Annotated in this window: 57 protein-coding genes and 1 tRNA gene (1 of these 58 only partly in view); 29 read left to right on the top strand and 29 right to left on the bottom strand. The window is 61.3% G+C overall.

The features are described 5' to 3' along the window. Positions 1–78: 78 nt before the first annotated feature. The 4 genes from odhB to LC531_RS19560 form a co-directional block, all read right to left on the bottom strand. Positions 79–1,743 (bottom strand): 2-oxoglutarate dehydrogenase complex dihydrolipoyllysine-residue succinyltransferase, encoded by a 1,665-nt coding sequence (gene odhB / locus LC531_RS19575; protein ID WP_223653274.1) that lies wholly within the window; start codon positions 1,741–1,743, stop codon positions 79–81. Between the two features lie 74 nt (positions 1,744–1,817). Continuing rightward, a complete protein-coding gene (locus LC531_RS19570) occupies positions 1,818–2,210 on the bottom strand; it encodes a HEPN domain-containing protein (protein WP_223653272.1) in 393 nt (130 codons plus the stop codon). Further along, the gene (locus LC531_RS19565; RefSeq protein WP_223653271.1) at positions 2,179–2,499 is read right to left on the bottom strand and encodes a nucleotidyltransferase domain-containing protein; all 321 of its coding nucleotides are present in this window, start codon (positions 2,497–2,499) and stop codon (positions 2,179–2,181) included. The genes LC531_RS19570 and LC531_RS19565 overlap by 32 nt, the downstream gene beginning before the upstream one ends. Positions 2,500–2,574: 75 nt before the next feature. Continuing rightward, entirely contained in the window at positions 2,575–5,511 is a 2,937-nt protein-coding gene (locus LC531_RS19560) for a 2-oxoglutarate dehydrogenase E1 component (RefSeq protein WP_223653269.1), read from the bottom strand. 525 nt (positions 5,512–6,036) lie between these two features. Here LC531_RS19560 and LC531_RS19555 point away from each other — a divergent pair. Beyond that, positions 6,037–6,651: an RlpA-like double-psi beta-barrel domain-containing protein gene (locus tag LC531_RS19555; protein ID WP_223653267.1), complete on the top strand. Its 615-nt coding sequence runs from the start codon at positions 6,037–6,039 to the stop codon at positions 6,649–6,651. Here the strand turns inward: LC531_RS19555 and LC531_RS19550 are convergent. Both LC531_RS19550 and LC531_RS19545 read right to left on the bottom strand, forming a co-directional pair. Beyond that, positions 6,627–7,820 (bottom strand): SMP-30/gluconolactonase/LRE family protein, encoded by a 1,194-nt coding sequence (locus LC531_RS19550; RefSeq protein WP_223653265.1) that lies wholly within the window; start codon positions 7,818–7,820, stop codon positions 6,627–6,629. The two genes, LC531_RS19555 and LC531_RS19550, sit on opposite strands and share 25 nt — an antisense overlap. An 83-nt stretch (positions 7,821–7,903) precedes the next feature. Then, positions 7,904–8,920, bottom strand: a complete 1,017-nt coding sequence (locus LC531_RS19545; RefSeq protein ID WP_223653264.1) for a hypothetical protein — start codon at positions 8,918–8,920, stop codon at positions 7,904–7,906. Positions 8,921–9,212: 292 nt separating this feature from the next. On the opposite strand from LC531_RS19545, the gene LC531_RS19540 reads away from it, so the two are divergent. Then, positions 9,213–9,503, top strand: a complete 291-nt coding sequence (locus tag LC531_RS19540) for a T9SS type A sorting domain-containing protein (protein WP_223654016.1) — start codon at positions 9,213–9,215, stop codon at positions 9,501–9,503. Between the two features lie 385 nt (positions 9,504–9,888). Here the strand turns inward: LC531_RS19540 and LC531_RS19535 are convergent, their stop codons facing one another. From LC531_RS19535 to LC531_RS19525, 3 genes are all read right to left on the bottom strand, one after another. Next, positions 9,889–10,290, bottom strand: a complete 402-nt coding sequence (locus LC531_RS19535; RefSeq protein ID WP_223653263.1) for a hypothetical protein — start codon at positions 10,288–10,290, stop codon at positions 9,889–9,891. 87 nt (positions 10,291–10,377) lie between these two features. Next, positions 10,378–11,244 (bottom strand): LOG family protein, encoded by an 867-nt coding sequence (locus tag LC531_RS19530; RefSeq protein ID WP_223653262.1) that lies wholly within the window; start codon positions 11,242–11,244, stop codon positions 10,378–10,380. Positions 11,245–11,399: 155 nt separating this feature from the next. After that, entirely contained in the window at positions 11,400–12,665 is a 1,266-nt protein-coding gene (locus LC531_RS19525; RefSeq protein WP_223653260.1) for an ABC transporter permease, read from the bottom strand. Between the two features lie 269 nt (positions 12,666–12,934). Here LC531_RS19525 and queA point away from each other — a divergent pair, with 269 nt between their 5' ends. The 4 genes from queA (at position 12,935) to LC531_RS19505 (ending at position 16,499) form a co-directional block, all read left to right on the top strand. Next, on the top strand, positions 12,935–13,984 hold the full coding sequence (gene queA / locus LC531_RS19520; protein WP_223654013.1) for a tRNA preQ1(34) S-adenosylmethionine ribosyltransferase-isomerase QueA: 1,050 nt from the start codon (positions 12,935–12,937) through the stop codon (positions 13,982–13,984). A 105-nt stretch (positions 13,985–14,089) separates the two neighbouring features. Then, entirely contained in the window at positions 14,090–14,839 is a 750-nt protein-coding gene (locus LC531_RS19515) for a 2-C-methyl-D-erythritol 4-phosphate cytidylyltransferase (protein ID WP_223653258.1), read from the top strand. Between the two features lie 118 nt (positions 14,840–14,957). Then, positions 14,958–15,623, top strand: coding sequence for a DUF4142 domain-containing protein (locus tag LC531_RS19510; protein ID WP_223653256.1), 666 nt, complete (start codon positions 14,958–14,960; stop codon positions 15,621–15,623). Positions 15,624–15,764: 141 nt separating this feature from the next. Next, positions 15,765–16,499, top strand: a complete 735-nt coding sequence (locus tag LC531_RS19505; protein WP_223653254.1) for a TMEM175 family protein — start codon at positions 15,765–15,767, stop codon at positions 16,497–16,499. A gap of 82 nt (positions 16,500–16,581) precedes the next feature. On the opposite strand, the gene ytxJ is transcribed toward LC531_RS19505, so the two are convergent. The 4 genes from ytxJ to LC531_RS19485 form a co-directional block, all read right to left on the bottom strand. Further along, a complete protein-coding gene (gene ytxJ / locus LC531_RS19500; RefSeq protein WP_223653252.1) occupies positions 16,582–16,935 on the bottom strand; it encodes a bacillithiol system redox-active protein YtxJ in 354 nt (117 codons plus the stop codon). Between the two features lie 84 nt (positions 16,936–17,019). After that, positions 17,020–17,313 (bottom strand): hypothetical protein, encoded by a 294-nt coding sequence (locus LC531_RS19495; RefSeq protein WP_223653250.1) that lies wholly within the window; start codon positions 17,311–17,313, stop codon positions 17,020–17,022. A gap of 48 nt (positions 17,314–17,361) precedes the next feature. Next, a complete protein-coding gene (locus LC531_RS19490) occupies positions 17,362–17,994 on the bottom strand; it encodes a hypothetical protein (protein WP_223653248.1) in 633 nt (210 codons plus the stop codon). A 55-nt stretch (positions 17,995–18,049) separates the two neighbouring features. Continuing rightward, positions 18,050–20,089, bottom strand: coding sequence for an alpha-ketoacid dehydrogenase subunit alpha/beta (locus LC531_RS19485; RefSeq protein WP_223653246.1), 2,040 nt, complete (start codon positions 20,087–20,089; stop codon positions 18,050–18,052). 150 nt (positions 20,090–20,239) lie between these two features. Here LC531_RS19485 and LC531_RS19480 point away from each other — a divergent pair, with 150 nt between their 5' ends. Together LC531_RS19480 and LC531_RS19475 are read left to right on the top strand one after the other, a co-directional pair. Continuing rightward, the gene (locus LC531_RS19480) at positions 20,240–20,572 is read left to right on the top strand and encodes a HEPN domain-containing protein (protein ID WP_223653244.1); all 333 of its coding nucleotides are present in this window, start codon (positions 20,240–20,242) and stop codon (positions 20,570–20,572) included. Beyond that, positions 20,548–20,859 (top strand): nucleotidyltransferase domain-containing protein, encoded by a 312-nt coding sequence (locus LC531_RS19475; RefSeq protein WP_223653242.1) that lies wholly within the window; start codon positions 20,548–20,550, stop codon positions 20,857–20,859. Before LC531_RS19480 ends, LC531_RS19475 begins: the two co-directional genes overlap by 25 nt. Positions 20,860–20,920: 61 nt before the next feature. Here LC531_RS19475 and LC531_RS19470 read toward each other — a convergent pair whose 3' ends face one another. After that, complete coding sequence (locus LC531_RS19470) at positions 20,921–21,133, bottom strand: hypothetical protein (protein ID WP_068339610.1); 213 nt, start codon at positions 21,131–21,133, stop codon at positions 20,921–20,923. Positions 21,134–21,321: 188 nt separating this feature from the next. Here LC531_RS19470 and LC531_RS19465 point away from each other — a divergent pair, with 188 nt between their 5' ends. Next, the gene (locus LC531_RS19465; RefSeq protein WP_223653240.1) at positions 21,322–24,129 is read left to right on the top strand and encodes a TonB-dependent receptor plug domain-containing protein; all 2,808 of its coding nucleotides are present in this window, start codon (positions 21,322–21,324) and stop codon (positions 24,127–24,129) included. A 4-nt stretch (positions 24,130–24,133) separates the two neighbouring features. Here LC531_RS19465 and LC531_RS19460 read toward each other — a convergent pair whose 3' ends face one another. Beyond that, complete coding sequence (locus tag LC531_RS19460) at positions 24,134–25,789, bottom strand: FAD-binding dehydrogenase (RefSeq protein WP_223653238.1); 1,656 nt, start codon at positions 25,787–25,789, stop codon at positions 24,134–24,136. Between the two features lie 90 nt (positions 25,790–25,879). Here LC531_RS19460 and LC531_RS19455 point away from each other — a divergent pair, with 90 nt between their 5' ends. Both LC531_RS19455 and LC531_RS19450 read left to right on the top strand, forming a co-directional pair. Continuing rightward, a complete protein-coding gene (locus LC531_RS19455) occupies positions 25,880–27,118 on the top strand; it encodes a M16 family metallopeptidase (RefSeq protein WP_223653237.1) in 1,239 nt (412 codons plus the stop codon). A gap of 111 nt (positions 27,119–27,229) precedes the next feature. Then, the gene (locus LC531_RS19450) at positions 27,230–27,934 is read left to right on the top strand and encodes a beta propeller repeat protein (protein WP_223653236.1); all 705 of its coding nucleotides are present in this window, start codon (positions 27,230–27,232) and stop codon (positions 27,932–27,934) included. A 54-nt stretch (positions 27,935–27,988) separates the two neighbouring features. Here LC531_RS19450 and LC531_RS19445 read toward each other — a convergent pair whose 3' ends face one another. After that, on the bottom strand, positions 27,989–28,336 hold the full coding sequence (locus LC531_RS19445; protein WP_223653234.1) for a hypothetical protein: 348 nt from the start codon (positions 28,334–28,336) through the stop codon (positions 27,989–27,991). A 130-nt stretch (positions 28,337–28,466) separates the two neighbouring features. After that, complete coding sequence (locus tag LC531_RS19440; RefSeq protein ID WP_223653232.1) at positions 28,467–28,877, bottom strand: hypothetical protein; 411 nt, start codon at positions 28,875–28,877, stop codon at positions 28,467–28,469. 180 nt (positions 28,878–29,057) lie between these two features. Here LC531_RS19440 and pheS point away from each other — a divergent pair, with 180 nt between their 5' ends. From pheS to LC531_RS19405, 7 genes are all read left to right on the top strand, one after another. Continuing rightward, positions 29,058–30,095 (top strand): phenylalanine--tRNA ligase subunit alpha, encoded by a 1,038-nt coding sequence (gene pheS, locus LC531_RS19435; RefSeq protein ID WP_223653229.1) that lies wholly within the window; start codon positions 29,058–29,060, stop codon positions 30,093–30,095. A 209-nt stretch (positions 30,096–30,304) separates the two neighbouring features. Beyond that, positions 30,305–31,624, top strand: a complete 1,320-nt coding sequence (rimO, locus tag LC531_RS19430; protein WP_223653227.1) for a 30S ribosomal protein S12 methylthiotransferase RimO — start codon at positions 30,305–30,307, stop codon at positions 31,622–31,624. A gap of 131 nt (positions 31,625–31,755) precedes the next feature. Next, positions 31,756–33,315: a bacillithiol biosynthesis cysteine-adding enzyme BshC gene (gene bshC, locus LC531_RS19425; protein ID WP_223653225.1), complete on the top strand. Its 1,560-nt coding sequence runs from the start codon at positions 31,756–31,758 to the stop codon at positions 33,313–33,315. 71 nt (positions 33,316–33,386) lie between these two features. Then, positions 33,387–33,896: a cupin domain-containing protein gene (locus LC531_RS19420; protein WP_223653223.1), complete on the top strand. Its 510-nt coding sequence runs from the start codon at positions 33,387–33,389 to the stop codon at positions 33,894–33,896. 176 nt (positions 33,897–34,072) lie between these two features. Beyond that, complete coding sequence (locus LC531_RS19415) at positions 34,073–36,289, top strand: protein-disulfide reductase DsbD family protein (protein ID WP_223653222.1); 2,217 nt, start codon at positions 34,073–34,075, stop codon at positions 36,287–36,289. A 1-nt stretch (position 36,290) separates the two neighbouring features. Further along, entirely contained in the window at positions 36,291–36,659 is a 369-nt protein-coding gene (locus tag LC531_RS19410; RefSeq protein ID WP_223653221.1) for a DoxX family protein, read from the top strand. 218 nt (positions 36,660–36,877) lie between these two features. Then, the gene (locus LC531_RS19405; RefSeq protein ID WP_223653220.1) at positions 36,878–38,908 is read left to right on the top strand and encodes a YfbK domain-containing protein; all 2,031 of its coding nucleotides are present in this window, start codon (positions 36,878–36,880) and stop codon (positions 38,906–38,908) included. Between the two features lie 277 nt (positions 38,909–39,185). Here the strand turns inward: LC531_RS19405 and LC531_RS19400 are convergent, their stop codons facing one another. The 7 genes from LC531_RS19400 to tssD (LC531_RS19370) all read right to left on the bottom strand — a co-directional run bounded on the left by LC531_RS19400 (position 39,186) and on the right by tssD (LC531_RS19370) (position 43,951). Next, a complete protein-coding gene (locus LC531_RS19400) occupies positions 39,186–39,503 on the bottom strand; it encodes a hypothetical protein (RefSeq protein ID WP_223653219.1) in 318 nt (105 codons plus the stop codon). A 221-nt stretch (positions 39,504–39,724) separates the two neighbouring features. Next, positions 39,725–40,015: a hypothetical protein gene (locus LC531_RS19395; protein WP_223653218.1), complete on the bottom strand. Its 291-nt coding sequence runs from the start codon at positions 40,013–40,015 to the stop codon at positions 39,725–39,727. Between the two features lie 519 nt (positions 40,016–40,534). Further along, complete coding sequence (locus LC531_RS19390) at positions 40,535–41,266, bottom strand: hypothetical protein (protein WP_223653217.1); 732 nt, start codon at positions 41,264–41,266, stop codon at positions 40,535–40,537. 41 nt (positions 41,267–41,307) lie between these two features. Further along, a complete protein-coding gene (locus tag LC531_RS19385; protein ID WP_223653216.1) occupies positions 41,308–41,862 on the bottom strand; it encodes a hypothetical protein in 555 nt (184 codons plus the stop codon). A gap of 11 nt (positions 41,863–41,873) precedes the next feature. Beyond that, positions 41,874–43,070: a hypothetical protein gene (locus LC531_RS19380; RefSeq protein ID WP_223653215.1), complete on the bottom strand. Its 1,197-nt coding sequence runs from the start codon at positions 43,068–43,070 to the stop codon at positions 41,874–41,876. 21 nt (positions 43,071–43,091) lie between these two features. Continuing rightward, entirely contained in the window at positions 43,092–43,505 is a 414-nt protein-coding gene (gene tssD, locus LC531_RS19375) for a type VI secretion system tube protein TssD (RefSeq protein WP_223653214.1), read from the bottom strand. Between the two features lie 47 nt (positions 43,506–43,552). After that, entirely contained in the window at positions 43,553–43,951 is a 399-nt protein-coding gene (tssD, locus tag LC531_RS19370) for a type VI secretion system tube protein TssD (protein ID WP_223653212.1), read from the bottom strand. A 321-nt stretch (positions 43,952–44,272) separates the two neighbouring features. Between tssD (LC531_RS19370) and LC531_RS19365 the strand changes: the two genes are divergently transcribed. After that, positions 44,273–45,670 (top strand): APC family permease, encoded by a 1,398-nt coding sequence (locus tag LC531_RS19365; protein WP_223653210.1) that lies wholly within the window; start codon positions 44,273–44,275, stop codon positions 45,668–45,670. A gap of 27 nt (positions 45,671–45,697) precedes the next feature. On the opposite strand, the gene LC531_RS19360 is transcribed toward LC531_RS19365, so the two are convergent. From LC531_RS19360 to hemB, 3 genes are all read right to left on the bottom strand, one after another. Next, the gene (locus LC531_RS19360; RefSeq protein ID WP_223653209.1) at positions 45,698–46,420 is read right to left on the bottom strand and encodes a DUF92 domain-containing protein; all 723 of its coding nucleotides are present in this window, start codon (positions 46,418–46,420) and stop codon (positions 45,698–45,700) included. Between the two features lie 13 nt (positions 46,421–46,433). Beyond that, on the bottom strand, positions 46,434–46,949 hold the full coding sequence (locus LC531_RS19355; RefSeq protein WP_223653207.1) for a GNAT family N-acetyltransferase: 516 nt from the start codon (positions 46,947–46,949) through the stop codon (positions 46,434–46,436). Positions 46,950–47,119: 170 nt separating this feature from the next. After that, on the bottom strand, positions 47,120–48,106 hold the full coding sequence (gene hemB / locus LC531_RS19350; RefSeq protein WP_223653206.1) for a porphobilinogen synthase: 987 nt from the start codon (positions 48,104–48,106) through the stop codon (positions 47,120–47,122). 110 nt (positions 48,107–48,216) lie between these two features. On the opposite strand from hemB, the gene LC531_RS19345 reads away from it, so the two are divergent. Continuing rightward, on the top strand, positions 48,217–48,840 hold the full coding sequence (locus LC531_RS19345) for a hypothetical protein (protein ID WP_223653205.1): 624 nt from the start codon (positions 48,217–48,219) through the stop codon (positions 48,838–48,840). Between the two features lie 24 nt (positions 48,841–48,864). On the opposite strand, the gene LC531_RS19340 is transcribed toward LC531_RS19345, so the two are convergent. Then, positions 48,865–49,386, bottom strand: a complete 522-nt coding sequence (locus LC531_RS19340) for a hypothetical protein (RefSeq protein ID WP_223653204.1) — start codon at positions 49,384–49,386, stop codon at positions 48,865–48,867. Positions 49,387–49,398: 12 nt separating this feature from the next. Beyond that, the gene (rocD, locus tag LC531_RS19335; protein WP_223653203.1) at positions 49,399–50,643 is read right to left on the bottom strand and encodes an ornithine--oxo-acid transaminase; all 1,245 of its coding nucleotides are present in this window, start codon (positions 50,641–50,643) and stop codon (positions 49,399–49,401) included. A gap of 91 nt (positions 50,644–50,734) precedes the next feature. Between rocD and LC531_RS19330 the strand changes: the two genes are divergently transcribed. From LC531_RS19330 to LC531_RS19290, 9 genes are all read left to right on the top strand, one after another. Beyond that, positions 50,735–51,121 (top strand): RidA family protein, encoded by a 387-nt coding sequence (locus tag LC531_RS19330; RefSeq protein ID WP_223653202.1) that lies wholly within the window; start codon positions 50,735–50,737, stop codon positions 51,119–51,121. After that, the gene (locus tag LC531_RS19325) at positions 51,111–51,281 is read left to right on the top strand and encodes a DUF5522 domain-containing protein (protein ID WP_223653201.1); all 171 of its coding nucleotides are present in this window, start codon (positions 51,111–51,113) and stop codon (positions 51,279–51,281) included. The genes LC531_RS19330 and LC531_RS19325 overlap by 11 nt, the downstream gene beginning before the upstream one ends. Positions 51,282–51,402: 121 nt before the next feature. After that, positions 51,403–51,642, top strand: a complete 240-nt coding sequence (rpmB, locus tag LC531_RS19320; protein WP_223653199.1) for a 50S ribosomal protein L28 — start codon at positions 51,403–51,405, stop codon at positions 51,640–51,642. Between the two features lie 156 nt (positions 51,643–51,798). Further along, on the top strand, positions 51,799–51,981 hold the full coding sequence (gene rpmG / locus LC531_RS19315) for a 50S ribosomal protein L33 (protein ID WP_133659579.1): 183 nt from the start codon (positions 51,799–51,801) through the stop codon (positions 51,979–51,981). Positions 51,982–51,989: 8 nt separating this feature from the next. Next, positions 51,990–52,148, top strand: coding sequence for a DUF4295 domain-containing protein (locus LC531_RS19310; RefSeq protein ID WP_223653197.1), 159 nt, complete (start codon positions 51,990–51,992; stop codon positions 52,146–52,148). Between the two features lie 242 nt (positions 52,149–52,390). Next, positions 52,391–53,368: a signal recognition particle-docking protein FtsY gene (gene ftsY / locus LC531_RS19305; protein ID WP_223653195.1), complete on the top strand. Its 978-nt coding sequence runs from the start codon at positions 52,391–52,393 to the stop codon at positions 53,366–53,368. A gap of 80 nt (positions 53,369–53,448) precedes the next feature. Further along, positions 53,449–53,904 carry a Rieske (2Fe-2S) protein gene (locus LC531_RS19300; protein ID WP_223653193.1) on the top strand — a complete coding sequence of 152 codons (456 nt, stop codon included), beginning with the start codon at positions 53,449–53,451 and terminating at the stop codon, positions 53,902–53,904. Between the two features lie 106 nt (positions 53,905–54,010). Further along, positions 54,011–54,084: transfer RNA gene (locus tag LC531_RS19295), tRNA-Asn, on the top strand. Positions 54,085–54,244: 160 nt separating this feature from the next. After that, positions 54,245–55,001, top strand: partial view of a site-specific integrase gene (locus LC531_RS19290; RefSeq protein ID WP_223653191.1) — the 5' portion only. 563 nt of this gene lie beyond the right edge of the window; 757 of the gene's 1,320 nt are visible here — the first part of the coding sequence; it begins with the start codon at positions 54,245–54,247; its stop codon lies beyond the right edge, outside the window.

Genomic DNA, 55,001 nt, shown 5'->3' with positions numbered 1-55,001 from the left:
AACAACTGACCCGGAATGCATAAAAAAGCGGCGACTTCCGGCCGGGAAGTCACCGCTTTTTACGGGTAGGCGCGCTGTTTATACGCCCAGCAGCAGGCGCGTCGGGTCTTCGAGCAGCTCCTTCACCCGCACCAGGAACGACACCGACTCGCGGCCATCCACCACGCGGTGGTCGTAGCTCAGGGCCAGGTACATCATGGGCCGAATCACGACCTGCCCATTCTCGGCCACCGGCCGTTGAATGATGTTGTGCATCCCCAGAATGGCCGACTGCGGCGCATTAATAATCGGCGTGCTCAGCATGGAGCCGAAAATGCCGCCGTTGGTGATGGTAAACGTGCCGCCCGTCATCTGCTCCAGCGTCAGCTTGTTTTCGCGGGCCAGGCCGGCCAGGCGCACCACTTCCTTCTCAATGCCCTCAAAGCTCAGCTTTTCGGCATTGCGAATAACCGGCACCACCAAGCCCTTGGGGGCTGACACGGCAATGCTGATATCGCAGAAATCGGAGTACACCAGGTCGCCGCCTTCGATGAAGGCATTCACGGCCGGCCACTCCTGCAAGGCCACGCACACGGCCTTGGTGAAGAAGGACATAAAGCCCAGCCCTACCCCGTTCTTTTCCTTGAACTTGTCCTTGAACTTGGTGCGCAGGTCCATGATGGGCTGCATGTTCACCTCGTTGAAGGTGGTGAGCATAGCCGTTTCGTTTTTCACCGCTACTAGGCGGCGGGCTACCGTTTTGCGCAGGTTGCTCATGCGCTCGCGGCGCTGCGTGCGGGTTCCGGGTTCCGGGCTGCTGGTTACTGGTTGGGCAGGCGGCGCGGGGGTAGGGGCCGGTGCAGCAGGCTGGGCCTGCGCGCTCTGCGCGTCTTCCTTCGTGATGCGACCATCGCGGCCGGTGCCGGCCACATCGGTAGAATTAATGCCTTTCTCCCCCAGAATTTTGCCGGCAGCGGGCGAAGGCACGCCGGTGGCGTAGGTGCTGGCCCCATTGTTAGCTGGCTGCGCGGCGGCTGGAGGAGGGGTAGGCGCGGCCGGCGCACTGGCCGCCGGAGTCGTTGCGGCTGCCGCACCACTACCCCCCTCAATACGGGCGATAATGGCCCCAATGCTAATGGTTTTGCCCTCCTGCACGGCATGGCGCAACGTGCCGCTCGCCTCGGCAGGCAGCTCGAAGGTGGCTTTGTCCGATTCCAGCTCGGCAATTACCTCGTCGCGGCTCACCTGCGCGCCGTCGGGTTTCAGCCATTTAGCCACCGTCACTTCGGTGATGGACTCGCCCACAGGGGGGATTTTCATCTCGACCGTACTACCACTACCACTGCTGGCAGTCGTCGGCGCGGCATCGGCGGCACCGGGGGTAGCGGGGCTGCTGTCGGGGCGGTCAGCGGGCGTACCGCCGTAGCCGGCCTGGTCGCTGGCCTGCGCGTTCTCCTCGCCCTTATTCAGCGGGTCGGCCGCGGCGGGGGGGGTAGGGGCCGGGGCGGCCGCGCCGTTGCGGCTGCTGGCCGCGCCATCCAGCTCGGCAATGACGGTACCGATGTTTATCGTCTCGCCCTCGGCCACCCGGATTTTTAGTACGCCATCGGCCTCGGCGGGTAGCTCGAAGGTGGCTTTATCCGATTCCAGCTCGGCAATCACTTCGTCGCGCTTCACGGCCGCGCCGTCGGGCTTAAGCCACTTGGCGATGGTGACTTCGGTAATGGATTCGCCAACGGCGGGGATTTTGATTTCGGTGGGCATGGTAGGCGGGGGTGAGAAAAGCGTATTTTCGAAATTAAACCAATCAGGCTTGCGCCAGGGGACGCAAAATGCTACTAAAATGCCGGGCTATCGCCAAAGCGTCCAGCACTTCGGGGCAGGGCTAGTTGCTGGTACGGTGGGTAACGAATATCCACCGCATAGTCGGCCAGCAGGTCAGCTTGGTCCAATTGGTTAGCTGAAAAAATAACGACTGAAGAAAGATGTTGTAACAACGCGGGTAAATCGTGGGTGCGGCGCACCAGTAGTTGGTAGGCTATCAGTACGGCTTTGGCATATTTCTCTACTACTTGCTGGCAGGCAAAAGGCACGTGATAGCCGTAAAAAGCCACATCCTCCGCGTGCATCCGCTCCACCACACGCAAATCCAGGTCAGCGATAGCCAACCAGTTTTCTGCCTGCAGCTTGTCCGAAGCACTAAGCGGCTGCATATAGGGTCCGCCATTCATTAAAAGCCTGTGCTTCGATGCTGAACCGGGCACGGGCCGCTTGTTGAGCTTCTTCCGGCGTGCGTACTAGCACATCCATCGGAATACCCGTGCTACGCACCAGCCGCCGCACCGCCAGCGCCCGCTCCTTCCGCGTGGGTCCGAGGCCACTCTTCAGCACCAGCAAATCCAGGTCACTATCCCCCGTAGGCACCCCGTAGGCATACGCGCCGACCAGGATTATCCTGTCCGGCGCGTAGCCTTCCACAATGCGCTGCACAACAGCCTGGATTTGCGCTTCGGTTATCATGACCGCAGACTCAAACGGATTTAAGGGATAGAACGGATACAGGGCTGAAGCCCCTTGCTACTTGGGAGGAGTGGGTTAGTCCAGTTTTTTAGCGGCTTCCGTCGTTTCCTTAATTTGCTCGTCGGCCACGGCATTTTGGGCTTTATCGAAGGCGCGGGCCACGATTTCTTTTTGCTCTTTCACATGCACCTTGTTGTAGCCGGTAGCGGGCGAGGCCGAGGGCTTGCGGGCTACCACATCGTGCAGCTCGCGGCGCATAAAGCGCAGCAGGTAGTTCCAATAGCCCATGTTTTCGGGCTCTTCCTGCACCCAAATGAGCTTGGCTTTCGGGTACTTCGCCAGCTCGGCAGCCAGCTGCTTCTGCGGGAAAGGGTGCAGCTGCTCCAGGCGCACGATGGCCACGTCGCGGCGGTCGGACTGCTGCTGTTCGTCCAGCAAATCGTAGTACACCTTGCCCGAGCACAGCAGGACTTTTTTCACCTTTTTGGCTTCAGCGAAGCCGTCGCCCAGCACTTCCTGGAAGCGGCCGCTGGTAAAGTCTTCCACCGACGACACGCACTGCGGGTTGCGCAGCATCGACTTGGGCGACATAATGACCAGCGGCTTGCGGAAGCTCCAGGTCAGCTGCCGGCGCAGGGCGTGAAAGAAATTAGCGGGGGTAGTGATGTTAGCGACCACGATATTATTCTCGGCCGACAATTGCAAAAAGCGCTCGGGGCGGGCGTTGGAGTGCTCGGGGCCCTGGCCCTCGTAGCCGTGGGGCAGCAGCATCACCAGGCCGTTCATGCGCTGCCACTTGCTTTCGCTGCTCACCACAAACTGGTCAATCATGGTTTGCGCGCCGTTGGCGAAGTCGCCAAACTGCGCCTCCCACACCACCAGCGCCGTGGGGTTGGCCATGCCGTAGCCAAACTCAAAGCCCAGCACCGCATACTCGCTCAGCAGCGAATTGTAGATGCTCAGCTGCTGGTGCTCGCCCTTCAGGTAGTTCAGCGAATTGTAAGGGGCCGAGGTTTCGGCATCGTGCAGCACCGCGTGGCGGTGCGAAAACGTGCCGCGCTGCACATCCTGCCCACTCACGCGCACCATATGGTTTTCGGTTAGCAGCGAGCCGTAGGCCAGCAGCTCGCCGGCCGCCCAGTTCAGCACCCGCGTTTCGTAGAACATCTTGCGGCGCTCCTTCAACAAGTTGTCAATCTGCTTGATGGGTCGGAAATTCTCGGGAATCGTCGTGAGCGCCTCGGCCACTCGCGCCACGGTCTCCTCGCTGATACCGGTTTCGGGCGACTGGTCGAAATCCGCGTTGGTGCTGCGGCGCAGCGTGCGCCACTCGTTTTCGAGTGCCTGATATTTGTAGGGTAGGGGTTGCTGCTTCACCTGGTCGAGCCGGGCTTGCAGCGTGTCCCGAAACTCGCGGTCCATCTGGCTGGCCAGCTCGGCATCCACGTCGCCACGTTTCACGAGGGTCGCGTTGTAGACTTCGCGCGGGTTGGGGTGCTTCGAGATGACGTTGTAGAGCGTGGGCTGGGTGAACTTGGGCTCGTCCGACTCATTATGGCCGTGGCGGCGGTAGCACACCATATCGATGAAAATATCGGCGTGAAACTGCTGCCGATACTCCGTGGCCAGCCGCACCGCAAACACCACCGCCTCCGGGTCGTCGCCGTTCACGTGAATCACCGGCGCATCGATAATCTTCGCTAAATCAGTGCTGTAGATGGACGAGCGCGCATCCTCAAAATCGGTCGTGAAGCCAACCTGGTTGTTAATCACGAAGTGAATGGTGCCGCCCGTCTTGTAGCCTTCGAGCTGCGACATCTGCGTGACCTCATAGCCGATGCCCTGGCCGGCCAGCGCCGCGTCGCCGTGAATCAGAATCGGCAGAATCTGGTGGTAGTCGCCGCCATACTGATGCTCAATCTTGGCCCGCACGAAGCCTTCTACTACCGGATTTACCGCCTCCAGGTGCGAAGGGTTAGGCGCGAGCTTTAGGTTAACCCTTTGACCGTTAAGCGCTTCTACTTCCGATGAGTAGCCCATGTGATACTTCACATCGCCGTCGCCCATCGTAAGGTCGGGGGTAGCAGTGCCCTCAAACTCCGAGAAAATCTGCTCGTAAGTCTTGCCCATGATGTTGGCCAGCACGTTCAGGCGGCCGCGGTGCGCCATGCCAATCATCACTTCCTTCACCCCCAGCTCGGCGGCACGATTGATGATGGCATCCAGGGCCGGAATGGTCGTTTCGCCGCCTTCCAGCGAGAAGCGCTTCTGCCCCAGAAACTTGGTGTGCAGGAAGTTCTCGAACACCACTGCCTCGTTCAACTTCTTGAGAATCCGCTTCTTATATTCCCCATCCGGGTTAAAAGCCAGCGCATCGTGCTCCACTTTCTGCTGAAACCACTCCAGCACCTGCGGGTCGCGGATGTAGGTGTACTCGAAGCCCACCGTGCCGGCGTAGATGCTGGTAAGTGCCGCTACTATTTCGCGCAGCGTCGCGCCCTGGCCCAGCCCCAGGTCCTCACCCTGCCGGAATTTCGTATCCAAATCACCGTCGCTCAGGCCGAAATCGGTGAGACTCAGGCGGGCCTGGCGGTCTTTGCGCTCGCGCACGGGGTTAGTTTTGGCGCGCAGGTGGCCCCGGCTGCGGAAGGCGTGGATGAGGTTGCGCACGGCCGTTTCCTTGTCGCTGGCCGGGGTGCCTTGCGCCAGTGGCGGCGCGTTGTTGGTTGAAGCGGACGTGTTGAGCACGCCGTAATCGTCGGGCTGCGGCCGGGGGCCTGGGGTAGGCGCGGCGCTGGTTTTCAGCGCGTTGCCATTAGCAGCCGTGCCGTTAGCTACGCCTTCGGCACTGGGCAAAATCGGCGCGCCCTCGGGAAACTGCTGCGAAAAATCGAAGCCTTCAAAGAACTTACGCCAGCCAAAATCCACCGATTCTGGGTTGCTGCGGTACGCCTGATAAAGCGTTTCGATGGCCGCCGCGTCCGCGTTGGCGATATAGGTGTACGTATCCATGACGGTGGGAAATTGAAAATACTACAGAGAGCAAGACAAAGGTAAAATAGCTGATAACAAAGCAAAAACCCACATTCGGTTAAACGAATTTAGCTGCTTTTCACAAAGTTACTTTATGACTGAGCAGCTGTTTACTTAGCAAGAATGACCAATTTAGGCAGAATTAGCAGGACCCAAGTATAATTGGACGGCTCAGGAAGGTTTCATGGAGCCTTTTGCTGAACTACTCTGCTCCTCACGGCATCAAGTTCACGCGAAGATTATAAGCCAAATTAATTAGCATTATTTCGGTAAGATTTAAGGCGCTTGATTACCTACTGCTTATTGAATAGGATAATGAGGAAGGCACCAAACCTTATTATCTTACTAGCTGTTAGAGACTTCGCGCTTCCGCCAAAACGGTAGCTGTCCCTACCCCGTCGGGCTAAAAATGACGGCCAACTGACCCAGTATTTAATGCATAATGTCAAACTAGTTGCTAATATCTTGCTTGCTGCGGCAGCGCTGGGTACTGCGCACCACGAATTGAAAGTTACCCGCTCCAGCACCGGCAGCAGCACTTTTTTAACCACTGAAGGCCGCAGCAAGCGATTAGTGCTCCGCACTCGTCGGCAGCCGCTGGTCGAGGTCAGCGGCCCCACCTATACCGTAACGGCTACTGCCTACCAGGCCGTAGCCGGCCAAACGGATGATGAGCCATTCGTGACGGCTGACAATTCGCATATCCAACCCAATTACAGCAGCAAAACCCGTTGGATGGCCCTTTCGCAAGACCTTTTGGCACGTTGGGGTGGCAATTTTCAGTATGGTGACAAGGTATGGGTAAGCGGCATTTCACCACAGCTTGATGGCCTTTACACGGTGCACGACACTATGAATAAGCGCCACCACCATTGCCTGGATATTCTAACTCACCCCAGTGAGAAGTTCGATATTTTCACGAAAGGGGTAAAGCTTCGACTGGCACGGCTAATGGCTACCCCCCTGCTAGCCAGCCAGCGCCGGCCGCGGGCAGGCACTCGGGCCACCGCGCAAGCCAGCAACCGGGCCTACGCAAAAGGGCGGCCACCGCACCGGCGACCACCCTTTGCCCTGAAGTCCGCGAAGCGCGCCGACTACTTTGCCAGCGTCATCTTATAGATGCGGAACGGCTCGCGGGGCTGCCCTACCCCCTTATTCCAGTACGGTGTTTTGTGAATAGCCGAGGTTGTGAAGTAGAGGTGCTGGCCATCGGGGTCCCAGCTAAAGGTATCGGGCCATTCGAGGCGGGCCTCTTTCACGAGAGTTTCCGTTTTGCCAGCGGGCGTGCGGCGAAGAATGGCTCCTTCCTCAAAATTGGTTAGGTAGAGATTATTCTTGCTGTCCAGCTCCATGCCGTCGCAGGCGGGCGCATCGGGTAGCTTCTCCACGGCGGCCTGCACCTGGGCCGGGCTCAGAGCGGCATTGCGCAGCGCGGCGGTTTTGATGCGGTAGAGCGAGTGGCCCGACAGCGCACGATAGTAGAGGTACTGGTTATCCGTGCTCAGGGCAATGCCATCGGCTTTGAACTGGCCGGGCTTGCCCGTGGGGTCGTAAAGGGCGTGGCCCTGGGCCTTGGTAATGAAGTTCTTATCGGGTAGCGTCGAGGGCTGCTTAGCCAGTAGCTGGCGCGACTTACCGGTCTTCAAATCCGTCACGACCAGCGCGCCGGTGCCCGAGTCGGTGAGGTAGGCGTACTTATTCTGGAGGTCGATGCGCACGTCGTTGAGGTACGACTTGCGCGGAGCCACGCTCTCGGGGTAGAGAATGGTTTGGAGCACCTGGCCGGTTTTAGGGTCCGTCTTCACCAGCTTGGGGCCGCCGGGCACCGTGAATTTGAGGCCGGGCGCGGCGGGGTCCACTATCCAGAGCATCCCCTGGGTATCGACGTAACCGGCCTGTGGGCAAATCCAATGCTTCTGGGGCTCGGCCTTTACCGAGTCGTTCCAAGTGCACCAGCCGGCATCGGGGTAGGGCGTGAGGGTATTGTTGGCCCCCACCAGCGCCACCGGGAAAGTCGGGTTATAATCCCAGCGCGGCGAAAAGGCGAATATCTTACCCCCCGGAGCTACAGCTACGCCCGTCACCTGCGGAGCGTTGAACTCGGCCACGATGGTCAGCGGTGAATTGGCCGGCGCGGGGGCAGGCACGTGGGCGGCCGTAGAGTCGGCGGGCATGGTGCCGCGCGGCTGGTCGGCAGTGGTTGGGGTGGAATTACAGGCCGTCAGCAGCAGGCTGGCGGCGGCCACGGCTACTGGGCTGGCCCAGTTTTTAAGTGGAAAAGAGTGCATAGAATGGAAAGCGGGAAACCCCGGCTCGTTAGTTGGGCCGGATTTTTCCATACGGGCGGCGCGGGGTAGCTGTTCGGTTGAGCTTAACTCTCACCTCCCAGCCCTGCCAGCTGTGCCGCCGCGACGGCGGCCGACTGCGACGCACCCTCAGCCCCGTAAAGCAGGCTCAGCGGCTGAAAGGGATTGTGCAGGATGTGCGTGTCAGTAAGGCCCCAGCGGGGCCAGAGGCCGGCCAGGGTGTGGGCGTAGGCCAAATTGTCCCAGGGGCTGAACGCGGCCGCGGTCACGTCGTCCACGAGCGCATCAAGCACCAGCTCGGCACCGGCAGCATCGGCGGGGGTAGGGCGGCGCGGGTACACGTCCGGCACCACGGCCAGCAGGTAGGCCGCGTAGTAGGCGCGGGCCTTGAACTCGGCCACCTGCGCCGGGTGCAGCGGGCGCTGCGCCTCGGCGTACACCCGGCGCATGGCCTGCCCGATGAGGCCCACGTCGATGAGCGTGACCACCAGCACGGCAGAACCTAATTTCAAGCTAAATACCAGCGTGTTTAGGTCATCATCCAGTTCAAAGGCCGGGGCCTCATACGCCGCGTCGGCTTCGAGCACGAACACCGAACCCGGCACGAAGTCGGCATAGTCGGTGGGCACCCGCAGCCCTTGCAGCAGCTGAAAAAACGCCTGAAAGCGCCGCACCAATTGCGCATTTTCGGCCAGCGGGTATTCGGGCTTGATGAGTGGCTCCTGCTGCTGCAACAGCTCCGTGACGAAGATGCCGTAGAACATCTTGCCCAGCCACTGCCACAGCCGGGCGGGGGGTAGGGCCCGTAGCGCGGCCGGCCCAGCCAGCGCGGCGGCCTGCACCTCGGCTTCCAGCGCGGCCAGGCGCGGGCGCAGCGCCGGCGCCAGCGGCAGCCGCAGCGCCCCAAAGGTGGTTTGGCTCTGGTCGAGCAGCCGCAAGGGCCGTTCGGCCAAGCCGTAAGCGGCTTGCAGCCAGTCACCAAACACGGGCACGGTGGCCTTGGGGCCCACAGGCTCACCAGTCAGGAAGCAGCGGCCGGGGCCGAAGCGCATCCCCTCGAAGGGGTCGTAGAGGGTAATCATAAAGCGGGTAGCGGACGGGCGCAAAGGTCGGGCCACTCAGAGCAACGCCCTAGCCAAGTGCGTGGAGAATGCCGGCTGATAAAAGCAGTTGGCCCCAGAAAAAAGGTAGTGGCCAAGTTCTTATAAATCATTCCTAAAGTCAGATAATTCCTACTTATTTTTTTGCTAGTCAACATTTTATAAATAGAAACCACTGAAATTAACGTCTGATTGTTTCAACTATTAACATTGCTTTACACCTGATTTCTTTTAGTTTCGTTCGCAATCCGACTCCGTGCGGTACTGAGAACCAATAACTTATCTCCTTCACTCTTTTTGCCAGTTTACTTACGTCTACCCCAGCCCGGCCCGCGACGCGGTGGAAGTGCACCTGAGTGAAGCCAGCTTGGCGGCGGCCAGCCCCGCCGAGCCGGTGATGGTGCGCCTCTTCGACGCCCAGGGGCAGCCCCGCGCCGAGCAGCGCAGCCACGGCGAGCGCGTGTTGCGCCTCAAAACCGACAAGCTGCCCACCGGCCTCTACTTCATCCACATCCTGCGCGGGCAAAAAGTCCTGAGCCGGCAGCAGCTTCGCATCGAACAATAGGCAATATGGGGGCGGTCTCGCTGTGGCAGGCTGCCCCATTAAGTATCCTTTTTTAGTAATTCTTAAACTATAATTCTTATGAAATCTTTCTAGGTATTCGCATTGGCCGCCTTTGGCTTACTGGCCGGCTGCCAGAAAGACCCGACAACGGGCACCACGGAAGTGAGCGACCAAATCGTGGAGAGCATTAGCAAGCAGCCCGTAGGTGGGGGCACGGTGCAGGTCTACCACGCCAGCACGGGCGGGGGCTACGTGCCCGTGGACTCCCCCTACCCAGCTGACGCGCAAGGGCCGCTTCAGCCTTCCACCCGCTATGAGCCACCGTGTACGAAAAGGCCCGGCAGATTTAGAAATCTGCCGGGCCTGCTTGATTTTGCTTGAGCTGCTAGCGCGACAGCAGATTGCTAGCCTTAATTAGCAAGCGGCTTAAATTGTGCAGCGGGTCGGAGTAGCCGTTGGCGGCTTCCTCGCCGGCTTTGGCGGCTTCGGCCCCGAGGCTGGCTAGAGCTTCGGCTACCGCGTGGCTCTGGGTGTCGGGGGCTTCGAGCAGGCCGCGCAAGGCGTTGATTTCCTGCTTAATCTTGGCCAGACCGGGGCGGTCGCTGGCGGCCAGCACGGTGTCCCAGCGCTCCAGCTCGCGCAGGCCGGTGGCCCCGTCAGCGTTGGGCATGGCCTGGCTCAGCAGGTTAAGAGTATCGGTGAGCAGCGCCGAGCTTTGCTCATCGCTGATGTGCAGCTGCACGTCGGGGGCGGGGGTAGGGTGCGGGGTAGGGGCGGTGGAATCCATGAGGAGGGTATGAAATACGTTTACTGGCTATACTTGGCCCACCCCAAAAAAGTTGGTGCCGGCCCGGCCGCCTACCCCCCGCCGGGGCTAGAAGTTGGGCGAGAGCGAGTACTTATGGTAGAAGTCGTCAATAATCTTAACGGCTTCGCTGGCATCGTCCACTATCTGCACCAGGTTGATATCTTCGGGCGAAATATTGTGCTCCTCGCTCAGCATCACGTTGGTAATCCACTCAAACAGGCCGCCCCAGTAGGCCGAGCCCACCAGCACGATGGGGAAACGCCCGATTTTCTTGGTCTGAATCAGGGTCAGCGCCTCAAACAGCTCGTCGATGGTGCCGAAGCCGCCGGGCATCCCCACGAAGGCCTGGGCGTACTTCACAAACATCACCTTGCGCACAAAAAAATAGTCGAAATCGATACACTTATCCTGGTCGATGTAGATGTTGTGGGTCTGCTCGAAGGGCAGCTCAATGTTGAGGCCCACCGACTTGCCGCCCTCGGCACGCGCGCCCTTGTTGCCGGCCTCCATGATGCCGGGGCCGCCCCCGGTGATGACGCCGTAGCCGTGGCGCACGAGCTTGGAGGCAATTTCCTCGGCCATCTGGTAGTACTGATTGTCGGGCTTGGTGCGGGCCGAGCCGAAGATGCTCACGCAGGGGCCAATTTTGGACATCTTCTCGAAGCCCTCCACAAACTCGGCCATCACCTTGAAAATCTGCCAGCTATCGGCGATTTTTATCTCGTTCCAATCTTTATCCACGAAGGCTTTGCGGATGCGCTGCTCGTCGGGGTCCTGGCCGTTTTTGGCCGGGCCGCCGGTTTGCTGCCGCAGCTCCGTGATACTGGTGAGCTTGTTGTCGTTGACGTTGGGCTGCACAATGGTCTTGCCCGAGCCCGCGTTCAGGGTTTCGTCGGACGACTTGGTTTTACTGGTTTTCTTGAGTTTAGACATGAGTAAGCCAGTGTGGGGAAATGAAAAAGCCCCGGCTCCTGGCAAGCGGGGCGGGAATTAAGAAAGGGCGCGAAGATAAGCGGGAAAGAGGCTTGGGAGCGCTTGTCATTACTTCGCGTTGCTCGCAATGACAAGCGCTCCCAAGCATATCCATTCTACTTGGCCCGAATGGCGATAACCGGGTCCAGATTGGCGGCCATCACGGCCGGAATGATGCCGGCCAGCACCCCGATGCCCACCGACACCAGCAGGCCCAGCGAGATGTTGCCCGCGCTCAGCGATAGCGCCAGGCTATCCTGCGGCACGAGAGTAATGAGCCAGACCAGAAAAATCCCTACCCCCCCGCCCAGCAGGCATAAGAACACGGCCTCGAACAAAAACTGAAACAGAATAAAGTAATTTTTGGCCCCTAATGATTTTTGGATGCCGATAATATTGGTGCGCTCCCGCACCGATACGAACATAATATTGGCAATGCCGAAGCCGCCTACCAACATGGCAAATGAGCCAATGATGGCCCCCGCTATGCCGATAATGCTAAATAGCTTACCGATGGTATCGGCAATCATTTCGGGGCGATTGAGGGCGAAGTTGTCTTCCTCGCGGGGCTTGAGGCCCCGGATGATGCGCATGTCGCCCTGCATCTCGGCTTCGAGATTCAGCAGGCCGGGGTCGTCGTCGCGGCCCTTCACGCCGATTTGGGGCGAGGGCACGCCCTGCCCGGAGCTGTTGAGGGCGAAGATATTGGCAAACATGCCGAAAGGAATCAGGCAGTTGGCATCGTTGCTGGGCGTGCCAAGCAGGTTTTTACCCTCCTTTTTCATCACCCCGATAACTGTGAAGTAACGGCCCTGGGTCTTGAACTGCCGCCCCACCGGCGCGCCCTGCGGAAAGAGGTTTTCGGCGATGGTAGCCCCGATGATGGCCACCGGCCGGCCGCCATCCATCTCCTGCTGGGTAAAGTAGCGGCCCTGCTCAATGGGCACGCTAGAAATCTGGCGGTAATCGTAGCTGACGCCCTGCAACGCACAGTCGCTCACCGAGTTATTCTCCGCCTTCAGTGTATTACCGCCCTTGGGCACGAAGATGGCCACCCCCTTCTGACTGTTGGCGGGCAGCATCCGCTGCAGCTGCTGAAACTCACGCAGTGTAGGCACGGGCCGGTTGAAATACTTCCACCACGGAAAATTACTCTCGAAGACCCAGGGCCACTTGCCCACGTAAATTACTTTATCGCCCAGGAAGTTCATGCTGCTGCGCACGTTCGATTCGAGCGAATCGACGACCATGAAAACGGCGATAATGGAGAAAATACCCACCGTGACGCCCAGCAGCGACAAGACAGTGCGCAGCAGATTGGCCCGCAATGCCTGCCAGGCAAAAGCGAAGCTTTCGAGTACGAGTCGAACAGTAAGGAACATAGCTGGTTAAATGCGCGGTAAGCTTCAGCTAGCACCGCAGGGCCGGATGGGGGTAGGGTAGTCTTTAGCCGGCACTGCAGGGCCGCCAAGAAATAGAACAAGCGAACACCGCCACTTTGCTATTAATACCGCGAAGTTGGTGGAAAATTACCGTTCGCTTACCCGACAAGCTAAAGCTCAGCCTATGCAAAAGCTCAGCCTCAAAAAAAAAGCGTACCTTTGCACCCCGAATTTTCGGTAACTTCCCCCTAGTACTGCCCATCATGGCGATGAAACTGCATGAGTTCAAGTTTGAACTCCCCGAAGAGCTGATTGCCAGTCACCCTGCCCGCCACCGCGACGAGTCGCGCCTGATGGTGGTTCACCGCGCTACCGGCCAGTTTGAACATCGCATGTTCAAGGACATCTTAGATTATTTTGTGGAGGGCGACGTTTTTGTTTTCAACGACACCAAGGTGTTTCCGGCCCGCATGTATGGCCAGAAAGAGCGCACTGGCGCGCAGATTGAGGTTTTCCTACTGCGCGAATTGAACAAGGAAGGCCGCCTCTGGGACGTGCTCGTGGACCCGGCCCGCAAAATCCGGGTGGGTAATAAGCTGTACTTTGGCGAGTCGGATATCGTGGCCGAGGTCATTGACAATACGACGTCGCGGGGCCGCACCATCAAGTTTTTGTTTGATGGCACCGATGAGGAGTTTCGCAAATCTTTGCACGAACTGGGCGAAACGCCCGTGCCCAAGGAAGTGCTTAAGCGCGAAACCGAGCCCGCTGATAAGGAGCGCTACCAGACCATTTTTGCCGAGAACATTGGGGCCGTGGCCGCGCCGAGCGCCGGCCTGCACTTCTCACGCGAAGTAATGAAGCGCATGGAAATCAAGGGGATAGAGAAGGCGTTTATCACCCTGCACGTGGGCCTGGGCACCTACCGCAACGTAGATGTGGAGGACCTCACCAAGCACAAGATGGACTCGGAGCAGTTCTTCGTGGGCCCCGAGGCGGTGCAGATTGTGAACAAGTCGATGGACACCAAGAAGCAGGTCTGCGCCATTGGCACGACGACCATGCGGGCGCTCGATGCCTCGGTTTCGGCCAACAGCCGCATCAAGGTGACCTCGGGCTGGAACGACAAGTTTATCTACCCGCCCTACGATTTCAAAATCGCTAACTCGCTGCTGACCAACTTTCACCTCCCCGAAAGCACCTTGGTGATGATGGCTTCGGCCTTCGCCGGCTACAAGCTGCTGATGGAGGCGTACCAGGAAGCCATCAAGGAAAAGTACCGCTTCTTCGCCTTCGGCGACGCGATGCTCATTCTGTAAGTGAGTAAATGAGTACGTGGAGTGGCTCGGCTACCTGGGGGTGGCCGGGCCATTTTGCGTTTAGTGGATTTGCTACCTTCGCTGGCGCTACGCTTCTACTGACTTATGCCCGCTACCCCTCCCCCACCACCCAACGACTTACTCATTTACTCACCTACTCATTTACCGTCCCCGCCGCGTTACGCTATTCTGGTGGCGGGAGGGAACGGGCTACGCATGGGGTCCGACCGGCCCAAGCAGTTTCTGCTGCTGGGGGGTGAGCCGGTGCTGCTGCACACGCTGCGGCGCTGGGCCGCACCGGCGCTGGGCGTGGTGCAGCTGGTGGTAGTGCTACCGTTTGACCAGCTCGACTACTGGCGACAAGTATTGGTGGAATACGCGGTTAGCATTCCGCACCTGCTGGTGGCGGGCGGGGCCACGCGCTGGGCTTCGGTGCGGGCCGGGCTGGCCGCCCTACCCCCCGACGCGCTGGCGGGCGCGCTGGTAGCAGTGCACGATGGCGTGCGGCCGCTCATCGCGGCCAGCGTGATGGAGGCGGCCTACCAAGTAGCGGCAACCCACGGCGCGGCGGCCGTGGCCGTGCCGCCCAAAGACTCGGTGCGGCTGCTAGGGGCGGCTGGCTCATCGCCGCTCGACCGCCGCCGCCTGCGCCTGATGCAGACGCCCCAGACCTTCGACCTAGCCCTGCTGCGTCGCGCCTACCGCCTGCCCGAGCTACCCACCTTTACCGACGATGCCAGCGTGGTAGACGACCTGCACCCGGTGCAGCTGGTGGCGGGCGATTACCGCAACCTCAAGATTACGACTCCCGAGGACCTATTGCTGGCTGAAGCCCTGCTGGCGGCCGGTGCCTAGCTAATCATTAATTATCAACTAGTTAATTCTTTAATAGTCCTAAGCTCAGGAAACTTATTGGCCAAGCGCCTCGTAGTCAGTTGGCTTACTCACTTTACTCCACTTCTTCCTTTTTCCCATGAATCGCTTTCTCCTACCCCTACTGGGTGCCGCCCTACTTGCCCTGCCAGCCTGCAACTCTAAAACCGATACCAAAGGCCAGGGCTTTTCTGAAACGACTAAGCCCGGCACTACTACCGAGGAGCCGGCGGCCGTGATGCCCGACGGGGCACAGAACCCTACCGATATGCCCGCAGCTGCCGGCTCGGCCCCCGCCAAGGGTCAGCCCGACCCCAATGGCCCCACGGCCCCCCACGCCAACGACGCGCAGTTTATGCAGTCGGCTGCGCACTCGGACCAGAATGAGATGCAACTCAGTAAGCTGGCGCTGGCCAAGGGCGTAACGGGCATGACCAAAACCTACGCCGAGAAAATGATAGCCGACCATACCAAGAGCACCGCCGCCCTGCAGCCCATCGCGGCTAAAGCCGGCGTGACCCTACCCACCGACATGGACGACCAGCACAAGGAAATTGCCCAAAATATGCAGCAGCTGTCGGGTAAGGACCTGCAGGACCGCTACCTGGAGCAAATGGAAGCCGACCACCAGATAACGGCCAACACCTTGGTCGCGCACCAGCAAATGACCAAAAACGCCGCCCTCAGCAGCTGGATTACCCAGACGCTGCCCGTGGTGACCCAGCACCTGGGCATGGCCAAGGCCGATGCCAGAGAAACTAATTAGGCTGCTGGCCTTTGGCCATCAACTACTTGGCTACATGCCCTGGCATATCAGCTGACTACTTTAAGGGGCCGCTTCGGAAAATCCGGGGCGGTCTCTTTTTGGGTGGTAACGGCTACATTTAGCCCCCTAACCGCCCGCGCTATGAGCCAGTCCGATACCGCCCTCGACCACCACGACCGCACCGAGTTTCAACTGGAGCGGCTCATCCTGTTCACCGATGCCGTGTTTGCCATCGCCATCACGCTACTGGCCATCGAAATTCGGTTTCCCGAATTTGGGCATCGCCTACCTAGCAATACCGACATCTGGCGCGGGCTGGGAGAGTTGGTACCCAAATTTATGGGCTTTCTGATAGGCTTTGTCATCATTGCGCAGTACTGGACGGCCCACCACCGCATTTTCCGGTTCGTGCGCAACTACGACACCAAGCTCTTGTGGCTTAATATCTTGTTTTTAATGTTTATCGTGCTAATGCCCTTTTCGTCGGGCGTGTTCAGCTCCTATGCCGTGGTGGCGGCGGCCTTCACGATTTACGCTATCAATATTATGCTCGCTGGCCTGGCACAGGTGCTGCTGTTGCGCTACCTGCTGAACCCGGCCCACCAGCTCATCTTACCCGAAGACCGCACGCACCCCGACCTCGATACCTGGCGACCCCTAGTGGCAGTAGCGGGCTTTGGGGTGGCGCTGTTGGTGGTGCAGCTGCTGCCCAGCCAGGGCATCTGGATATTGTTGATTCCGTTCACGGCGCTGCTGGTGATACCTTTTTCGTGGCTGCACCGGCGGCGGCACGCCCGCCTGTTGCGCGCCCACTTGGCCCTGCGGCAGCCCGCCCTCGAGCCGGAGGCAGCGCTGGAGCCGGTGCCAACCCCATAGCGTCCTTACCCCCCTTAGTGCTAAGAGCCCCCGTGCCAGTCCGGCACGGGGGCTCTTAGCACTAAGGGGGGTAGGGGCCCGGCTATTTAGCAGCCAGGGCCGCGCCGGCTTCGCTGAGGCGGATACCCATGTGCGAGGCATGGTAGCGCACCTGGCCGTCCTGAATCATGAGGATTTGCGGCGACTGGTGCTCGATGCTGAACTCGCTGGCAATCTGGCCCGAGATGGGACGGTAGCGCAGCAAATCGAGGTAGTAGATGGCCGCGTCGGCGGGCAGCGAGGTGTCGGGCCACTGGCGCTCGACCTTAGCCTTAGCGGCCGCGCTAATGGAGCAGGTAGTGCTGTGCTTGAAGATAAAAACCGGGTGCGCATATGATTCCTGCACGATAGCCGCCAGTTGCGCAGCGTCGGTGAGGGGAAGCCAGGGAGTAGCCATAAAAAGGTAGTGCTTTAAAAATTAACGGATTATAAAAAAGAAAAAGGGGCAGGCTTTCGTACCAGGCCCCCCTTAACTACGGAGTTAGGGGTTGGGTTCGGTTTGGGGGCGGCGCAGGCCCAGACGCTGGGCCACGGGCACACGCGGGCGGCCATCGCGGCCATAGCGGGGCGCGTCGGCGGGGCGGGCGGGGGTAGCGCTGCTGCCGCGGCGCAGCTGCTGGCGCGTCACATCGAGGTGGCTGGCTTTGTAGGGGGCCTCGGCGCGCCGGGCATCGCGCAGGGCCTGGCGGTTGGCGGCACGCTGGCGGGCGGGGCTGGTGGGCACGGTCTGAGCCGGAGCCACCAGCAGCCAGGCAATCGCTACGTACTGAAGCATAGTTTTTTACTTAAAAATCAGTGCCCTTTACTTTTACTTCTACCCTACCTAGGGGCCGTTGCCGGGGGCGGGCTGCGTGGGGTCGGGCTTAGGCACTGGCACCTTGGGGGCCTTAGCTTTGGGGGCGAGCGGGGGGGTAGGCGCGGCGGCGGGGGCGGGGGCAGGAATAGGCTCGGTATCGGCGGGGTCGGCTTTGCCGCGGGGCTCGGCGGCGGCCTTGCCTTTACCGTGGTTTTTACGGCCCTTCTTGCGCAAGTCGCGGTTTTCGCGGCTGGCTTCGCGCGGCTTGTCGGGGTGCAGGTTGTAGTGATGCAGCTGGCGGCGGTTGATATCCAGGCGCTTCAGCGTACCCGTTTTTACCAAGCCCTGCTTGTCGTACTTAATGCGGGTGCCTTCGGGCAAGTCGCTGTACGAGACGGGTTTCTTCTTCTCGTCGGCAGCGGCCGGGTCGGTGGCGTTGGTGCCGGCCGCGTCGGCATCGGGGTCGGCTGCTTTGAGCGACAAGCCCTTGTGGCGCGCTTTTTCAGCGGCTCGTGCCTTGGCTTTCGCTTCGGGGGTCATGTTGGGGGTAGGCAGCCGGTGCGGATGAAACACGCGGTCGTACACCGCGCAGCCGCCCAGCAGCCCCAGCAGCACGGGCAGCAGCAGCCCCCGCAACCACGGCGTTGATAAAGCCTTCACAATAAGTACTAAATAGGACGTTAGATAATTTAAGATAAAGCTAATTTGGGCCGCGCTAATAGTCGCGCAACGCCCGCAGCTGTTCGCGCAGCCGCTGCTGAGGCAAAAACCCTGCCTCAAGCTGCGGTGCGAAGGGCACGGCCGTGTCGAGCGAGGCCACGCGGCGCACCGGCGCGTCGAGGCTGCTAAAGCAGTTTTCGGCAATCCAGGCCGCGATTTCGCCGCCCAGGCCGCCGGTCAGCGTGTCTTCGTGCAGGATGAGTACGCGGCCGGTTTTGCGCACCGAGCGGCCCACGGCCTCGGTATCCCAGGGCAGCAGCGTGCGCAGGTCGAGGATGTCGGCTTGAATTTCCAGCTCCTTACACGCGGCCAATGCCCAGTGCACACCCATGCCGTAGGTAATGATGCTCAGCTCGTTGCCCTCCTGCGCCAACGCCGCTTGGCCGATGGGCGTGGTGTAGTACGCCTCCGGCACCGGCCCGCTCAGCGAGCGGTAGAGCATTTTGTGCTCAAAATACATGACCGGGTTGGGGTCTTCAAACGCGGCGCAGAGCAGGCCCTTGGCGTCGTGCGGGTTGCTGGGATATACCACTTTCAGGCCCGGCACGTGCGTAAACCACGCCTCGTTGCTCTGGCTGTGGAAGGGCCCGGCGGCCGAGCCCGCGCCGGTCGGCATCCGAATTACCACGTCGGCGTTTTGGCCCCAGCGGTAGTAGCTCTTAGCTAAATTATTGACAATCTGATTGAAGCCGCAGGTCACGAAGTCGGCAAACTGCATCTCCACCATCGACTTCTTACCCCGGATGCTCAGGCCCAGCCCCGCCCCCACGATGGCCGACTCGCACAGCGGCGTGTTGCGCACCCTACCCTTTCCAAACTCGGCCACGAAGCCCTCGGTAATCTTAAACACGCCGCCGTACTCGGCAATGTCCTGGCCCATGAGCACCAGCTCGGGAAAGCGCGCCATGCTCTGCCGCAACCCCTGCTGAATGGCGTCGATGAAGCGGAGGTTTTGAGTTAAGAGTTGAGAGGTAAGAGGTAAGGGTTCTTCGTTATCGGAATTCTCCTTGTCATCCGGCAAATTCTTAACTCTTGATTCTTCCCTCTTCCCTACCACCGGCGCGTACATGTCGGCCAGCTCGGCTTGGTCGTCGGCGTGGGGGATAGGGGCCGCTTCCGACTCCTGCCACCCCCGCTCGATTTCCTGCTTGAGGCCCTCGCGCACCTGCACGCGGGCCGTTTCGCTGAGGATGCCCTCGGCCAGCAGCCACTTTTCGTAGGTTTCCACGGGGTCTTTAGTGGCCCATTCTTGCAGCAGCTCGGCGGGCACATACTTGGTGCCGCTGGCTTCCTCGTGGCCGCGCATCCGAAAGGTCAGGGCCTCTACCAGCACCGGGCGTGGGTTTTGGCGCAGGTCTTCGGCGAGGGTGTTGATTTTGTCATAGACTTCGAGCACATTGTTACCGTCAAGCTGCACGGCCTCCATGCCGTAGGCGGGGCCTTTATCCACGAAGGACTTAAACCGAAACTGCTCATTACTCGGCGTGCTGAGGCCGTAGCCGTTATTCTCGACCAGGAAAATAACCGGCAGCTGCCACACCGCCGCCACGTTGAGCGCCTCGTGAAAATCGCCCTCACTGGCCCCGCCGTCGCCCGAGTAGGTGAGCGTCACGCGGGGCTTCTCGTCCAGCAAATCGGCCAGCGCGATGCCGTCGGCCACGGCCAGCTGCGGGCCGAGGTGCGAAATCATGCCCACAATGTGGTGCTCGTTGGTGCCGAAGTGAAACGAGCGGTCACGGCCCTTGGTATAGCCCGTGGCCTTGCCCTGCCACTGCGCAAACAGCCGCCCCAGCGGCACCCCGCGCCCCGTGAACACGCCCAGGTTGCGGTGCAGGGGTAGGATATATTCATCGGCGTTCAGCGCCAGCGTGCTGCCCACCGAAATAGCTTCCTGCCCGATGCCCGAAAACCACTTGCTCACCTTGCCCTGGCGCAGCAGAATCAGCATTTTTTCCTCAATCAGGCGCGGCTTCAGCAGCTCGCGGTAGAGGTGCAGCAGCAGGTCGTTGGGGTAGTCTTTGCGGTCGAAGGTCATGGTGGGGGGTAGGGCGGGGAGGCAGAGTGCCGGGCAAAGGTAATTTAAGGCGCTGCCTTACCTTGCGGACATGCCCAACCGGAGGTCAGTGAAGCTAAGGCCGAACATATTGCCTACTGGAAAGACACGGCCGCCGACGATTGAGCCGACGTGCAGAAAACGCTGCAAGCGGGGGTGTATATCCACGGCTTGTTCTTCACCCACTTAGTTATCGAAAAGCTCAGTAAAGCGCACTGGGTGAAAGACAATGCGGACGACATCCCACAGCGCACGCATAATATCATTAAGCTGTGGCAGGCGACGCAATTGCAGCCAACGCCCGACCAGCAGGGGCTAGCGGTCGAGCTGAACAAATACCAGTTGGAGGGCCGTTATCCAGAGTATGTACGCCAGTTGCGAACCCAAACAACGGCCGCTTATACCACACAGCTGTTCACCGAAATAACTACCCTTCGCACATGGTTACTCAGCACACTGCCCTAGCCGAAGTCCAGGCCTTCGTGGCTGATTTGCATACGCTGGGCGTCCGGCCCCAACGGGTCATCCTCTTTGGCTCCTTCGCCCGCAACGAGCAGCGCGAATGGTCCGATATTGATGTGGCCGTGGTAGCGGAGGAATTTAGTGGTTTTAGCCCGAAAGATGCCCGGCTGCTGTCGCCTGCGCTAGTCCACCACGCCGATATTGAGCCGCATACCTTCCGGCCCGAAGACTTCACCGACTGGAACCCCTTCGTGGCCGAAATCCTGCGCACGGGCATCAGGGTGGTATAAAAAAGCCGGCCCGCCCTCCCTGACGGGAAAGCGGGCCGGCTTAAACTAGTGGCTGGTGGGCCTACTTCTTGCCGTGCTCCTCGGCGTGAGCCTTGCGGGCAGTAGTAGCGTGCTCCGTGGCGTGGTCCTTATGGGCGGCGGCGGTATGCGCGTGATGGGCGGCCTTCTCATGGCTGCCGGCTTCGTGGTGCTTGGCAGCCTCGGTGTGGTGCTTGGCGGCTTCGGTGTGGTGTTCGGCGGCCTTCTTGTGGCTGTCTGCTGCTTTCTTCGACATGGTCGTAGGGGTTGAAAGGTGGGAAATGTTGGGCTTATACGGAGCACGTTTTTAAGTAGTTACATGAAGTTTTGGTGTGATATTCGTGAAGCGGTGGCCCCACGGCTGGGGTGGGCAATGCATTCGGTTGGCTCCGGCAAAAGTGGCACGCGCAGTATCTTTAACCGCTTTTATCTATTATTCACGGTATGACGAATTACTACCTTTCTTTTATCCTACTATCAGCCACGCTGCCCGCCGCTGCCCAAGCCACAGCGGCGCTCCCCCACCCCGCGCCGGCCGATACGCTACGCCCTGCATTTCGGGGCACATTACCCGATTCGCTGGCGGCGGCTCCCACACCGGGCGGCACGTTTCGGCTGCAAGGGCAGGAACAGCCCATCCGGCCGTTTCTTACCATCCAGGACCAGCTGCGCACGGTGGCCGGCGTGCAGGTGACGCCCTATGATGGTAGCCCCGGCAGCGGCCAGGTGGTGCGCATCAGGGGGGCCAGTCGGGCGCAGGATACCAGCCAGCCCCTATATATTATCAATGGTCTGCCTGCTCTCAACGACGAGCTGACGCCCGACCAGCCGCTGGGCACTTCGCCGCCCCTGACACCCTCGGGTACTATCGGCACAACTACTATCGCGGAGCAGCACGCCGAAGCGGGGGCCAACCCCTTGCAGCTGCTACCCCCCGAAAGCATTGAGAGCATAGAAGTGCTGGCCGGGCCGGCGGCCGTGGCACGCTACGGGGCGCTGGGGGCCAATGGAGTCATCAGCATCCGCACGCGGCGCCGGGCGGCGGCGGCGGGCCAGCCGCTGCGCGTGCGCTACTCGGCCTACGGCGGGGTGCAGCAGGTGCGCCACCGCTACGACTTGCTGGATGCCAGCGCCTATGCCAGCATCGCCAACGCAGCTTACAGCAACCGTGGCGGGGCGCTTCCCCTACCTTACCCAAGCACGCAGCTGGGAGCCGGGACCGACTGGCAGGCCGAAACGTACCGCGTGGCGGGCTTGCAGCAGCACCAGCTCAGCCTGGAAGGCCGCGCCGGCCGCACGGCTTTTCTGCTGAGCACTGACTACCGCCGGCAGAGCGGCGTGGGGCACGGGTCAGACTTGCAGCGCTACGGCCTGCGCCTGGCCCTTGACCGCCAGCTGGGCGAGCGCCTGACCCTGCGCGCCACCGCTACGCTGGGCCAAACTACCCAGCGCCTACCCTACGCTACCGGCCTGGCGGGAACTACGCGCGCGGCGCTGCTGGCCCCGCCTACAGCCGGCGTTTACACCCCGCAGGGCGGCTACAGCTACGACGAGCCGTACCAGGGCAACCCCAACGGCCTCGGCTTTACCAATCCCGTAGCGCTCAGCGATAACGTGTATCGCACGCCAAATACGCGCCGCCTGCTGGGCCAGCTAGCCGCCGACTACCAGTTGGCTCCGCACCTGACGGTGCAGGCCAGCGCCAACTTTCAGCGCACCCTCCTCGATGCCGACAGCTACATGCAGCCGGATTTTCCCTATAGCCCTGCGGTGCGGGCCGACCCCCATTATGGGCATCAGTCGGTGCAGGCCAGCCAGTGGTCGGGCCGGCTGGCCCTGCACTACCAGCGCCAGCTGGGGCGGCATCAGGTGGGAGTCGAAGTCGACTACCAGTACCAGGCCAGGGACTACGCTGCCAGAAAATCATACCAGTACACCTACTACTACACTGCCGGGGTTCCGGTCGGGTTTCCTGCCGTTGGCGTCAACTCCGGCTACTTGCAGTACGGGAATAAATTCCGGCTGCACCAGCCCTGGGGCCGCGTACACTACGCCCTCGACAGCACCTTGCGCGCGGAAGTCAGCCTGAGCTATGCCCATTTCAGGCAGGATGCTAACACCGAGTTTTATCCGGCGGCACAGCTGAGCTGGCAGCCGCGACTAGCAGCGGGCCGGCTGGCCCCCACGCTGTGGCTAGGGGCCGCCCGCACCGGTGTACTCGGCTTTGGGTTTGGCACTTTCGGGCCGGTGTCGCTGACCCCCTCCAGCACCAACCCATTCGCCCCTCGCTCTGACCGGCAACAAGCTGCCCTGCGCACCGACCAGCTCGAAGTGGGCCTGCGCATGGGTGCACCCGGCGGCCGCTTCAGCGGGCAGCTCGTGGCCTACCAGCGTCAGAGCCACCACGTGCTGCTGAACACGGTAGTGGCCGTGTATTCAAATTCCGGCGACGGGTATAGCTCGTTTTTTGATGAAGGCACCATTCGTAACCAGGGACTGGAGCTAACCGGAAGCACTACCTGGCACGTAGGCCGCGTGCGAGGCACTACCCGGCTAGTGGCCAGTCTCAACCGCAACCGCCTGCAAGGCGACGAGTACGCGGTGCGGACCGACCCAGCTTATAACAACCACCCGGTGGCGGCCGTGAACGGCTACCAGCAGGACGGGCTGGCGGCCAATGGCACGCTCCGCTTCCGCGATGCGAATGGCAACGGCCGGTTCGATACTGCCGACCGGCAGTACCTGGGCAGCGGCATTCCGGGCCAGCTGGCGGGCCTCAGCCAGCAGCTGCGGCTCGGCCGGCTGGCCCTCGATATGCAGCTTGATGGCCAGTTTGGCTACCAGGTGCTCAACCACCAGCTAGCCTTTCTGGACGTGCCCAGCGGCTACAGCAACAATGTCGTCACGGCGCGAAACTACTGGACGCCCACCAACCAGAATACCACCGTGCCCGCGCCCGGCAGCGATGTCAACACCTCCTTCGGGCAGCAGGAGACTATTTCTAACCGCCTGCTTGAGAACGGTAGCCATGTGCGCCTATCCTCACTCACCGTGGCCTACCGTCTGCGCCAAACGGCCACCCAGGACCTTAGCTTTTGGGTGGGCGCGCAGAATCTGTTGGTGCTAACCAGCTACCGCGGCTATGACCCTAACGTGAGCAGTGGCGGCAGCAACAGTGGCCTGGCTGGCCAGGACTACGGGGCCGTGCCCCTACCCCGCACCTGGCTACTGGGCGTGCGGGCTACCCTGTAGCCGCCTAGCTTGCGTCCCCCGCCGCCCTACCCGCCGCCCGGCCCGAGAAGAGGCAGCCACCCAAAAACGTGCCCTCCAGCGCCCGGTAGCCGTGCATGCCGCCCCCGCCGAAGCCCGCCACCTCGCCCGCCGCGTAGAGGCCGGCAATGGGCTGGCCGGCAGCATCGAGCACCTGGCCCTGCAAGTTGGTGAGCAGGCCGCCGAGGCTTTTGCGGGTGATGAGGTGCAGGCGCACCGCGATGAGCGGCCCCTGCGCGGGGTCGAGCAGGCGGTGGGGCTTGGCCGTGCGGATGAGGCGGTCGCCGAGGTACTTGCGGGCGCCGCGCACGGCCGTGAGCTGCGCGTCTTTGCCAAAGGGGTTGGTGAGCTGGCGGTCGCGGTTTTCGATTTCGGCCCGGATGGTGGCCAGGTCCAGCAGCGGCTCGGGGGTGAGGGCGTTCATGCCCGCCACCAGGTCGGGCAGGTTGTTTTTCACCACGAAGTCTTCGCCTTTTTCCATAAACGCCCGCAGCGGCGGGGTGCCACCGCCCCGCACCCGGCCCAGCGTTTGCCAGATGCTTTTGCCCGTGAGGTCGGGGTTTTGCTCGGAGCCGGAGAGGGCAAATTCCTTCTCGATAATCTTCTGGGTGAGCACAAACCACGAGTAGTCGTGGCCCGTGGTGCGCAGGTGGGCCAGCGTGCCCAGCGTGTCGAAGCCCGGCCACAGCGGGTCGGGCAGCCGCCGCCCGCGCGCATCGAGCCACAGCGACGACGGCCCCGGCAAAATGCGAATGCCGTGCATGGGCCAGATGGGGTCCCAGTTCTGGATACCCTCGGTGTAGTGCCACATGCGGTCCTGGTTGATGAGCCTACCCCCCGCCTGCTCGGTAATGCCCAGCATCCGGCCATCGACGTGCGCCGGCACGCCCGAAATCATGTTTTTGGGGGCCGCGCCCAGGCGGGCGGGCCAGTGGCGGCGCACCAGCTCGTGGTTGCCCCCAATGCCGCCGGCCGTGACGATAACGGCCCCGGCGCTTAGCGCAAAGTCGCCGGTTTTTTCGCGGCTGCTGGGCGCGCCGCGCGGCACGTCGCTGGGCACCAGCACCTCGCCGCGCACGCCCGTCACGGCCCCGTTGGTGCGCACCAGCTCGCTCACGCGGTGGCGAAAGCGAAATTCGAGCAACCCCTTGGCCTCGGCGGCGCGGGCCTGGGCAATGAAGGGGGCTACTACCCCCGGCCCGGTGCCCCACGTCACGTGGAAGCGCGGCACCGAGTTGCCGGGCGCGCTGGCCCCGGCCCCGCCCCGCTCGGCCCAGCCCACCACCGGAAAAAACCGCACGCCGCGCGCGCGCAGCCAGGCGCGCTTTTCGCCGGCCGCCCACTGCACGTAGGCCTCGGCCCAGCGGCGGGGCCAGGCATCCTCGGGCCGGTCGAAGCCGGCCGTAGCCTGCCAGTCGGCCCAAGCCAGGTCGAAGCCATCATGGATGCCCAGCCGCCGCTGCTCGGGCGAATTCACCAAAAAAATGCCCCCGAACGACCAAAAGGCCTGGCCGCCCAAGTTCTGGGCGGGCTCCTGGTCGAGCACTACTACGCGCTTGCCGGCGGCGGTGGCTTCGGCGGCGGCCACCAGGCCGGCCAGCCCGGCCCCGATGATGAGGATGTCGGTGGTGGGAGTAAGCATGGGGCAAGATAGTCGGCACGCACACTACTTTTGGCGGCGGGCGCGCTAAATTTGTCTGCTTACCAGCCTTTTATTCTCCCCACTCAAGCTATGATTCACTTTCAGGAATTTACCCTGCCCAACGGCCTGCGCTGCCTGGTGCACGAAGATTTTACTACCCCCCTGGCCGTGCTCAACATCCTGTATGATGTGGGCTCGCGCGATGAAAGCCCCGACCAGACGGGCTTCGCGCACTTGTTTGAGCACCTCATGTTTAGCGGCTCGGTAAACGTGCCCAGCTACGACGAGCCGTTGCAAAAAGTGGGTGGCGAAAACAACGCCTTCACCTCGCAGGACATCACTAATTACTACCTCTCGCTGCCGGCCACCAACCTCGAAACCGGCTTCTGGCTCGAAAGCGACCGGATGCTGGACCTGGCCTTCTCCGAAAACGGCCTCGACGTGCAGCGCAAGGTGGTCGTGGAGGAGTTCAAGCAGAACTACCTCAACCAGCCCTACGGTGACGTGTGGCTGAAGCTTAAGCCCCTGGCCTACACTACCCACCCGTATCAGTGGAACACCATTGGCAAGGAAATCCGGCACATTGAGGAAGCAGAGATGGTCGACGTGCGGGCGTTTTTCCGGCAGCACTACGCGCCTCAGAACGCCATTCTGGTAGTAGCCGGGGCCGCCTCGCTGGCCGAAGTGCGGCGGCTGGCCGAAAAGTGGTTTGGGCCCATTCCGGGCGGGGTGCGCCCGCCGCGCGAGCTGCCCCAGGAGCCGGTGCAAACCGAAGCCCGCCACGCTACCGCCACCGCCCCGGTGCCGCTGAGTGCTCTCTATAAAGCCTACCACATGCCCGCCCGCCTCGACCCGCGCTACCACGCCCTGGACCTGCTCGGCGACCTGCTGGGCCGGGGCAAATCGAGCCGCCTGCACCAGCGCTTAGTGAAGGACCTTCAACTGTTTAATAACATCTCGTCGTCGGTAACGGGTGCCCTCGACCCCGGCCTGTTCGTAGTCAGCGGCAAGCTCAATGCCGGCGTGGCCCTCGAAGAAGCCGACCACGCCGTGGAAGCCGTCGTGGCCGAGCTGCTGCGCGCCGAGGTGCCCGCCGACGAGCTGCAAAAAGTAAAAAACCAGGCCGAAGCGGGCTTGGTTTTCGGCGAAATCGAGTTGCTGAACCGGGCGCTGGCCCTGGCCATCGGCAAGCTGCTGGGCAACGCCAACCTCGTGAACGAGGAGCCCGCCCAGCTGCAAGCCGTGACGCCCGCCGACCTGCGCGCCGCCGCCGAGCTGGTATTGCGCCCGGAGAATTGTAGCACGCTGTACTATCAGGCACAGGGGTAAGGGGTAAAGACTACCAGAGAACGTCCTGCTTCCTATGTCAGCAGGACGTTCTCTGGTAGTTTTTTATTTGTTTGTTACATATTTGCACATCTACCCTTCATTCGCTGTCCGATGCGCTTCCTGCTTGCCGCCCTACCCCTCCTTTTACTGGTGGCCTGCCACCACGGCGCTGATGAGCCCGTGGCACCCGACTACCCCGACTGGTACGCCCTGCGCGCGCCCGACGACCGGGCCATCCAGGCCGCGATTGGGGATATAGACGGCACGCTGATTATCACGACAGGTGCCAATATCTACCGCACCACTGACCGGGGCAAAACCTGGCAGCCGGGTAGTTACAAAGATAATTTGGGCATAGTCGGGTTTGCCCAAGGCGGCGACTCGCTGCTAGCGCTAACGGCTGGCCTGAACAACACTGGCGATTCAACTGCTATCGCCTTCGCCACCAACGGCAGCTCTGTCAGCTTCGACCGGGGCGCTACTTGGCAACCCAACCACAACCATCTCGCCTTCGACATTTTAGTACCCCTGAACCGATTAAAAAATCCGGCCGGCACCGAATACAGCATCACTGTGCGCCAGACGCCGGTCAGCCCCGGCTCCAGCACCGCTTATCTCGAAACTACCGGCATCAAAGACCAGACCGGCCGCCGCCTCACGCTGCCGCACGACCACCAAATCAAGAGCCTGTATTTTGATAAGCAATCGCGGCTTTACGTATCGGCCTCGGCGGCTCTGTGCGGCACGCGCGAGAACTTCGCTTTTTGCGGAGAACATAATGGTGTTCTGTACGTCTCCAAAAAGCCGCAGCCGTAGCCGCATCACCTGGGCGATGCGGCTACGGCTGCGGTAGTGGCGGGCCGGCTACTGTTAGCGGGGAATAGTCGTTGATTTATCAGCCTTGGCCGCCGCGGCGGCTTTGGCGGCGTGGCCAGCGGCGGGGCCATCGTAGGGCGGGGTGTTTTTGCCGTTGTCCGTCACGTTGACTGGCTCGCCGGGGGCGGCGTACACGTTGTTGCCCCGGCCGTTGGGGTTGGTGCCCCGTAGCGGGTCGGCGGCGCGGGCGGCGGGCGAGGTGCTGGGTACCGTGCGCGGCGCGGTGGTGGGCATCCGCTTCACGCGGTGGGTTGGCAGGTGGGTAGTGGGCGTTTGGGCGGCGGCGGCCAGGGCCAGCAGCAGGCCGGCGGCGGGCAGGCCGAAAGTGCGGAAAATAGTCATTAGCGAGTAAGAAAGCCAGGAGAAAATCATCGCCTCGCGGGCGGCTGGGTACTTTACGCAAAGCGGCCCCGAAAGGCTGGCTTCCGGGGCCGCGGCAACGCAGGCAGAAAAAGAGTGAGAAAAGCGAAGGTTAGCGGCCGGGGGCCAGCGTAGTGCTGGCTGTGGTGCGGTACAGGGGGCGGCCGTTGTAGTCGGTGCTCACGCCGTGGCCCACTTGGTTGAGGGGCATGCCTGGTGCCACCGACACGTTGGTAACCGGGCGATGCTGGCCGTTGCCGATGTCCGTGGCCTGGGGCAGCGGGTCGTTGCTCCAGCCGCTCCAACCGGCGCTGGCCACGGCATCCGGGGCTGGAATGGTAGTAGCGGCGGCGGTAGCTTCCGCTTTGGCAAGGGCGGCGGCAGCGCGCTTTTCGCGGGCCGTGAGGGTGCGGCGGGCCTGAGGCTTCGCGGACGCCTGAGCGGGGGGTAGGGTTTGGGCCGAAGCGGCTTCGGTAGCGAAGAAGGCCAGGGCCAACAGCGGGAGGAGAAAGCGGCGCACCATGAGAAAGAGGAAAAGGAGTGAGAGAATTCTAAGGTTGAAAAGGCTTTTGCAAAGGCAATGCCAACTTTTTGAGAGGAACAATGGGAAATAAATATGCTGGCTAACTGCGGCGTGCCGGGTTTTAGTACGCCGCGTGCCAGCCTATATCCAGGTGAGGGCCGCCGTACCTTTGTGGGTATTATGCAGGAATCTATTTCGGGCCTGGCCGCCGAGGTGGCCGCCGCCGCCGTTAGCAGCGCCGCCGCCCTCGACCAGTTTCGCCTCCTCTACCTCGGCCGCAAGGGCCGCCTGGCCGACCTCTTCGACCAACTCAAAACCGTGCCCGCCGAGGACCGCCGCGCCCTTGGCCAGCAGCTTAACGGTCTCAAGCAGCAGGCCCAGGCCCGCTTCGACGAGGCCCAGCAAGCCCTGGAAGAAGCGAGCGCCAACCAGCCCGCCGACGCTGCCTTTGACTACACCCTACCCCCCGTGCCGCACGTGCTGGGCACGCGCCACCCGCTGAGCCTGGTGCGCGAGCAAATGCTGCGCATCTTCAGCCGCATCGGCTTCGCGGTGGCCGAAGGGCCTGAGATTGAGGACGACTGGCACAACTTCACGGCCCTCAACTTCCCCGAAAACCACCCGGCGCGCGACATGCAGGACACGTTTTTTGTGCCCGCCGTGGCAGCTGGCGACCAGCCCAACCTGCTGCGCACCCACACCAGCACCGTGCAGGTGCGGGTGATGGAAAACGAGCCGCTGCCCATCCGCCGCGTTATGCCCGGCCGGGTGTATCGCAACGAGGCCATTTCGGCGCGGGCGCACATGCTCTTTCACCAGGTAGAGGGCTTGTATATTGACGAAAACGTGAGCTTCGCTGACCTCAAGCAGACTATCTACTACTTTGTGCGTGAGCTATTTGGCGAGGATATTAACATCCGGTTCCGGCCCAGCTACTTCCCCTTCACCGAGCCCAGCGCCGAGATTGATATCACCTGCCTCATTTGCAAGGGCGCGGGCTGCAACATCTGCAAAGGCACTGGCTGGGTCGAAATCGGCGGCAGCGGCATGGTAGACCCCGCCGTGCTCGAAAACTGCGGCATCGACTCAGAAAAGTACTCGGGCTACGCCTGGGGCATGGGCATCGAGCGCATCACCATGCTTAAGTACCAGGTAAAGGACCTGCGCCTGTTTACCGAGAACGATGTGCGCTTCTTGCGCCAGTTCGAGGCGCTGTAGGGGGTAGGGCGCTACCCCCGGCGAAACTGTAAGCAGCGCCGCCATGTTACCCGGCTTCTGCTTCGCTTTAAGCTCATTACGCTGAAAATAATTAATAAAACGTCATGCTGAACGCAGGGAAGCATCTTGCTCGCATCGGTGAACTACCGACCCAACAATGCGAGCGAGATGCTTCCCTGCGTTCAGCATGACGTTCCACTTTACCTCCCATGAAAGTTAGAACCCTTAAACAAAACAAAGTCAACGTTATAACGCTGGGCTGTTCCAAGAATCTTGTTGATAGCGAGGTGCTGATGGGCCAGCTCCAGGCCAACGACTTTCTGGTGACGCACGAGGCCAAGAAGTCGGATGCCAACATTGTGATTATCAACACCTGCGGCTTTATTGACAATGCCAAGCAGGAGAGTATTGATACCATTCTGCGCTATGCAGAGGAAAAGGAGAATGGCAAGCTGGAGAAGCTTTACGTAACGGGCTGCCTCTCCCAGCGCTACAAAGACGAGCTGGAAGTCGAAATTCCGCAGGTCGATGCGTTTTTTGGTACCCTGGAGCTGCCCCAGATGCTGAAAGTGCTGGAAGCCGACTACAAAAAGGAGCTGGTGGGCGAGCGCCTGCTCACGACCCCCAAGCACTACGCCTACTTTAAAATAGCGGAAGGCTGCAACCGGCCGTGCTCGTTCTGCGCCATTCCGCTGATGCGCGGCAAGCACGTGGACCGGCCCATGCAGGACCTCGTAACCGAGGCCAAACGCCTCGTGAGTATGGGTACTAAGGAGCTGATTCTCATTGCCCAGGACCTCACTTACTACGGTCTGCAAGCCTACGGCGAGCGCAAGCTGCCCGAGCTGCTGGAGCGCCTCAGCGACGTGGCCGGCGTGGAGTGGCTGCGCCTGCAATACGCCTACCCCTCGCAATTTCCGCTGGCGGCGCTGGACGTGATGCGCGAGCGCGACAACGTGTGCCGCTACCTGGATATGCCGTTGCAGCATATTTCGGATAACATGCTGAAAACCATGCGCCGGGGCATCACGGGCCGCCGCACTAAAGAGCTGGTGCGCGAAATTCGCGACCGTGTGCCGGGCATTGCGTTGCGCACCACACTCATTGCGGGCCACCCCGGCGAGACGGAAGCCGATTTTGAGGAGCTGTGCGAATTTGTGCAGGAAGCGAAGTTTGAGCGCCTGGGCATCTTCACCTACTCGCACGAGGAAAACACGCACTCGCACACCCTCGTGGACGATGTGCCGGCCGAAGTAAAGCAGGAGCGCGCCGACCGCATTATGGAAATTCAGCAGCAGCTATCGCTGGATTACAATGAGTCGCGCGTGGGCCAGACGTATAAGGTGCTCTTCGACCGGCTCGAAGGCGGCTACTACGTGGGCCGCACCGAGTTTGACTCGCCGGAAGTGGATAATGAGGTGCTGGTGCTGGCTACCAACGACTTGCATATTCCGCAGGGCAGCTTCGCCAATGTGCACATCACGGGAGCTTCGGACTTCGATTTGTACGGCGAGGTCATCGGGGTTTAAACTACTGATGCAAACAAAAGGCAGCTGAGCGGCTGCCTTTTTTGTTTACTGCCGACCTTTGCCGAGCGAAAGGACCGGGCAGCAACGCGCCGCCTACGAAATCCGACCAATCCGAAAAATCTGCCGAATCCGTGGTTCAGACAATTTCTTACGCCGCCACCGGCGCGTTTTCCAGCCTGCTTACCGATTATATCGCCGGCGCGCCGGCCCTGGCTTCCTTCTATGGTCGCCGGCCCGAGCTGGCGGCTTTTCCGGCCCAGATTGCCGAAAAGCAGGCCGCCTACCCCCCCGAAATGCGCCAACGTTTAGTGGCCGACCTGCGCGCCCAGTACGCCGAGCTGGGCGGTGAAATACCGCCCGCCGTGGCCGCCAACCTCGATTTGCTGGCCCGCGACACCACATTTACCATCACCACGGGGCACCAGCTCAACCTGCTCACCGGGCCGCTGTACTTTGTGTATAAGCTGGTTACGGCCATCAAGCTGAGCCAGGAGCTGAAAGCTGCCTACCCCCAGTACGACTTCGTGCCAGTGTACTGGCTGGCGACGGAGGACCACGATTTTGCCGAAATCAACAGCTTTCCGCTCTTTGGAAAAACCTACAGCTGGGCCGGCCCCGGCGGCGCGGCTGGCCTGGGCGGGCCGGTGGGCCGCCTGGGCTTGCAAGGGCTTGAGGAAGAGCTGCTAAGTCAGCTGCCGGCCGAGGTGCCGGCCGCCTTCCGCGAGGCGTATGCCAGCAGCCGGAACCTGAGCGAGGCAACCCGTCGGCTGGCTACCAGCCTCTTTGGAGAGTACGGCTTGGTGTGCCTCGATGCCGACCGGCCGGCGCTCAAGCAGGCCCTCAAGCCGCTGCTGGTGAAGGAATTGACGGAGCAGTTTTCCAACCAGGCCGTGCAGGCCACCGATGCCCGCCTGGTGGCCGCCGGCTACAAGCCGCAGGTGTATTCGCGGCCGCTCAACCTGTTTTTCATCACCGATGAGGGCCAGCGCGAGCGCCTGGAACCCGGTGCCCAGGCCCTGGCCGGCCTGCTGGCCCTGGCCGAAGCCGAGCCCGCGCGCTTTAGTCCCAACGTGGTGCTGCGGCCCGTGTACCAAGAGATTTTGCTGCCCAATGTGGCCTACATCGGCGGCGGGGCGGAGGTGGCGTATTGGTTTCAGCTGAAGGACGTGTTTGCGGCGCTGGGCGTGCCCTACCCCCTCGTGCTGCCCCGCAACTCGGCCCTGTACCTGAGCCGCGCCAACGCGGGCAAGCTGGCTAAATTGGGCCTCACGGCCCTCGATATTTTCAAGCCGCTGGCCGAGCTGAAAAAGCAGGTGGGCGCGCAGCTGGGGCAGGAAGAGGTGAGCCTGGCGGCGCAGCAGCAGGCGCTGGCGGCAGCTTTTGAGCAAGTGCAGACGCTGGCGCAGCGCCTCGACCCCACGCTGGTGAAGACCGTGGCCGCCGAGGCGCAAAAAGCAGCCGGCAGCCTCGCCAGCCTCGAAAAGCGCCTGAGCAAAGCTGCCGAGGCGAAGCACGAAACTGCTTATAATCAGCTTACTACCCTCAAAGACAAGCTCTTCCCCGACGGTGGCTTGCAGGAGCGCACCGATAATGTGCTGAGCATCTGGCTGAATAACCCGGACTTTATCGGGCAGCTGGTGGCGGCATTCAAGCCGCTGAAGCTGGAATTTGCGGTGCTGACCGAGGGGTAGGACGCGGGAAGATTGATTCGCTTGCTGTCTGCGAGTAGCTTTGCGGCCGTCCTCATTTCCCCTTTTTACCCATGCCTACCCCCGACAACCCCCAGAAGGAACAGCTTTTTCAGCGCATCGGCCAGGGCCTGCGCGAGCAGGGCCTGCGCGTGGAGCGCCAGGACCCCAGCCGGCCCTGGGGCGGCTTTTTTGTGCTCGATGAAAGCCAGGCCCAGCAGTTTGCCGATATTTATTTCAATGGCTTAGAAGTAGATAAGCTGCGCATTTCGGGGCAGCTGAGCCCCAAGATATTGCTGGTAGCGCCGCACCAGCGCCTGAGCTGGCAGTACCACCACCGGCGCGCCGAAATCTGGCAGGTAGTGGAAGGCCCGGTGGGCGTGGCCATTAGCGATACCGACGAGCAGACGGAGGTGAAATCGTACCAGCCAGGGGAGCGCATCATTCTTCAGCAAGGCGAGCGCCACCGCTTGGTGGGCCTCAACGGCTGGGGCGTCATCGCCGAAATCTGGCAGCATACTGATGCCGGCCAGCCTTCGGACGAGGACGATATCGTGCGGGTGCAGGACGACTTCGGCCGCTAAGCCAGAGGCCTGGGCGTAAGGACGAGCGGAGCCGGGCGTCTAATCAAACGTTCGGCCCCGCCTGTTTGGTGAGCGGACGTGGGGGTAGGAGCCAATTCGTGGCTCTTATCACTGAGCCGTCGCAACTTTGTGGCTGGTGGCACCGCTTTCTGGCGGTTCGTCCTTTTTTCGTGCGTATGAGAAGTATTTTCGGCGGCCTACCTGGCCGTAACTGGTTGTTATTTTGGCCTTTGCTGGGTTTGCTACTCAGCCTGGCTACCCCCGCGGCGGCCCAAATTGAGCGGCCCGTGACCTGGACCTTCGCGGCCAAGCCGGGCGCGGCGGGCGAGGCTACCCTCACCGCCACGGCCACCATCGCGGGTAACTGGCACATCTACTCACAGTTTATCGAGGATGGCGGGCCGGTAGCGACGAGCTTCGCATTCACGCCTTCGCCCGACTACGAGCTGGTGGGCAAGGTGGCGGAGAGCCCCGTGCCGGTGAAGGCGTTTGAGAAAGCCTTCAATATGACCATCGCCTACTTCCCCAAGCGGGCGGTATTTAGTCAGAAAATTCGCCTCAAAGCCCCGCAAACTACCGTGAAGGGCACCGTGACGTTCATGGTGTGCAACGACGAGAAGTGCCTGCCGCCCGACGACCTGGATTTCAGCATTGACGCAAAGGGCGCGGCCGCACCGGCCGCCAAAGCGGCCCCTACCCCCCCCACGCCGGCCAAGGCCGCGCCCGCAGCAGCAACGGCGGTAGCAGCCACCAAAACCCGCGCCGCCGCGCCAACAAAGCCGGCTCCTACCCCTCCGGCCCCGGCCGATACGGCGGTTTTCCGGCCCGAAGCCGGCCCCGCGCCGATGCTCGCGCCCGTTGTCGCTGATTCTGCTACGGCCGCCGCACCCGCGGTGCCGAAAGCTACGGCGGCGGCGGTGGCCGCCCCGGCGAATAGCCAATCGATGTGGGCGATTTTTCTGGCGGGCTTCCTAGGCGGGCTGGCGGCGCTACTTATGCCGTGCATTTTCCCGCTGTTGCCATTCACGGTCAGCTACTTCACGAAAGGCAACCACTCGCGGGCCGGGGCGGTGGGCCGGGCGGCGTTTTACGGCCTGAGCATCATTTTTATCTACGTGGCGCTGGGGCTGCTGGTAACCGTTCTTTTCGGGGCCGATGCGCTCAATGACCTGGCCACGAGCGGGGCCTTTAATCTGGTTTTCTTTGCCTTGCTGCTGGTATTCGCGGCCTCATTTTTGGGGGCGTTTGAGTTGACCTTGCCCAGCTCGTGGATTAATAAAACCGATACGCAGGCTGATAAGGGCGGCCTGGTGGGCATCTTCTTCATGGCGGCCACGCTGGCGCTGGTGTCATTTTCGTGCACCGGGCCCATCATCGGCACGCTGCTGGTGCAGGCCGCGGCCACGGGGCAGCTGCTGGGGCCGGCGGTGGGCATGTTTGGCTTCTCGCTGGCGCTGGCGCTGCCATTCACGCTGTTTGCGCTGTTTCCGTCGGGGCTGAAGGCGCTGCCCAAGTCGGGCGGCTGGCTGAACTCGGTGAAGGTGGTGCTGGGCTTTCTGGAGCTGGCGCTGGCGCTGAAATTTTTGTCGAACGTGGATTTAGCTTACCACTGGCAGTGGTTCGACCGCGAGGTATTTCTCTCGCTCTGGATTATTATTTTCGCGCTGCTGGGTTTCTACTTGCTGGGCAAAATCCGGTTTTCGCACGACAGCCCGGTGGAGTACGTATCGCTACCCCGGCTATTTATGGCCATCATTGTGCTGGCTTTCACTACCTACCTGGTGCCGGGCCTGTGGGGCGCGCCGCTGCAAGCCGTGGCGGGCTTCCTACCCCCCCAGCACACGCAGGACTTCGACCTCTACACGCCCACGCTGGGCGGGGGGGTAGGAGCTGGGCCAGCCGCCGCGCCCCATGAGCAGCACAGGTACGGCGACCTTTTCCACGCGCCGCTGGGGCTCGATGCGTATTTTGATTATGCCGAGGCCCGCGCCTACGCCCAGAAAGTGAACAAGCCAATTCTTATCGACTTCACCGGCAATGCCTGCGTGAACTGCCGCAAGATGGAGGCCACCGTGTGGCCCGACCCGCGCGTGCTGCAACGCCTGCGCAACGACTTCGTGCTGGTGCAGCTCTACGTGGACGACAAAACCGCGCTGCCCGAAGCCGAGCAACGGGTGTCGAAATTCAGTGGCAAGAAAATCAAGTCTATCGGCAACGAGTGGAGCGATTTTCAGGCCAGCCGCTACAACGCCAACTCGCAGCCCTTCTACGTGCAGCTCGACCCGACCACGGAAAAGGTGCTCGCTACCCCGCAGGGCGCAAACTACGACCCCGACAACTTCGTGCGCTTCCTGGACGGCGGGCTGGCCGCCTACCGGGCCGGCCGCCGCTAGCGTGGCCGGCCCCTACCCCCCCGGCCGCCGCTGGCTGCGCTTCGGGCTGGCGCTGCTGTTCGTGGGCGCGGGCGCGCTGCACTTTATTCAGCCCGAAACCTTCTTGCGCATTGTGCCGCCGGCCCTGCCCGCGCCCCGGCTGCTGGTGCTGCTGAGTGGCGCGGCCGAGGTGGCCGGCGGCCTGGGCCTGCTGCTGCCCGCCACCCGGCGCTGGGCCGCCTGGGGCCTGCTGGCGCTGCTGGTGGCCGTGTTTCCGGCCAATGTGTACATGGTGGGGCTGGCTGATGCGCTGCACATTCCGGCCTGGGTGCTGTGGGCGCGGCTGCCATTGCAGCCACTGCTGATGTGGGCCGTGTGGCGGGTGAGGTAGCTGACGTTACGCCAGGTTTTGGCTAAGTTAGCAGTAGCGCGGTTTTTGTAAATCGCGCTACTGCCAACGGCGTGATAGCAGAGAAGAATTCGCTTTATTTCATAGGCTACTGCGCTATGAGGCTTGCGCAAAAATGCAGGTAGCAAGCCGGCACTTTGTGCAATTAGCAATGCCTCGGCATCAGGTGGTTGAGTTTTCACTTAAACCCCGCTGTTGCCATGAAAAAGCTTCTTCCTGCGTTGCTGCTGCCGCTTGGGCTGCTGGCCGTTTGCCCGCCCGCTGGGGCGCAAAAGCCGCAGCCGGCTGCCCCCGTTAGCGCGGCTACCCGCACCCTGAGCGGCCGCGTCACTGACTCGAAAGGCCAGGGCCTACCCGGTGTTACAGTACTGCTTAAAGGCACCCGCACGGGCGTCAGCACCGATGCCAGCGGCTACTACGTGCTGGCCGGCCTGCCGGCGCAAGGCGCGCGCCTAGTGTTCAGCTTCGTGGGCTTTACTACTCAGGAAGTGGGCGTGCCCGCCGGCTCCGCGCCACTGAACGTGGTGCTGCGCGCCAACCATAAAAGCCCGAGTGAAGTAGTGGTTGCGCACTCGGCCGGCCGGCCCAGCCGCCAGATGCGTCCGCGTAAGCCAGTAGGCCCTGAAATGGTACGGGGCGATGTCAACGCCCCCGATATATCTGGCCTGAATGGCGAGGGTAACAAGGTAATGCAGGAAGTAGTTGAAAATAAAGTTTATACATACGGCTCCCCTACCCCCGCTGCTTACCCCGTCCGCGCCGAGGCCGGCGCGGGCGATACCTACGCCAAAATTCAGGAGAACGCCTTTCATCCCGTTAGTAAAGAGCCGCTGAGCACGTTTTCGCTCGATGTGGACAACGCCAGCTACACCAACGTGCGGCGCTTCCTGAATGAGGGCCAGCTGCCCCCGCGCGATGCCGTGCGGGTGGAGGAAATGCTCAATTACTTTCACTACGCGTTGCCCGCGCCCGCTGCCAGCAGCCCCGACCCGGTGCGCATCAGCGCCGAGCTGAGTGACTGCCCCTGGGCCGCCGGCCACCAGCTGGCCCGCATCGGTATTCAGGCCAAAAAGGTGGAAACGGCCAGCCTACCCCCCGCCAACCTGGTGTTTCTGGTGGATGTGTCGGGCTCGATGATGGGCGACGACCGCCTACCCCTCATCCGCAGCGGCTTGCGGCTACTGGTGCGCCAGCTGCGGCCCCAGGACCACGTGGCGCTGGTAGCCTACGCCGGCGCGGCCGGCCTGGTGCTGCCGCCTACCCCCGGCTCGCAGCAAAACACCATTCTGGAAGCCATCGACCGGCTCGAAGCGGGCGGCTCCACGGCCGGCGGCGCGGGCCTGCGCCTGGCGTATTCCACTGCGCAGCAATATTTTAAGAAAGAAGGCAACAACCGCGTGATTCTGGCGAGCGACGGCGATTTTAACGTGGGCGAAAGCTCGGATGCGGCAATGGAGCAATTGATTGTTAATCAGCGCGAAACGGGCGTATTTCTGACCGTGCTGGGCGTGGGGCGCGGCAACCTGCGCGACAGCCGCATGGAGCTGCTGGCCGACAAAGGCAACGGCAACTACGCCTACCTCGACAACCTCGACGAGGCACGCCGCACGCTGGTGGCGCAGTTTGGCGGCACGCTCTTCACGGTGGCCAAAGATGTGAAGCTGCAAGTCGAGTTCAACCCCGCCCGCGTGGCCGGCTACCGCCTCATTGGCTACGAAAACCGCCTGCTGGCCAACGAAGATTTCAACAACGACCGCAAAGACGCCGGCGAGCTGGGCGCGAGCCACACCGTGACGGCCCTCTACGAAATCGTGCCCGTCAATTCCAGCAACCCGCTGATTGATAAGCTGAAATATCAGCCCGCTACCTACCAGCCCGGCCAGGATGTGCTGGCCAAGTCGGCCGGCCTCACCACCGAGCTACTCACCGTGAAGCTGCGCTACAAGGAGCCGCAGGGCAACACCAGCCGGCTGCTGGCCCAGCCCCTGGCCGGGGCAGCCCTACCCCTCGCCCAGGCCTCGGCCGACCAGCAGTTTGCCGCCGCCGTGGCCGAGTTTGGAATGCTGCTGCGCCAGAGCGAGCAGCGCGGCACCGCCACCTACGCCAGCGCCGACCAGCTGGCCCAGGCCGGCCGCGGCCCCGATGCCGAAGGCTACCGCGCCGAGCTGGTGCGGCTCATCCAATTGGCCGAAGGTCTCGCCCCGGCCAGCAAAGACGTGGGCGTGCGCTAGGGGTTGGCACGCGGCCGCGGCGAGTCCGCGCTACCTACGTCGCAACCGTCTTTGTTGCGCCCCCTGGGCTTGGTGCAAGTCATTGCCATCCATATGACTATTATGGTAGGCAATAGGCCCTTTGTTACACTGCTACTGGTGATGAGATTTATGGAATCTAACTTCCTGTTTGCCTGACTAATAGGCGCGGCGCTGGCAGCCTTATTTGCCCGCGTAGCCGCCCCCCGTGCCAATGGCCGCCTGCGCTGCGAAGAGTTTCGGGGGCCGGCGGCCACGGTTAGGGCAGCTTGGCCCAGCCCAGGGGCGGAATCGTGCGCACCGAGTCTGGGACTATCTGCTTGGTGACCTGCTCGACCTGCGGGTCTTCTAAGGAAAACCGGATGTAGTAGCGCGTGCCCAGGTCGGGGCAGGGTAGGGCTTGCCACTCTTTAACACCGCACTCCCGAGAGCTTTGGTAGCGGGTACCCGCCACGTAGTACTCGTACACAAAAACGTGGTAGCCCCGCTGGTATCCATACTTAAATACCTTTGCTGTCGTATAATGAGAAGCGCCTTCACGCAATAAGTATTTATCATGGGGGGTGTAGTAGGCCATTATAAAAAACCCAGCGCTTAGAAACACGCCCATCAAAGGTGAGAGAACATCACCATAGGTCAGCGGCTTACGCAGGCGAAAGTCTCGCCAAATCTTACAGGCGATAAAAAGGCTGCAACCAAGCACGCCAAGGCTTAGAAGGGCGAATACAATAGTAGGGGTCTCTACCCCCTGCTGCCGCACAAATTGCCAAAAGGTTAAGTGGTCCATAATGAGTAGGCTTAGGGCTTGGGCAGAGCGGGCGGCGGCGTCTCTGGCAGGCCGGGCCACTGCTTATCGGCCCAGGCTTGACCATAGCCGGCTAGTGCTCCGAAGCCGGTGGGCAGCCCGTACTGAAACCCATACTTGCTGCCCAGCCAAACGGGATACCCAAAATCGTAGCCTGCCCGCTCGGCTACCCCCCGGTAGAGACTGTAAGCCAGGTGACGGCCAAACACCCGCCCCCCGAACTCACCCCCGTAGCCGACTACCGCACCGATGGCTACTTGGGTTGCAAAGGTTTCGGGGCGCAACTCAAGGCAGCTTAGCCCAGCCCAGGGGCGGAATGATGCGTATCGAGTCGGGTACAGACCGCCGTGTCATTTCAACGGCAGTAGGAGATTCGGGGGCAAAATGCACATAGAAGCGAGCGTGCAGAGGGGGGCAAGGCAGGTCTTGACCAGCGATGGTACCACATTCCTGGGCCGTTTGGTGGCGCTGACCAGCTACATAGTATACATACGTGAAACGAGGATTCCCACGCCAGCTATCCTGCTCAACTACCGTAGCCACGGTATAGCGTCCTGCTTCCGGGCGCAACAGATAGCGCTTATGCACCAACCGCCAACTAGCCACTACTAGAAAGAGGCCGATTGCGATAGCCAGTACTGGCCCCAGCACATCGCCGTAGGTTCTACGGTCTGCTGGTTTGCGCCAGACTGTGGGCACGAGCCAGCCTTCCAAGGCAAGGAGTAAGACGCCTAAAATTGCTGCTGCTACCTCACCAGCCGTAACTCCGTGCGCACGCACAAAATGCCATAATTCAACGCTCATCATGGTTTAGAAGAGCCGGGCACTGGTAACACTGACTGAGGCGAAGCTGGCCAAAACTCATCCGCTTTATTCTGACCAATTGTGGTCGCGCCGCCTAAGCCGATGGGAATAACCGTGCGAAATAAGTGAGCGCTTCCTAACCAAACCGGGTAGGCCATATCGTAGCCCAGGCGTAACGCCGCTCCGTTGTACAGTCTATAAGCTAGCCGCTTGCTCAATAAATTACCTACCCCTATCCCAGCGTATCCCATCCCAACGCCAGCCGCCGTCTGTACGCCAAATGCCTGCCAGGAAACACTCCCGTTAAGCGGCGTTCGAAAGCCGCTTTTCACGCTAAACTGAAACATTGCCGAGGTTGTGCCCAAACCCAAGGGCCGGACGTTGAAGCCAGCTAATACAGATTCTACTAGGTTCACGCTAATACCCGCGTCCCAAACTCTGGCCCACCGGTCTTCTTCCTTGGAACCGTAATAATTAGCAATGCCCTGCCCGGCGAAGTCTAATCCAAACCGGTTTCTGGTTGCGATAACACTTTCTTTCCAAGGTAGTGAACCATATTGCTTCAGCGAAGCCTGTACACCGAAGGTTTCTTCAGCAGCGCTGGCCCACGTAGCATTTTTTACGACCTCAGCCGTGCGCGTGGCCCCGCTTAAGGTCAGGCTGCGGGCCACCGCCGCCGCCCGCGTGGCCCCCGCCCAGCGCAGGCACCCGGCCAGGCGCAAAAGGGTCATTTCCGAGACGGCCGTACTCGCTACGATGGTCCCGCCGATGACTACTCCCTGACCCACGCTGGCTTCCAGCGGGGCAGCTTGGCCCAGCCCAGGGGCGGAATCGTGCGCACCGAGTCCGGGACCAGGGTATTGGTAACAACGTCCGTGCTCGGGTCTTCGGGCGAGAAACGCACGTACAAGCGCACGCCCAAGTCAGGGCACGTGAAGTCGCGCCAGTCCTCCGGCCCGCATTCGTGAGAACTTTGGTAACGCTGGCCGGCCACGTAGTACTCGTACACAAAAACTTTGTTTCCCCGCTGGTATCCATACTTAAATACTTTTGCTGTCGTATAACGAGAAGCGCCTTCACGCAACAGGTATCTGTCATGGGGGGGGAAATAAGCCATTATAAAAAAGCCAGCGCTTAAAAACAAGCTTATCAAAGGGGAAAAGACATCGCCATAGGTTAGCGGCTTACGCTGCCGAAAATCTAACCAAAGCTTACGGGCTAGAAAAAGGCTGCAACCAAGCACGCCAAGGCTCAGGAGACCGAACACGATAGTAGGGGTCTCTACCCCCTGCTGGTGAATGTATTGCCAAAAGGTCAAGTGGTTCATGATGAGCAGGGTTAGGGCTTGGGCGGAGCGGGCGGCGGCGTCTCTGGAAGGCCCGGCCACTTGTGGTCGGCCCAGGCTTGACCATAGCCGGCTAAAGTGCCGAAGCCGGTAGGCAGCCCGTACTGAAACGCATACTTGCTGCCCAGCCAGACGGGATAGCCCAAGCCGTCGCCCGCCCGCTCGGCTACCCCCCGGTAGAGACTGTAAGCCAGGTGGCGGCCAAACACCCGCCCCCCGAACTCGCCCGCGTAGCCAACCCCCGCGCCGATGGCCGTCTGCGCTAGAAACGTACGAGTGCTAACGCGATGGTTGAATACGGAGCGGTAGCCATCATTGATGCTATACTGAAAACCGGCTGAAAAAAGAGATGCGCCAAAAGGACGCATCCCATAGGCTGAGAGTCCTAGTTCTGTGACGTTTATGCCCTGTGTTGCATCAATAATACGCCTTAGTCCGGATTCATTAGACCCCGAATAACTTATTATACCTTGTCCAGCAAAATCAATCCCACCTCGTCTAACCGCCAGCATGGGTGCCTCGCGCAAGCCCTGCCAGCCGGCGCGCACGCCAAAGAGCCCCTTTTCGGCTCCTGCCCACGTCAGGCTACGCGCCGCCTCGGCCGTGTGCGCGGCCCCTTCCAACGTCAGGCTGCGGGCCACCGCCGCCGCGCGGGTGGCCCCCACCCAGCGCAAGCCCCCGGCCAGGCGCAGCAGGACTACCTCCGAGACGGCCGTACTCGTCACGATGGTCCCGCCGATGACTACGCCCTGGCCCACGGTGGCTTCCAGCGGGTGGTCGGCGGCCAGTTGAGCTAGGTTCCCGTCAATTTTCCGCTGGAGCGCTAGTTCCCGGCCCACGGTGGAGCGGGGGCCGGCTGGCCCCACCGCGTAGGCGGGCTCGGGGGCCGGCTGCCCGGCTTGCAGCGCCGCCCAGCCGCTGCGGCTGGCTGCATGCTGCTGGCGGGTGATGAGCTGGCGGGCGTAGCGCTGCTGGGCCTCCACGCGGGCCAGGTCCCCGTCGCGGGCGGTGGTGTGCGCGCCCCTGAGCAGGGTAGGCGGGGCAAGGCCGCCCAGGCGCAAAACCCCGAGGTCGTAGCGCTCAAGGGCGGCGGCGCGCACCAAGCGTTGGCCTGCAAACGGGTCGTGGCCAGCCCGCGGGCCGGGCGTGGGGTGAAGCGGCCGCGGGCCGGGGCGGGAGGGAAGGTTCATGCGAACAGGAGCGAAAGAAGGTTACTGGCCCTTTTCGGGCCAGGCGTTGGTATACGCTACGCCCTGCTTCAGCAGCTGGCGGGCCACCACCCGCACCAGGCAGTAGAACGAGGGCTGCCCGGCGGCGGGATTATGCTCAAAGTGTTCCTCATAGCCCACGCAGTAGGCTTCTTCCAGCGTCAGGGTCAGGGAGGTGGAAACCCCGTCGAGGGCATTGAACACCACGCGGGCCGGCAGGGCCAGGTGGGGCGAGTAGGCCCAGGTGGGCAGCAGCAAGTCGCGGGGGCGCACGTCGAGCACCAGGCTCAGCTCGCCGCTAATAGGGCGGGCCGTGACGGTGCCATTGTCGGCGGTGGCCTGGTGGGCGTGCTGGGTGAGGCTGCGCACGGGATAGCCCGTGTCCTGCACCCAGAAAGTGGCGGCAGAGGAGTTCATAAAGCAAGTAACAGGGGCGGAAAATTATTGAAAATACCGGCCGGCCCCTACTCCGGCCAGTGGTTATCAATAGTCAGGCCCTCGTCGAGGTGTAGCTCGCGGGCGGTGATGACGACCGACATGCTCCCCGCGAACGCGCTGGGGCTATCGGCCACGAAGGTGAGGCCCTGGTTTACGCAGAGCCCATCCACGAAGCGCACGGTGCGCGTAGCCCCCATGCCATCGGCACCGGCCACTACCACCATGCCGCTCAGGCGCTTGCGTGCGTCGGCCATCCAGGCATCGATTAGGGGGTGCTGGAGCGTATCCAGCACCAGGCTGATTTTACCGGCCAGGATGCCGGCTTGCGGCCGGCCCTGCTCGTCGGTAGGCTGCACAATGCCCCAGTGAAACTCCTGCACCCCAAGGGAGCTGTCTTCCAGGTAAAGGGTTGCTGAATGAGCCATCAGAAAAAGGTAAGTGCTAAGAAATAAGAGTTTAAAAATAGTAAGCGACTTCCATACTCCCTTACCTTCGACTTTGGCGGCGATGGGCATTGCCTTGCTAACGCTGGCTCGGCCGGGCAGGTAGCCGCGGCGCGGGGCCTGGGAGCAAGGGCCCGCTGGCAGGCAGCAGCTTATCACGCTTGGCAGCTGCCAGGAGCTGCGCTGCCGCGAGCGCAACAGCTTAGGAAAGCGCTTTTCAGCGGCAAGCTGAAGGCCATCGGCTGCTAGCTTTGCCCTCTATTGCTTCCTGCGGGTGAAGAGCCCGCCGCTATCCGCCCAAAAATGCAACTCTCTCTACAGCGCCGCCTGGGCCTGGTGCAAGCCACCGCCCTCAACATGATTGACATGGTGGGCATCGGCCCCTTTGTCACCCTGCCGCTGGTGATGGGGTTTATGGGGCCCAACTTTCTGCTGGCCTGGCTGGTAGGTGCGGCGCTGGCCGCCGTGGACGGCCTCATCTGGAGCGAGCTGGGCGCGGCCTACCCCGAGGCGGGCGGCTCGTACCGCTTCCTCAAGCTGGCCTACGGCGAGCAGAAGTGGGGGCGGTTCATGTCGTTTCTCTACGTCTGGCAAACGCTCATTCAATCGCCGCTGGTGCTGGCGTCGGGGGCCATTGGCTTCGCCCAATATTTTGGCTACCTCGTGCCCCTACCCCTCTGGTGGCAGCCCAAGCTGGTGGCCGGCTCGGTGGTTTTATTGCTGGTGGCGCTGCTCTACCGCCGCATCGAGGACATTGGCAAGCTGGGCGTGGCCCTGTGGGTAGCGGTGCTGAGCCTCATGGGCTGGCTGATTTTCGGCGGCCTCACCCACGCCAACCACCCGGTGGCCTGGCTGCCGGCGGGGGGGGTAGGGAAATTGCCGGGCTTACTCATTTCGGTGGCGATGGGCCAGGCGGCCGTCAAAACCATCTATTCCTACCTCGGCTACTACAACGTGTGCCACCTCGGGGCCGAAATCGTGCGGCCCGAAAAGGTCATCCCGCGCAGCATTTTTTTGAGTATTCTGGGCATCGCGGTGCTCTATTTACTGCTGAATTGGAGCGTGGGCACCGTCATTCCGTGGCAGGAGGTGCAGAGCTGGCAGGCCGGGGCCAGCGACAAGTCGCAGTTCATTATCAGCGTGTTTATGGAGCGGCTGTATGGGCACACGGCGGCCACTATTGCCACCGGCATGGTGCTGCTGGTGGCGTTCGCGTCGCTGTTTGCGGTGCTGCTGGGCTACTCACGCATCCCCTACGCGGCGGCAGCCGATGGCGAGTTTCTACCCGTGTTTGGCAAGTTGCACCCTACCAAGCAGTTCCCCTACGTGTCGTTGCTGCTGCTGGGGGGGGTAGGGTTTGTGTTCAGCCTATTGTTTCGATTGGGGGAGGTGATTTCGGCCATCTTGGCCATGCGCATTCTGGTGCAGTTTGTGGGCCAAGCGGTGGGGCTCGTGCTGTTGCGCCGTCGGCGCGGCACGGCGTCCCTACCCTTCAAAATGCCGCTCTACCCGCTGCCCGTTATTGTAGTGGTTATCGTGTGGCTGGCCGTGTTCGCGGGCATCGCGCCGGTCGAGGTCAACTGGGGCGGCCTGCACTTCCGGCTCTACTTTCAGGTAGCCGCGCTGGGCATGATGGCCCTGGGCACGGTGGCGTTTTTGCTCTGGAGCCGCCGCGAGGCCAAGTGGCCGTTTGCCAGGTAAAAGCCACGCTGTCAGTACGCTCAGAAGTTAGCCCAGCCAGCGCATTAGCCCGCCCGCTACCAGCGCACCGGTGAGCGTGTTGAGGAAGTTGACCGCGTTGTTGCTGAGGTAGCCGCGCCGTTCCAGCGTGGCACCCAGCACCGAATCGGCCAGGTTGCCGGCCGTGCCCGCCACCAGCAGCCACCCAAAGGCCGGCCCCCAGCCAGCACCCAGGCAGTAAGCGGCCGCCAGCCCGGCGGTGCCCGCCAGCCCCAGGGCCGTGCCTTCGAGGCTCACCACGCCGTTGAGGCCGCGCGTATCGGGCCGCAGGGTGAGGATATGGTAGTAGCGCCGGCCATACACGTTGCCCAGCTCCGAGGCCAGCGTGTCGGCAGTGGCGGCAGCGAAGCTGCCGGCCAGCATCAGGTGGGCCAGCGGCGCGGCGGGGGGTAGGAGCCAGGCCAGCAGGCCCAGCAGGCCCGCCACGCCGGCATTGGCCACTACCTGGCCGGCTGTGCGGCGGCCCCGGTTTTCCTCGGCCAGCCCCAGGCGGCGCTTGTCGGCCACGCGCCAGCTGGAGGCGGCGGTGCCCAGGCCAAAAAACAGGGCCAGCAGCGCCAGCCCCGCAAAGCCGCTGCCCAAAAAGATGAGCAGTCCCAGCGCGCCGCCCGTCCACAAGGCGGCCGTGGTGAGCTTGCCCGCCCGCGCGCTGTACCCCATACCCAAACCGAGCAACACTACCACAAGGCCAAAGCGGAGCAAATCAGTCATAGCAGCAACGTGTTTAGCCCAGTCGCTTCTCGTAGCAGAAGAACCGCAGCCCCGGCCGAAACGCTAGCCGTATCTCGCCCGCAAAGCGGTAGCCCAACTTCGGGAAAAGCCGCTGGGTAGCCGCGTTTTCCGAGTTAGTATCGACGCGCAGCGTGCGCAGGCCTTGCACGGCGGCTTCGTGCTCGGCTTGGCGCAGCAGCGCGGCGGCCACGCCCCGGCCCTGGGTGGCGGGGGCCACGGCCAGCCGATGCGTTACCAGGGCTGGCTCGGCGGCATCCCAGTCGGCGTCGGCGTATTCGGGGTCCTGGTCCTGGGTGAGGGCGGCTACCCCCTCCATTTCGCCCAGGCGCTCGGCCACCCAGAGCTGCTGCTTGGCAATATCCTGCCGGAAAACTTCCTCGTTGGGGTAATCATTGGTCCACTGGTAGTTACCAGCGGCATTCATTACGGGCACCACGGCGCGTATCAGCGCCAGCACGGCCGGCAGGTCGGCCAGCGCGGCGCGGCGAATGGTCAGGTCTTGGGTCATATATCGCTTATCGATTATCCTTCGCCCAAACTTGCGAGGAAAATATGCCTTAAAAGAACGTCATGCTGAGCTTGCCGAAGAATCTCGTCTGCGTCGTTTGGGTGTCGTTCAACGACGCGGGCGAGATTCTTCGGCAAGCTCAGCATGACGTTCTTTAAAACAAGTTGCTCCTACCCCCGCCGCAGCACTTCAGCCGCATCCTTGGCGAAGTAGGTTAGGATGGCATCGGCCCCGGCGCGCTTGATGCTCAGCAGCACTTCCATCATGGTTTTTTCACCATCGACCCAGCCGTTTTGGGCGGCGGCTTTTACCATCGCGTACTCGCCGCTCACGTTGTAGGCCGTCACGGGCAGGTTGGTGTGGTTTTTCACTTCCCGGATGATGTCGAGGTAGCTCAAAGCGGGCTTAATCATCACCATATCAGCGCCTTCGGCCTCATCTAATTGAAGCTCACGCAGAGCTTCGAGGCGGTTGGCCGGGTTCATCTGGTAGCTCTTCTTATCCCCCTTTTTAGGGGCCGAATCTAGGGCGTCGCGAAACGGACCGTAGAAGGCCGACGCGTACTTGGCCGTATAGCTCATGATGCTGACGTGCGAGAACGCGTTGCGGTCGAGCACGTCCCGAATCCAGGCCACGCGCCCGTCCATCATGTCGCTCGGCCCGATGATGTCGGCCCCGGCGCGGGCCTGCGCCAGCGCCATCTGGCCCAGTATTTCGAGCGAGGCATCGTTGAGAATCTCGCCGGTTTCCTGGTTCACTACCCCATCGTGGCCATCGGAGGAGTACGGGTCCATTGCCACGTCGGTCATCAGCACCACGTCGGGAAATTGCCGCTTGATGTCGGCCACCGTTTTCAGGTACAGCCCGTCCACATTGGTCGATTCGCGGGCCAGCGGGTCTTTCCGCGCGTCATTCAACCCCGGAAACGGCGCGAAGGAATTGATACCCAGTTCCACAGCCGCGCCGATTTCGTCGATAATGCGTTCGGCTGAGAAGCGATATACACCGGGCATCGACTTCACTTCGAGGCGCTGGTTCTGGCCTTCGATAATAAAAACGGGGTAGATGAAGTCGTGGGCGGTGAGGCGCGTTTCCTGCACCATATCGCGGATTACCTGCGATTTACGGTTGCGGCGGGGGCGGTGGGTGGGTATCATATAAATTATAGCTGGCAGGGCTAGTAAACAAGGGTAACCGATTGGTCAGCCAAAAAGATTACTACTGGTACATCTGCTTACCTAACGTCAAGCCTGCGTATTATTACTGTATGTTAACATCTATTCAGAGGGCTAGCAGCCTAGTATTAGTACTATCCGCAGGCAGCTTATTCACTTCTTGTGATAAGAAGGACCCTGCGCCAGAAACGCCAGGTTTCCACCTCTTCACCAATCAGATGGAAATAACGGATGCTACGGTGAAAGCAATTTTTTTAAAGCACTCGGCCGGCAAATATTTAACCGAGTCGCCGGTTGGCCCCACTGATAAAATCACTTTTCTAACGCCTGACACCGTCTTATTTGGAAGCTCTACATTTCGGTATTCGATAGTTAAAAGGGATAACCAATATCTATTTTATTCGCCGACAGTATTTCAAGGTTTTAACAAGTATCAGCTAATCAGAGATATGCTCAAGTATACAACTCCGAAAGTGGCAGTGCCAGCCTTTTTAAACTATGATTATGCAACCCAAGAGGTACGAGTTGGCTATGGCGATAGCAAACATATGCAGCTATCTTACCTCCAATATTATTGGATAAGAACTGATAGGCTGTCACCTGGTTGGTCCGCTGGGTTTTCATTCAATGAGTTAAATGAGACCATTGCCTCGAAAGTCATTGGAACTGATACCCTCGCCGTACAAGTTGGCAGCGCCGCAATACCTGTGCAGTAGCGCTATCCTGTTTGGCCGCAAACGTTATTTCTTACCGCCGCTCAGCAGCGAGTAAAGCAGCGCCAGCACTACCAGCCCCGCCGCCGCGTAGCCCACGCCGGTGAAAAAGCCCACGCTGAAAATTACGTTTACCAACGCCCCCAGGCCCACCACTACCGCCAGCGCTATTCCAATAAAAAACAGCGCAATGCCGCCCAAGCCACTTTCGGCCGCGCCTTCGGTAGCGTGCCGGCGGCCCAGGTGCCGGGCCAGTCGCTGGGTCTGCATTACTGGCATTACGGCCACCCGCGCCAGCCGGGCCGCCAGCGCCGGGCGGCGCGGCGCGGCCGGTGGCACTGGCGTGGCGGGGGCTACTACCATAGCCTCCGCCTCTATAGCGGGGTAGGGCGTGGGCGTAGCCGCCGGCGCAGGCGGGGCTACCGCCACAGCCCCTACCCCCCCCGAAACCGCCAACGGAGCCGCAGCCGGCCGAAACTGAAACGCGACTTGCTCGCTGCGGCAGCCGGCCAGCAGCAGGGCCGGCACCAGCCATACAATTTTCCTCATGAAGCCTTATACTCAAAAAGCCCGGATAACGTCGGCAATGAGGGCGCAGGCCGTGCGCAATTCGCCTTCCGTGATGACCAGCGGCGGGGCGAAGCGGATGATATCGCCGTGGGTGGGCTTGGCCAGCAGGCCGCGCTCCATGAGGCGCACGCACACGTCCCAGGCGGTGCGGCCATCGGCGGCGGGCTTGATAACCACGGCGTTGAGTAGGCCGCGGCCGCGCACCAGCGTTACCACATTGGGGCACTCGTGCTGCAAGGCGCGCATTTCGGCCCGAAATATTTCGCCCAGGCGATAGGCGTTATCGACCAGCTTTTCGTCGAGCAGCACATCGAGCGCGGCCTGCATCACGGCGCAGGCCAGCGGGTTGCCGCCAAAGGTGGAGCCGTGCTGACCGGGCCGGATGGCGAGCATTACCACGTCGTCGGCCAGCACCGCCGATACGGGCAGCACGCCGCCGCTCAGGGCTTTGCCCAGGATGAGAATGTCGCCCCGCACTTCTTCATAATCAGTGGCCAGCAGCTTACCGGTGCGGCCCAGGCCGGTCTGAATCTCGTCGGTGATGAGCAGCACATTGTACTGGCGGCACAGCTCGGCGGCCCGCGTCAGGTAGCCTTCGCGGGGCACCACCACGCCGGCTTCGCCCTGAATGGGCTCCACCAGGAAGCCGCACACGTGCGGGTCGGCCAGGGCGGCGGCCAGGGCTTCGGCATCATCGTAGGGCACTACCTGGTAGCCGGGCACGAAGGGGCCGAAGCTGCCGGTGCTGTCGGGGTCGGTGCTGAAGGAGATGATGCCCGTGGTGCGGCCATGAAAATTATGCTCGGCCACCACGATGCGCGCCTGGTTGGGGGCAATGCCTTTTTCCTGGTAGCCCCACTTGCGGGCCAGCTTAATCGCCGTTTCTACGGCCTCAGCCCCCGAGTTCATCAGCAAGGCTTTATCGTAGCCAAACAGCTCGCAGAGCTGCTTTTCGGCCGGCCCCAGGCGGTCGTTGAAAAAGGCCCGCGAGGTGAGCGTCAGCTGCTGGGCCTGCTCGGTAAGCGCCGCGATAATGCGCGGGTGGCAGTGGCCTTGGTTCACGGCCGAGTAAGCGGATAGGAAATCGAAATACTGCCGGCCGGCCACGTCCCAGAGGTGCACGCCCCGGCCCCGGCTCAGCACCACGGGTAGCGGGTGGTAGTTGTGGGCACCGTACTGGTCTTCGAGCTGCATTAGCTCTGCGGCGCGGGTCAGGGTGGGGGTAGGGGCTAGCATGGGCAGGATAGGTAAGTGGGTGAGTCAAAGTTACGAACAACGCACGGGTCGTTTCGGGTCGGGCGGCGGCCGGCTTTTATCTTTACGCCCTATGCAAACGCTTCACCACCCCGACGCGCCGCAGGCCGTAGGCCCCTACGCCCAAGCCATTGCGGCGGGCGGCTTCGTCTTCTGCTCGGGCCAGACGCCCCTCGTGCCGGCCACCATGCGCATCGAGGCCACCACCATTGAGGAGCAGACCCGCCAGGTGCTGTACAACCTGAACACGGTGCTCGCCAGCCGTCAGTTGAGCCTGGCCGACGTGGTAAAAACTACCGTCTTCCTGAAAAACTTCGCCGATTTTGCCCGCATGAATGCCGTGTATGCCGAGGTATTTGGCGCGCACCGGCCGGCCCGCACCACCGTGGAGGTCTCGCGGCTGCCGCTGGAAGCGCTGGTCGAAATCGAGTGCATCGCCGCCCTGCCCGATGGCCGATGACCCGCGATTGGCCACTTTTGCGGCCCTACCCCTGCTGCCCGGCGACTACTATCTCACCCCCGAGGGATATATGGTTTTCACCGAGCAGTACCACCGCCGCCGCGGCTTTTGCTGCGGCAGCGGCTGTCGTCACTGCCCGTGGCGGAAATCGGAGGGTTAGGGAGGAGGAATTCGCACAAAGCCCGTTGTCCTCCCTCATTCTCAGCTAATTTGGTATTTAGCTGAATTTTGCCGATATTTGCGGCCCGTTTCGGAATAGCATCATCTAACCCTTCGATATCATGGCCCGAGTTTGTGATTTGACCGGCAAGCGCACCCGCGTTGGTAACAACGTATCGCACGCCAATAACAAGACCAAGCGTAAGTTCTACCCCAACTTGCAGAAAAAGCGCTTTTACATCCCCGAGCAGGATGCCTGGGTAACCCTGAAAGTAGCGACCTCTACCATCCGCACCATCAACAAGAATGGCATTATGGCCACCTTGAAGAAGGCCAAGGAACAGGGCTTCATCTCCTACTAACTGCCACGCAAAGCCGCGGGCCCGTTTTTCTGACTCGGCGCATGGCGCTGCCGGGCTGGCTTTTAGCGCGGTAGCGTGTGGCTGGCTTGTACACTTCAGGAAAAAAGCCGTACCTTTGCAGTCCTAAAATCAAAAACTAATCCCCCTCCCGTCACGATGGCCAAGAAAGGAAACCGGGTGCAGGTTATCATGGAGTGCACCGAGCATAAAAACTCAGGTATGCCGGGCACCTCACGTTACATCACCACCAAGAACCGGAAGAACACCCCCGAGCGCATCGAGCTGAAGAAATTCAACCCGATTCTGCGCAAAATGACTGTTCACAAGGAAATTAAATAACCTGAGTCATGGCTAAGAAAGTAGTAGCAACGCTGAAAACGGCGACCGGTAAAGACTGGGCGAAAATCATTCGCGCCGTGCGCTCGGAGAAGACCGGGGCCTATACCTTCAAGGAGGAAATGGTGCCCGTGGATAAAGTGCAGGAAGCGCTGGCCGGTAACAAATAAGCTGCCTCACCGCTGATGAAGCAAAAAAGTCCCACCTTCGTGGGACTTTTTTCGTGTTTATAGAATGGCTGATTGATTTACCAGAACGGTCACGCTGAGCTTGTCGAAGCATCTCTACCGCCTCATATGAGCTATTCAACGATATAGATGAAGCGGTAGAGATGCTTCGACAAGCTCAGCGTGACCGTTCCAGGGGATTCTACATTCTTCATTCCTACCCCCTACCCCCCTACCCTACCCTCATGGGCCTCTTCGACTTTTTTAAGAAAGACAAGGAAAATAAGGAGCAGCAGCAGGCGCTCGACGCGGGCTTGCAGAAGACCAAGACCAGCTTCTTCGACCAGCTCAGCAAGGCCGTGGTGGGTAAAAGCACCGTGGACGAGGCCGTGCTCGACGACCTCGAAACGCTGCTCGTGCACGCCGATGTGGGTATCGATACCACGGTGAAAGTCATTAACCGCATCGAGCAGCGCGTGGCCCGCGACAAGTACGTGAGCACCAATGAGCTGGACCGCATTCTGCGCGAGGAGATTGTGGGCTTGCTCGATGCGCACGGCGACAGCACCGGCTCCAGGGCCATCTTGGACCGGCCCGATAGTCCCGATCACCCGTTTGTGATTATGGTGGTGGGCGTGAATGGGGTAGGCAAAACCACGACCATCGGCAAGCTGGCGCACCGCTTCCACAGTGCCGGCAAGAAGGTAGTACTCGGCGCGGCCGATACGTTTCGGGCTGCCGCCGTGGACCAGCTCATTGTGTGGGGCCAGCGGGTGGGCGTACCCGTCGTCTCGCACGGCATGAACACCGACCCCGCCTCCGTGGCTTACGATGCCGTGAAGCAGGGGGTGGAGACGGGGGCCGACGTGGTTATCATTGACACGGCCGGCCGCCTGCACAACAAGGTGAACCTGATGAATGAGCTAACCAAAATCAAGCGCGTGATGCAGAAGGTCATCCCCGAAGCGCCACATGAGGTGCTGCTGGTACTCGACGGCAGCACGGGTCAGAATGCTTTTTTGCAGGCCAAGGAATTTACCCGCGCCACCGAGGTATCGGCCTTGGCTATTACCAAGCTCGATGGCACGGCCAAGGGGGGGGTAGTGATTGGCATTTCGGACCAGTTCAGCATCCCAGTGCGTTACATTGGGGTAGGCGAAAAAATGACGGACTTGCAGCTTTTCGACCGCCACACGTTCGTCAATTCTCTGTTCAAAAAGTAGCGTTGCGCAAAAAAACGGCGGCCGGGTAAACTAATGACTGGTCGCTGGGCGTTCCGCCAGCCACTATTGCCTTTCTTTTTATGATGCGCTTCGTTCTGTTGGGCTTACTGGGCGGCGGGCTGCTGGCCGCCTGCAACTCGTCGTCCCCGGCTTCTCCTAATAACCAGCTCATTCCCACGGTGCCCGTCAACGTGCAACTCGATTTGCTGGACCAGCAAAACAAGGCCCTGCGCTTTGATAACGGGGTAGTGACCATCCCGCCCGGCAGCGCCAACGGGCAGGGCGGTATCAAGGGCATTTACGTAGTGCGCCAGAACGCTTCTACCTACCTGGCTTTTGAGCGCAACTGCCCTTACCAGCCGCTCAGCAGTTGCGCTACAGTCACGCTCGACCGTAGCTCACACCTGTTCTTTAAGGACAGTTGCTGCACCTCGCAATTCAGCCTCCAGGGGCAGATAACGGGCGGCCCCGCCCCGCGCCCGCTCCGGCAGTATAGTACTAATTTGAACGGCAGCCTACTATCAATCACGAACTAAGCACTTGCCACCGCTAAAAAAGCGGCAAATTCTCCGCGAAAAATTGGTATTTCAAAAATACTCTTTCTATCTTTGCAGCCCGAAAGCGCCGGTTTCGGATGAATTAGCTTCCTTAGCTCAGCCGGTTAGAGCATCTGACTGTTAATCAGAGGGTCCCTGGTTCGAGCCCAGGAGGGAGCGCTTTACCTGGAATGCCCATCGATAACCGATGGGCATTCTTCGTTTCCAGGCTGTAAGGGCATATTCTGGGTTGGTAGTTCGGTTGTCGTCGGCTATCTTTGGTTCTAAACCAGGGCGGAAACCGAGGCGAAAGCCAGGGCGACGCTGCAAAGCCTGACGTATGAACCGGACGACTTCTTTCAAGCGGAAAATCAGTGTGCGCCTGCATCCGCGGCTGGCGGAGGCGGATAAGCAGGGCTTTTGCCCGCTGCGGCTTACGGCCCGCTGGCACGGGCAGGAGATTCAGGAGCCTACCGGGGAGCGGGTATTGCCCCAGCGCATTGGCAAAAATGGTGAGCCTGAGGAACTGTGGCACGTCGGCACCGGGCGGGTGCTGCGGGGGCACGAGGACTACGTGAACATCAATTCCCGGCTGAGCGATTGGGAGAAGGACATTACCGATGCGTTCTACCGGCTCTTCGACCTAACTCCCTTTCAGAAGGTAGAGAAGGCAGCCCTACTGGCGGCGCTGTTCCCTGATGCGAAAGCTAAAATTGTGGCCCCTGCGCCGGTGGTGACCAGCCGCACCTTCCGGGAGGTGCTGGACGAGTGGAAGGCCGAGAACCGCAACTTGGGCAAGGACTCGTTGCGCAAGTACGACCAGCTGGCCACGATGATGGAAAGCTGGCAACCCGACCTGCGGCCGGAGCAGGTGACGCAGAAGGTGGCCAAGGAATACTTGCAGCACCTGCTGGACCTGCAGAAGTCGGACGCAACCATCAAGGTGCATTTTACCGGGCTGCGCAAATGCTTCGAGCAGCTGGGTGAGAAGGCGGATATGCCGTGGCTGCAATACTCGGCCAAGAACGCACCGCAGCTGGACCTGGAAATTGAGGAGGTGCGCAAGCTTATTCAGTGGCGGCCGACTTCGGAGGGCC

Source organism: Hymenobacter psoromatis (genome assembly GCF_020012125.1).
GTDB classification, from domain to species: domain Bacteria; phylum Bacteroidota; class Bacteroidia; order Cytophagales; family Hymenobacteraceae; genus Hymenobacter; species Hymenobacter psoromatis.
Note: the sequence above shows the minus strand (reverse complement) of the source record. Positions and strands in the feature narration are given on the sequence as shown.

What these genes read in the sequence shown, in the direction of transcription:
- LC531_RS19475 (WP_223653242.1), top strand. Translation starts at nt 20,548, where the DNA reads ATGGTTACTCAGCACACTGCCCTAGCCGAAGTCCAGGCCTTCGTGGCT.
- LC531_RS19525 (WP_223653260.1), bottom strand. Translation starts at nt 12,665, where the DNA reads ATGTTCCTTACTGTTCGACTCGTACTCGAAAGCTTCGCTTTTGCCTGG.
- LC531_RS19565 (WP_223653271.1), bottom strand. Translation starts at nt 2,499, where the DNA reads ATGATAACCGAAGCGCAAATCCAGGCTGTTGTGCAGCGCATTGTGGAA.
- LC531_RS19560 (WP_223653269.1), bottom strand. Translation starts at nt 5,511, where the DNA reads ATGGATACGTACACCTATATCGCCAACGCGGACGCGGCGGCCATCGAA.
- pheS (WP_223653229.1), top strand. Translation starts at nt 29,058, where the DNA reads ATGCAGGAATCTATTTCGGGCCTGGCCGCCGAGGTGGCCGCCGCCGCC.
- LC531_RS19355 (WP_223653207.1), bottom strand. Translation starts at nt 46,949, where the DNA reads ATGACCCAAGACCTGACCATTCGCCGCGCCGCGCTGGCCGACCTGCCG.
- LC531_RS19365 (WP_223653210.1), top strand. Translation starts at nt 44,273, where the DNA reads ATGCAACTCTCTCTACAGCGCCGCCTGGGCCTGGTGCAAGCCACCGCC.
- LC531_RS19465 (WP_223653240.1), top strand. Translation starts at nt 21,322, where the DNA reads ATGACGAATTACTACCTTTCTTTTATCCTACTATCAGCCACGCTGCCC.
- LC531_RS19300 (WP_223653193.1), top strand. Translation starts at nt 53,449, where the DNA reads ATGATGCGCTTCGTTCTGTTGGGCTTACTGGGCGGCGGGCTGCTGGCC.
- ftsY (WP_223653195.1), top strand. Translation starts at nt 52,391, where the DNA reads ATGGGCCTCTTCGACTTTTTTAAGAAAGACAAGGAAAATAAGGAGCAG.
- LC531_RS19570 (WP_223653272.1), bottom strand. Translation starts at nt 2,210, where the DNA reads ATGAATGGCGGACCCTATATGCAGCCGCTTAGTGCTTCGGACAAGCTG.
- LC531_RS19325 (WP_223653201.1), top strand. Translation starts at nt 51,111, where the DNA reads ATGGCCGATGACCCGCGATTGGCCACTTTTGCGGCCCTACCCCTGCTG.
- rpmG (WP_133659579.1), top strand. Translation starts at nt 51,799, where the DNA reads ATGGCCAAGAAAGGAAACCGGGTGCAGGTTATCATGGAGTGCACCGAG.
- LC531_RS19340 (WP_223653204.1), bottom strand. Translation starts at nt 49,386, where the DNA reads ATGAGGAAAATTGTATGGCTGGTGCCGGCCCTGCTGCTGGCCGGCTGC.
- LC531_RS19405 (WP_223653220.1), top strand. Translation starts at nt 36,878, where the DNA reads ATGAAAAAGCTTCTTCCTGCGTTGCTGCTGCCGCTTGGGCTGCTGGCC.
- LC531_RS19455 (WP_223653237.1), top strand. Translation starts at nt 25,880, where the DNA reads ATGATTCACTTTCAGGAATTTACCCTGCCCAACGGCCTGCGCTGCCTG.
- LC531_RS19510 (WP_223653256.1), top strand. Translation starts at nt 14,958, where the DNA reads ATGAATCGCTTTCTCCTACCCCTACTGGGTGCCGCCCTACTTGCCCTG.
- tssD (WP_223653214.1), bottom strand. Translation starts at nt 43,505, where the DNA reads ATGAACTCCTCTGCCGCCACTTTCTGGGTGCAGGACACGGGCTATCCC.
- tssD (WP_223653212.1), bottom strand. Translation starts at nt 43,951, where the DNA reads ATGGCTCATTCAGCAACCCTTTACCTGGAAGACAGCTCCCTTGGGGTG.
- LC531_RS19345 (WP_223653205.1), top strand. Translation starts at nt 48,217, where the DNA reads ATGTTAACATCTATTCAGAGGGCTAGCAGCCTAGTATTAGTACTATCC.
- LC531_RS19495 (WP_223653250.1), bottom strand. Translation starts at nt 17,313, where the DNA reads ATGCTTCAGTACGTAGCGATTGCCTGGCTGCTGGTGGCTCCGGCTCAG.
- rpmB (WP_223653199.1), top strand. Translation starts at nt 51,403, where the DNA reads ATGGCCCGAGTTTGTGATTTGACCGGCAAGCGCACCCGCGTTGGTAAC.
- odhB (WP_223653274.1), bottom strand. Translation starts at nt 1,743, where the DNA reads ATGCCCACCGAAATCAAAATCCCCGCCGTTGGCGAATCCATTACCGAA.
- LC531_RS19485 (WP_223653246.1), bottom strand. Translation starts at nt 20,089, where the DNA reads ATGACCTTCGACCGCAAAGACTACCCCAACGACCTGCTGCTGCACCTC.
- LC531_RS19535 (WP_223653263.1), bottom strand. Translation starts at nt 10,290, where the DNA reads ATGGATTCCACCGCCCCTACCCCGCACCCTACCCCCGCCCCCGACGTG.
- LC531_RS19530 (WP_223653262.1), bottom strand. Translation starts at nt 11,244, where the DNA reads ATGTCTAAACTCAAGAAAACCAGTAAAACCAAGTCGTCCGACGAAACC.
- LC531_RS19470 (WP_068339610.1), bottom strand. Translation starts at nt 21,133, where the DNA reads ATGTCGAAGAAAGCAGCAGACAGCCACAAGAAGGCCGCCGAACACCAC.
- LC531_RS19400 (WP_223653219.1), bottom strand. Translation starts at nt 39,503, where the DNA reads ATGGCCTACTACACCCCCCATGATAAATACTTATTGCGTGAAGGCGCT.
- LC531_RS19385 (WP_223653216.1), bottom strand. Translation starts at nt 41,862, where the DNA reads ATGAACCACTTGACCTTTTGGCAATACATTCACCAGCAGGGGGTAGAG.
- LC531_RS19415 (WP_223653222.1), top strand. Translation starts at nt 34,073, where the DNA reads ATGAGAAGTATTTTCGGCGGCCTACCTGGCCGTAACTGGTTGTTATTT.
- queA (WP_223654013.1), top strand. Translation starts at nt 12,935, where the DNA reads ATGAAACTGCATGAGTTCAAGTTTGAACTCCCCGAAGAGCTGATTGCC.
- LC531_RS19330 (WP_223653202.1), top strand. Translation starts at nt 50,735, where the DNA reads ATGCAAACGCTTCACCACCCCGACGCGCCGCAGGCCGTAGGCCCCTAC.
- LC531_RS19360 (WP_223653209.1), bottom strand. Translation starts at nt 46,420, where the DNA reads ATGACTGATTTGCTCCGCTTTGGCCTTGTGGTAGTGTTGCTCGGTTTG.
- rimO (WP_223653227.1), top strand. Translation starts at nt 30,305, where the DNA reads ATGAAAGTTAGAACCCTTAAACAAAACAAAGTCAACGTTATAACGCTG.
- LC531_RS19310 (WP_223653197.1), top strand. Translation starts at nt 51,990, where the DNA reads ATGGCTAAGAAAGTAGTAGCAACGCTGAAAACGGCGACCGGTAAAGAC.
- LC531_RS19420 (WP_223653223.1), top strand. Translation starts at nt 33,387, where the DNA reads ATGCCTACCCCCGACAACCCCCAGAAGGAACAGCTTTTTCAGCGCATC.
- rocD (WP_223653203.1), bottom strand. Translation starts at nt 50,643, where the DNA reads ATGCTAGCCCCTACCCCCACCCTGACCCGCGCCGCAGAGCTAATGCAG.
- LC531_RS19450 (WP_223653236.1), top strand. Translation starts at nt 27,230, where the DNA reads ATGCGCTTCCTGCTTGCCGCCCTACCCCTCCTTTTACTGGTGGCCTGC.
- LC531_RS19505 (WP_223653254.1), top strand. Translation starts at nt 15,765, where the DNA reads ATGAGCCAGTCCGATACCGCCCTCGACCACCACGACCGCACCGAGTTT.
- LC531_RS19545 (WP_223653264.1), bottom strand. Translation starts at nt 8,920, where the DNA reads ATGATTACCCTCTACGACCCCTTCGAGGGGATGCGCTTCGGCCCCGGC.
- LC531_RS19550 (WP_223653265.1), bottom strand. Translation starts at nt 7,820, where the DNA reads ATGCACTCTTTTCCACTTAAAAACTGGGCCAGCCCAGTAGCCGTGGCC.
- LC531_RS19460 (WP_223653238.1), bottom strand. Translation starts at nt 25,789, where the DNA reads ATGCTTACTCCCACCACCGACATCCTCATCATCGGGGCCGGGCTGGCC.
- LC531_RS19515 (WP_223653258.1), top strand. Translation starts at nt 14,090, where the DNA reads ATGCCCGCTACCCCTCCCCCACCACCCAACGACTTACTCATTTACTCA.
- ytxJ (WP_223653252.1), bottom strand. Translation starts at nt 16,935, where the DNA reads ATGGCTACTCCCTGGCTTCCCCTCACCGACGCTGCGCAACTGGCGGCT.
- LC531_RS19390 (WP_223653217.1), bottom strand. Translation starts at nt 41,266, where the DNA reads ATGACCCTTTTGCGCCTGGCCGGGTGCCTGCGCTGGGCGGGGGCCACG.
- hemB (WP_223653206.1), bottom strand. Translation starts at nt 48,106, where the DNA reads ATGATACCCACCCACCGCCCCCGCCGCAACCGTAAATCGCAGGTAATC.
- LC531_RS19445 (WP_223653234.1), bottom strand. Translation starts at nt 28,336, where the DNA reads ATGACTATTTTCCGCACTTTCGGCCTGCCCGCCGCCGGCCTGCTGCTG.
- LC531_RS19440 (WP_223653232.1), bottom strand. Translation starts at nt 28,877, where the DNA reads ATGGTGCGCCGCTTTCTCCTCCCGCTGTTGGCCCTGGCCTTCTTCGCT.
- LC531_RS19380 (WP_223653215.1), bottom strand. Translation starts at nt 43,070, where the DNA reads ATGAACCTTCCCTCCCGCCCCGGCCCGCGGCCGCTTCACCCCACGCCC.